Here is a 57,671-nt window from a genome sequence, read left to right on the forward strand (position 1 = left end):
CCCCCGCGCACGCCCGCCGGGGGGGGCCCTTACACATAAACACTATAAGAAAATACATCTCCTTCTGGGCGGCTGGTCTCCAAAAGCCGGCCGCGGGCCCCACCCGCCCCCCCCCCTGGTCCATGCTCAAGCGGCCAAGACTGCTGGCATCGGATGGATTGCATGAAACGGAACGCAAAGCCGGTTCCAGGTGTTGATCATGCCGAGCGCAACCGAGAGCTTGACCAGCTCCTCTTCCGAGAAATTCTCGAGCGTCCTTGCATAGAGTTCGTCCGACACACCGTTGTCGGCAATCCTGGTCAGCGCGTCGGTCCAGGCCAAGGCCGCGCGTTCGCGCTCTGAAAACAGCGGCGATTCCTTCCAGGCGGAGACGAGATAGAGCCGCTGCTCGCTTTCGCCGTCGCGGCGCGCTTCGCGGCTATGCATCTCGACGCAATACGAGCAGCCGTTGATCTGCGACGCCCTGAGCTTGATCAGATGCAACAGGCTTTTTTCGAGCCCGCATTCGTCGACTGCCTTGTTGAGCGCCGACACCGCCTTCATGATCTCCGGCGCCGCGCCGAAAAATTGCAGCCTCTGTTTCATCGTCTGTAGCCTTTCATGCTTGCTTGGTTGAACCTGATTTCTGCGGCCGCCGATGGCGCTCGACGAAGGCGCAGTTCGCGGCGACCGAACGGGGATCGGCATCGGCGGTGTATTCTGCAACGATGTCGGACAGCCGGGCGTCGGCGAGCGCGGCGCGATAGGCACGCTCGGCCTTCAGCATGGCTACGTTGATGCCGCAGGGTTTGACATAGACCGAGGCATCGAGCTTCGCTGGGCCGCGCTGGCGGATTTCGGCGCAGCGGAACGCCGGTTCACGCCCCTCGACGGCCAGCACGATATCGAGCAGCGTTATGCGTTCCGCCGGCCGCGCCAGCCGGTAGCCGCCGGACGGCCCCGGCACTGATTCCAGAATGCCGGACGCAGTCAGCGCGTTGAGATGCTTAAGCAGATAGCTCGGCGACAGCCCGAACGCTTCGGCCATGGCAGCACCTGGCAAGGTCGCGGCGCCATCAACGCCGGCGAGCATCGCGGCGCAGTGGATGGCCGCTTCGACGCCTTCGCCCAGCTTCATTGCGCTCTCCTGTTCATGGATATAGATTATCTTGGATATCTTTTATCCGCAATAGGAAAGTCAAAAAGCGGCGCCCATGGACGCCGCTTTTTTCGCAATGCTATTCCGCCGCCACCTTGGCCATCGGATTGTTCGGATGCGTCGTCCAGTTGGCATAGATCGGCGACACCGGCCTGCCGGTGCGCTGGTCCATCACGCCGACCGCCAGCGCCTCCATGGTGATGCAGTTCTCGACCGGACAGACATTGACGCAGAGATTGCAGCCGACGCATTCGGCCTCGATCACCTCGAAATGCCTGACGCCGTCGACCATGCTGGTGATGGCCTGGTGCGAAGTGTCCTCGCAGGCGATGTGGCAGCGGCCGCATTTGATGCAGGCATCCTGGTCGATATGCGCCTTGGCGACGTAGTTGAGGTTGAGATACTGCCAGTCGGTGACGTTGGGCGTGGCACGGCCAACGATGTCGTCGAGCGTGGCATGGCCCTTCTCGTCCATCCAGTTTTCCAGGCCGGCGATCATCTCCTGCACGATCTTGAAGCCGTAGGTCATCGCCGCCGTGCACACCTGCACATTGCCGGCGCCGAGCGCCATGAATTCGGCGGCGTCGCGCCAGGTGGTGATGCCGCCGATACCGGAGATCGGCAGGCCATGCGTTTCCGGATCGCGCGCGATCTCGGCCACCATGTTCATGGCGATCGGCTTCACCGCCGGACCGCAATAGCCGCCATGCGAACCTTTGCCGTCGATCGTCGGCTCCGGTGCGAAATTGTCGAGATTGACGCCGGTGATCGAATTGATGGTGTTGATCAGCGACACCGCGTCGGTGCCGCCGGCAAGGGCAGCGCGTGCCGGCTTGCGTATGTCGGTGATGTTGGGCGTCAGCTTGGTGATGACAGGCATGCGGGTGTTGGCCTTGCACCAGCGCACCACCATTTCGATGTATTCCGGCACCTGGCCGACCGCCGCACCCATGCCGCGTTCCGACATGCCATGCGGGCAGCCGAAATTGAGTTCGATGCCGTCAGCGCCGGTCTCCTCGACTACCGGCAGGATCGCCTTCCAGGCATGCTCCTCGCAAGGCACCATCAGCGAGACGACGATCGCCCGGTCGGGCCAGTCCATCTTGACCTGCTTGATCTCGCGCAGATTGACCTGCAGGTCGCGGTCGGTGATCAGCTCGATGTTGTTGAGGCCGAGCAGACGACGGTCGGCGCCCCAGATCGCGCCATAGCGCGGACCGTTGACGTTGACCACCGGCGGGCCCTCTTCGCCGAGCGTCTTCCATACCACGCCGCCCCAGCCCGCCTTGAAGGCGCGAATGACATTATAGGCCTTGTCGGTCGGCGGCGCCGAAGCCAGCCAGAACGGGTTCGGCGACTTGATGCCGACGAAATTGTTGCGGATGTCTGCCATGCTCATGCCCTCCCGTTCGAGGTCAGTGCCCGATGAATGCTCTCCGCCGCATCGCGGCCTTGCGCGACGGCTGAAACAGTCAGGTCGTCGCCGCCGAAAATGCAGTCGCCGCCAGCCCAGACATTGGCCAGCGAGGTGCGCCCTTCCGCATCGACCTTGATGCGGCCGGCTTCCAGCGCGACCTCCGCACCGCTGCCGTTGAGCGCAGCCGGGACAAAGCTCTGGCCGATCGCCTTGAACACCTGATCGGCGACGAGCGTCAGCCGCTCGCCGGTGCCGACGAGCCTGTCGCTGTCCATCGCGGTGTATTCGAGCTCGATCGCCGACACCTTGCCGGCATCGGCAATGACCCGCTTCGGCTGCAACCAGTGCCGGATGATGACGCCGTTGGCGGCAGCCAGATCCTGCTCGAATTCGGAGGCATTCATGTGCTCCGGGCCGCGCCGATAGCAGATCGTCACCTCTTCGGCTCCGAGCAGCTTCGATTGCACCGCCGCGTCGATCGCCGTCATGCCGCCGCCGATGACGACAACACGCCGGCCGACCGGCAGGCTGGCCAGATCACTGGCCTGACGAAGCTCGGCAATGAACTCGACGGCATTGCTGACGCCTTGCGCCTCCTCGCCATCCGCTCGCAAGGCATTGACGCCGGCAAGCCCCATGCCGAGGAACACCGCATCGTAATTCCTGGTCAGGTCCGACAGCTGGTAATCACGGCCGAGCGCCTTGCCGTTCTGGATGTCGATGCCGCCGATCGACGTGACATAGTCGACTTCAGCCTGGGCGAAATTGTCGACGCTCTTATAGGCGGCGATACCGTATTCATTGAGGCCGCCGGCCTTCGGGCGGGCTTCCAGGATGGTCACGTCGTGGCCGTAGCGGGAGAGCCGATGCGCGGCCGCAAGCCCGGCCGGTCCGGCGCCGACCACAGCGACCGTCTTGCCGGTCGGTTCGGAGCGGTTGTAGAACTGCTTGTTTTCGGCCATGGCGACATCGGTGGCGTAGCGCTGAAGGCGACCAATCTGCACCGGCTTGCCTTCGGCCACCTCGCGCACGCAGACTTCTTCGCATAGCGTCTCGGTCGGGCAGACGCGGGCGCACATGCCGCCCAAAATGTTCTGGTCAAAAATGGTCTTGGCTGAGCCGATCGGATTGCCCGTCGAAATCTGGCGGATGAACAGCGGGATGTCGATCGAGGTCGGACACGCATTCATGCACGGCGCATCATAGCAGAAATAGCAGCGGTCGGACTCGACCAGCGCCTCGTGATGATCGAGTGGCGGGTGCAGGTCGGCGAAATTGTCGGCATATTGGTCCGGCGAGAGCCGCCCGCCGGCAATGCCTTGCTTGAACTGGCCTTCTGGCATCGTCAGTTCCCCATGTTCTTGTTTTGGGGAAGGCTAGCACGTTTTGTTTTTTTATCAATTGGTCAATTTTCGGCGCAAACTGCTGAAAAGCCACGAATAAACATGACAAGTGTACTCATGTTACCAAAGCCGCCGACAGGGAAGCTTGGCCATAGCGGCACTGCCGTTGCTGGACTGAGTGGTCAGCCTGGTAAGCTTAGCGTTGGTTTTGATCACCGAAGGCAAAGGGCCCTGAAGTCTTCGTCCGTCAGCTGCGTCCAGCTGCCATCGGGGCCGGGATCGGCCTCCTCCCGATGGCACAGCGCGACAAGTTCGGAAGTGAGCGACATCCGGCGCATGGATCAACAACCCCTCGTTGACTGCGAGCAAAGTCGAAAACCGCAGGGCGCGCAACCCGGTAACATTTCCAATTTGCCGTCATCTTTTTTGGTTGGCTGTCGGATTTTCGTCGTGAAGATCGTCCTAGAATGGATCGCGCATGATCGATGTACAAACCGCAAGGAGCACGACAATGCCACAGTCCCCCATGCCCTTCTTCTGGTACGAGCTGATGACCACCGATCTCGACGCCGCCGAGGCGTTTTACACCTCCGTGGTGGGCTGGAGGGGGCAGCCTTTCGAAGGGGCCCAGGGCATGCCGCGCTATATCGTCATGAATGTCGGCGAGCGCGGCGTCGGCGGGATGATGACGCTGCCCGATGACGCGCGCAAGATGGGCATGCCGCCGGCCTGGGTCGGTTATATCCTCACCAGGGACATCGATGCCGCAACGGCCTCCCTCAAGAAGGCTGGTGGCGCGGTTCACCGCGAGCCCGACGACATTCCTGGCGTCGGCCGCTTCGCCGTCGTTGCAGACCCGCAAGGCGCAATGTTCAACTTCCTGCAGCCCAGCGGCCCCGACCAGCCGCCGCTACCGTTGGCGACCCCCGGCAACATCGGCTGGCATGAGCTCTACACGTCAGACTGGAAGGCGGCGTTCGATTTCTATTCCAGCCAGTTCGGCTGGGAGAAGGGCGACGCCATGGATATGGGTCCGATGGGCGTCTACCAGCTTTTCGCCTTCGGCGGCGAGCCCGTTGGCGGCATGATGAACAAGCCCGAGCAGATCCCGGCGCCGGTCTGGCAGTTCTATTTCAACGTGCCCGGCATCGACGCGGCAGCCAAGCGCGTCACCGACAATGGCGGCAAGATCCTGATGGGTCCGATGGAGGTCCCCGGCGGCAGCTGGATCGTACAGTGCACGGATCCGCAAGGCGCCCATTTCGCGCTAATGGCACCGACGCGGTAACAGGCCGCGCCAATTGGGGGCCGCCATCGTGCGGCCCCAAGGCTGCAGCACGCCTCACGACTCACTCACCGACAGTTGAATGAAGGCCGGACTATGTGAATGGTCCGGCCTTTGGCGATGACCTATGGCCGGGCTAGGTGAAAATGGAGTCGTAGATGAAGCTTTTCGAAGGCCTCGCCGGATATCAACCGTTCGCCCTTGCCGCCTTGCGCATCATGACGGCGCTGCAGTTCATTGAGCACGGCACCCAGAAACTGTTCAATTTCCCCGTCGGCGACCATGCCGGCGCCCTGAGCGCGCTATCGCTGACCGCGGCCATCCTGGAATTCGGAGGCGGCATCCTGCTGGTATTGGGGCTTTTCACCAGGCCGGTGGCATTCCTTCTCAGCGGCGAGATGGCGATCGCCTATTTCATGGCGCACATGCCGCAGAGCTTCTTCCCGGTCAACAATGGCGGCGATGCCGCGATCTCCTTCTGCTTCATCTTCTTCTATCTGGTATTCGCCGGCCCCGGCGCCCTGGCACTGGACAACCGCAAAACATCGTAGCCGGGCGGATCAGCGCGCGCTCAGGCCGACTTGCGCGCAATCAGGCCCGCGAAGGCGATGAACCCGAAGAACTCTCCGGCTTCGACACGCCGGCGCGCCTCGTGCTTCAGCCCGTCGCCAAGCGCCTTGTCGAGTCGCTTCCAGCCGGCCAGAATATCGGCGCCGCGATCGACCAGAGTCAGCATGTAGTCGGGCGCGGCAATTTGGGCGTAGCCGTAGCTGTCGAATTTTTCGACGACAAAGCCCGCCGATTTCGCCAGCAGCGGCAGCCGGCGCGTCAGCCAGCGGTCATTCACCAGCGCCGCCATTGCGGCATCCACGCAATCCTGCAGCGGATCATGATCGCCGATGGCGACCGTCGTCGTCGCGTAATCGCCGTCGAAGATCGCCAGGCAGCCGCCTGGGCGAAGCACGCGCAACGATTCCGTCAGGGCCTTTTCGGGACCGGGCACATGGGTCAGGCAGGTATGGAAGATGACCACATCGAACGAGTTGTCCTCGTGCGGCAGCGACCTGGCATCCCCTTCGACGAAGTTCAGGTTGGGGATATCCGCGGCAAGCTCGCGCGCCTTCGCCAGAAATATCGGCGACGGATCGAGCCCAACAACCTCGTTCACCCCCGGCCAGCGCGCAAGCTCGCGACTGATCGGTCCCGAGCCGCAGCCGCCTTCGAGGACGCGTGCCCTTTCCGGAAAATCGATCGACGAGAAAAACGAGTGGCGAATTGCCTTCTGGCGCGGGTCTGCGGCCCGCAACTCCATCGCGTTGATAAGAACCGCGACAACAGCCGGATCAGCGGTTGTGATCTGCGCATACACGTCGGGCATGGTGGACCTCCGAAGCAATTGCCCAGCCTTCCGCCGCAGCTCGACAATAAAACCAAAGGTCACCGCGCGAAAGAATTTTCACTATCGCGAAATCGTCCCCCCCTTTCATCGTGCCACCGGCACGGCGACTTCGCTATGCCACTCGGTTCCTCAACCGCGCATCCGCTCGAAATTGGCGTCGAACAGCGGTGTCTGCTGCATGCGTGCGGCGTAACGCTTGCCCAATAGCTCGATCTCGAAACCGTTGGCCTCATCGGCGATCTCTTTCGGCACATAACCCATGGCGACGGATTTTTTTGAATGATGCGCGTAGCCGCCTGACGTGACCCAGCCGCGCACGGCACCGCCATACCAGAGTGGCTCGTCGCCGATGACGTCGGCATCGGCAGCATCGACGACAAAGGCCCGCAACCGCAGTCTGCCGCCTTGCTTGCGCTCCGCCAGCGCTGCCTGCTTGCCGATGAAATCGGCCTCTTTGTCATACGCGACGAAGCGGTCGAGGCCGGCCTCCAGCGGCCCATAGATCGGCCGGTATTCGCGCGCCCATGAGCCGTAATTCTTCTCGAGCCGCAGCGCATTGAGCGCGCGCGAGCCGAACAGGCCGATGCCGAATTCCTCGCCCGCCGCCATCAGCGCCTGATAGGCTGCACGCTGATATTCCGGCGCCACCCAGATTTCGTAGCCGAGGTCGCCGGTGTAGCTGACGCGCCCGACCAGGCACGGCGCCATGCCGATATCCATCCTGCTGATGGCCATGAACGGAAAGGCCGTATTCGACACATCAGATCGTGTGACCTTTTCAAGAAGGTTCCGCGCGCTCGGCCCGGCGATCGACAGGCCGGTGAGTTTTGCTCCCAGCGCCTCGATGCTAACAGAGCCGTCCTTCGGCAGATGCGCTTCGAACCAGCGCATGTGGTACTGCTCGGCGACACCGCTGCCGGCCAGGAACCAATCCTTGCTTGCAGAATTTGGACCGCCGAGATTGGCCAGCGTGAAATCGCCGATCAACCTGCCGTCTTCCTTCAGCATCGGCGCCAGCGTCATGCGGCCGGGCCTTGGCAACTTGCACGCGAGCATACTGTCGAGCCAGGTTGCTGCGCCCTCACCGGTGACTCTGTATTTGGCGAATGACGAGATTTCCGACAGACCAACGCGTTGCCGAACCGTCTCCACTTCTTTAGCGACATGCTCGAAGTCGCTCGAGCGGCGCCAGGAGAATTCGTCCTTGACCCCTTCGGGCGCATACCACAGCGGCACTTCCAGCCCATAGGCGACGCCCCATTGCGCGCCCTCGGCCGACAACAGATCATAGACCGGCGTCGTCTTGAGCGGTCGCCCAGCCGGCAACTCCTCGTTCGGGAAGCGGATCGAAAACCGCCGCGAATAATTCTCGCGCACCTTGGCGTTGGTATAGGCCATCGTGGCCCAATCACCGTAGCGTGACACATCCATCGCCCAGATGTCGGCGCCGGGATCGCCCTCGATCATCCAGTTCGACAGCGCCAGGCCGACGCCGCCGCCCTGCGAGAACCCCGCCATGACACCACAGGCCACCCAGAACCCCGGCAGGCTGCGCACCGGCCCGACCAGCGGATTGCCGTCCGGCGCGAAGGTGAAGGGTCCGTTGATGATCTGCTTGATGCCGGTGTTCTGGAACGCCGGGAAATGCCGGAAGCCAACCTCCAGCGACAGTGCGATGCGGTCGATATCGGGCTCCAGCAGTTCGTGGCCGAAATTCCATGGCGTCTGGAATTCGGACCATGGCTTGTTGGCCTTTTCATAAGTGCCCATCAGCATGCCGCCGCGTTCCTGGCGCAGATAGAGCTCGCCGTCGAAGTCGACCGCATGAATGATCTCCGTGCCGGTCTTCTGGTTCCAGGCGGCGACCTCCGGCATGTCCTCGGTGATCAGGTACATGTGCTCCATCGCCAGCACCGGCAGCTCCAGCCCGACCATGCGGCCGACCTCACGCGCCCACAGGCCGCCGGCATTGACGACATGTTCGGCCACAACCTCGCCCTTGTTGGTGATGACGCGCCACAACCCGTCGGCGCGCCGCACAATGTCCTCGACCTTGGTGAAACGCTCGACCTCGGCACCAAGCTTCCTCGCCGCCTTGGCGTAGGCGTGGGTAACGCCGGACGGGTCGAGATGACCGTCCTCCTTGTTGCGCACGGCACCGACGAACTGCTTGGGATCGAGCAACGGCATCAGCTCGGCCGCCTCATCAGGCGATATCTCCTCGAGCTCGATGCCGAGATAGCGGCCCTTGGCGACGACGCCGCGCAGCCAGTCGAGCCGCGCCTCCGTCGCTGCCAGCAAGACGCCGCCAGTCAAATGCACGCCGGTCGCCTGGCCGGACAGTTCCTCGATCTCCTTGTAGAGCGAGATTGTGTATTTCTGCAGCTTGGCGACATTGGGATCGCCATTGATCGTGTGCATGCCGCCGGCGGCGTGCCAGGTCGAGCCGGAGGTTAATTCATCGCGCTCCAGAAGCACGATGTCTGTCCAGCCGTGCCGGGCCAGATGGAACAGCACGGAGCACCCGACAACGCCACCGCCGATAACAACGACCTTTGCATGCGATTTCATGGGATTCTCGTCGTTTCAAAGAGTTGGATGGGTTTCATGATTCTGGAGGAGAAGAGAATGAAGCCGAACAAGATGAGCGGCGCTTAAGGCTCGCCCGCCCCGATCGCTTCCTTGCGCTTGGCCACGTACGCCTCAAGCGCCTCGCGTCTGGAGATTTCCATCACCGGCTCGACATAGTCCTCCAGCGCCTTCTTCCACAGCCTCGTCGCTCGCGCCGTGGCGTCTAGCCCACCAGCTTCCTGCCAAGCCTCGAAATTCTGCCAGTTGGACAGCATCGGCTGGTAGAAGGCCGTGGCGTAGCGCTCCAGCGTGTGCGGCTCGCCGAAGAAGTGGCCGCCGGTCGGAACCGCACCCAGAGCCTCGACGGCAAGCTCGGCCTCGTTGACCTCGATCGGGCGCAAAAACTCCATCATGTGCTGGATCATCTCGACGTCGATGATGAACTTTTCGAACGACGCTGTCAGTCCGCCCTCTTGCCAGCCGGCGGCATGGTAGACGAGGTTGCCATGGCCGAGCACCGCGCCCCACAGCGCCATCAGCGTCTCATAGGCGCCTTGCGCGTCGGCGGCATTGGAAGCCGAGCCCGGCGTTGTGCGATAAGGCAGGTTGTAACGCCGCGCCAACTGTCCGGACGCGATATTCGCCTTGGTATTTTCAGGCGTGCCGAACGCCGGCGCTCCCGATTTCATATCGACATTGGAGGTGAAGGCGCCATACATCACCGGCGCGCCGGGGCGGACGAGCTGCGTCAGCACCACGCCGAACAGCGCCTCGGCATTCTGCTGGGCGAGCGCGCCGGCAAGCGTCACCGGGCTCATCGCTCCCATCAGCGTGAATGGCGTTACCGCCACCGACTGGCCGAACTCGGCCATCGTCATCAGCCCCTCGGCCATCATCTCGTCGAAGCGGCGCGGCGAATTGACCGAAATGATCGTGGTGACGCCGGGATCGTGGCGCATCTCATCAAGCGTCAGTCCGCGCGCGATTGCCATCATTTCGATGCCGTCGAGCGCCCTGCCGCGGCCGATGGCCGAGACGTGAAAGCTTTTGTCGGTCAGTGTCAGATTGGCGAAATAGGTGTCGAGATGACGGGAATTCGCCGGCAATTCTACCGGCGCGCAGACCTGGTTGCCTAGCATGTGGATGCAGTTGAAATGCTGCGCCAGCCGGACGAGATCGGAATAATCGCGCAAATTGCCGGCACGGCGGCCGCGCTCCATGTCGTGCACATTCGGCGGCCCGGCGACGAGCGTGAAGTTGATGGTATTGCCGCCGAGGTGGACGGCATGGGCGGGATTGCGCGGCGTCAGCGTATAACTGGACTGCGTCGTCTTCAGCGCTTCCTCGATCATGCCGCGATCGATGCGGACGTTCATCGTGGCATGATCGACCTTGGCCCCGGCCTTCTCGAACAGCGACAGCGCCCGCGGGCTCATCACCTCGATGCCGAAATTCTCCAGGATATGCATCGACGCCTGGTGGATCGCCTCGATCTGGTCGGCCGAGAGCATCGCCATTGGCGGATAGGGATTGGTGACGCGGCGCAACGGCAGTTGCGGGATGGCGGTCGGTCCCCTGTTGCTGGTTCGCTCGGCGCCGCGCTTGCGTCTTGGTTCGCTCATGCCGCGCATCAAAGCGCCGGCACGAGGATCGAGCTGTCAAGAATCCGCCACCTGCGGGCGTGATTTTAGCCAAGGCGGCATTCCGGGAATTTCACATCGGTAAAAGCGACAACAAACGTCGGAATGTTTATACCTGCTCAGTGTCGGCCAAAGCGGCCGATGAGCCGTTAAGGAAGACAGCAAGATTCCTTTTATGTTTTCGGCCTAATGCTCTTCCGATGCGTAGGTCGAGTTTTAGTAAAATTATAGCGATTGCCGCGCCGCTGGCGCTTTCGGCCTGCGCGACGCCACCGAACCATATCAACGATGTGTGCGCCGTTTTCGACCAGAATGACGGCTGGTTCGACAATTGGCAGGCGGCGGCACAACGAACCGAGCAGAAATACGGTGTGCCGGTTCCCGTGCTGATGGCGACGGTGCGCAAGGAATCCGGCTTCAAGAGCAACGCAAGGCCGCCGCGCACCAAGCTGCTGGGCTTCATTCCCTGGAAACATATCTCCAGCGCCACCGGCTTCTCGCAGGCGCTCGACGGCACCTGGGCGCAATACCAGAACGAGACCGGAAGCTGGGCGGCGCGCCGCACCAGGTTTGCCGATGCCGTCGATTTCGTCGGCTGGTATCATTCCAAGACCGCCGACACGCTCGGCGTCGCCCGCAACGACACCTACAATCTGTATCTCGCCTACTATCTCGGCTGGAATGCCTACAAGCGCGGCAGTCGCGGCGACGCCGACGTGCAGCGCTATGCGCATGCCACCGAACAGATGGCGCAGGACTACGCCGCGCAGCTACGGCAATGCGCGCCCTAGCCTATTAACGGCTCTCAGCCGCCCTTGGGTTTGCGCGGCTTGCGCGTGGCGTCCTCGGCCTGTCGGCCGTCGCCGACAGTCGGCGGCATGATTGGTGCCACCGCGCTGTCGGCAGAGCTTGAGGTGCCGGTCTCTGAAACCTCGTCGCGAACCTCGTGACGGCGGGCTTTGGCGACCGCTTCGGCATTCTCCACTGCCTGGCCCTCGGCATCGGCTTCAACGCTGCCAGTCTTTCCATGCGGGCGCTTGGGCGGATCTCCGGCAAAGCCCGGGCCAACACCGTGGTTTGCATCATCCGGCACGCCCTCATTTGCGGCGTGCTCCTTGTCGAATTTGATCACCGGCTCCATTTTCGCCAGCACGTCGTCGGACAGCCAGCACAGGCTCATATGGCCGTCGCCGAGATTTTTGACTGGCGGCACCATGGTTTCGCAAAGGTTGTCCGGCACCAGTTTCTTGTAGCCGCAGCGCGTCTGGAACGGACAGCCGGACGGCGGGTTCATCGCCGAAGGGATGTCGCCCTCCAGCACGATGTGCTTCTTGACCACGCTTGTGTCGGCGATCGGGATCGCCGACAGCAATGCCTCGGTATAGGGGTGATAGGGCGGCGCGAATATCTGGTCGGTCGTGCCTTGCTCAACGATATAGCCGAGATACATGACGACGACGCGGTCGGCGATGTAGCGCACCACCGACAGATCGTGGCTGATGAACAGCATCGTCGTCTTGTTCTTGCGCTGGATGTCCATCAAGAGCTCGGTCACCGCGGCCTGGACCGACACATCCAGTGCCGAGACCGGCTCGTCGGCCACCACCACCTTGGCGTCGCCGGCAAAGGCACGCGCAACGCCGATGCGCTGTTTCTGGCCGCCTGAAAGCTGGCGCGGCTTGCGCGACTCGAACGCCCTCGGCAGCTTCACCAGGTCGAGCAATTCCAGCATTCGCTTGCGGCGGTCGGCCACCGTGTCGCCGACGTTGAACTTTTCCAGCGTACGGATGATCTGCGAACCGACCGAATGGCTGGGATTGAGCGTGTCGAACGGATTTTGGAACACCATCTGGATCGACGACACCGTGTCGACGCTGCGCTTCTCGATCCCGGTCGACTGGATCTCCTTATTGCCGAGCTTGACGCGGCCGGAGCTTGCCGTTTCGAGGCCGAGCAGCACCTTGGCCAGGGTCGATTTTCCGCAGCCGGATTCGCCGACGATCGCGACGGTCTCGGATTCGCGCGCCATGAACGAGATCGTCTCGTTGGCCTTGACGACACGGCCCTCGCTCGAGCCGAACACTTCGCTGCCGCCGACCTTGTAGTACTTCCGGAGGTCTTCGATCTGGAGCACCGGCGCACCGGGCACCACCCGCTCGTTGACCTTCTTGGCGCCGGGTGGCAGCGCCTCCCAGTCGATCTCGTTGAAGCGCACACAGCGCGAGAAATGCCCGTCATGGCCTTCGACCGCGATCATCGGAATTTCGGCGGCGTTGCAGACGCCCTCGACGAAATGGTGGCAGCGCGGGCCGAAATTGCAGCCCTTCGGCCGCTCGTGCGGTAGCGGCAACTGCCCCGGGATGGATATCAGCGGCCGCGAATTCTTGTCGGCGCCCGGCAACGGGATCGAGCGGAACAGGCCTTGCGTGTAGGGATGGCGCATCCGGTCGAAGACGTCCTTGATCTTGCCGGTCTCCACCGCTTCGCCCGAATACATCACCGTGATGCGGTCGCAGGTCTCCAGGATCAGGCCGAGGTTGTGCGACACGAAGATCATCGAGGTGCCGAACTTCTCGCCCAGCCCCTTGACCAAGTCGACGATGCCGGCCTCAACCGTCACGTCGAGCGCTGTCGTCGGCTCGTCGAGCAGAAGCAGCGCCGGCTTCGACAGCAGCGCCATGGCAATGACGATGCGCTGCTGCTGACCGCCGGAAAGCTGGTGCGGGTAGGAACGCATCATGCGCTCGGGATCCGGCAGCTTCACCGCGCGCACCATTTCCAAGGCGCGTTTGTAAGCTTCGTCCTTCGACACCTTGTCGTGGATCAGTGGCACTTCCATCAGCTGCTGGCCGACCTTCATCGCCGGGTTAAGACTGGCCATCGGCTCCTGGTAGATCATCGCGATCTTGTTGCCGCGGATAGCTCGCAGTTCCTCGTCGGACAGTTCTCCCATGTCCTTGCCCTGGAATTTGATCTTTCCGCCGACGATCTTTCCGATGTTGGAGAGGTCGCGCATGATGCCCAGCGACACGGTCGACTTGCCGCAGCCGGATTCGCCGACAATACCCATCGCCTCGCCAGGCATGACCGTGCAGGAAAAATCCATGACCGCCGGGATTTCGCCCTTGCGGGTGAAGAAGGAGATCGACAGGTTCTCGATCTCGATGATCGGCCCATTGGTCGGCTTGGCGGGATTTCGAACTGCCTCGTTCATGGGTCGCTCCAATCCTTGTTCTTCAGGCATGTCGGGCCGAACCCGGCATCGATCTTCCCGGCATCAATCTTTCATAGACTGTTCACGCAACGAATCCGCCAGGAGGTTGAGGCCGAGCACGAACGACATCAATGCGATCGTCGGCGGCAGCGCCGGGTGGATGAAGGAGCGCAGCAGCCGGCTTGCATCCTTGATCGCCGTGCCCCAGTCCGGGCTTTCCGGCGCCAGTCCCAGCCCGAAATAGCCGAGCGTACCGAGCAGGATCGTGGTGTAGCCGATGCGCAGGCAGGCGTCGACGATAAGCGGCCCGCGCGCATTGGGCAATATCTCCCACAGCATGATGTACCAGGGCGATTCACCGCGCGTTTGTGCCGCCGCAACATAGTCGCGCGTTTTGATATCCATGACCAGGCCGCGCACGATGCGGAACACGCCGGGGCTGGAGGCGAACACCACCGCCACGAAGATGTTGAGCTGGTTGGGATCGATGTGGATGATCTTGAACGGATCGGCATCGAAGACAAGGCCTGCATAGATCCAGCCGCCAAGTACCAACGTCAGGCCAAGCAGGATATAGAGGCGGTCGGGGCGGTTCTTGTAGCGCGTCCAGAACAGCACACTGAAGAAGATGATCGGAAACAGGAAGAACAGCCCTGCCATCGCGTAGGGGATCGGCGTGTCCATGATACCCGGCGTCACCAGCAGGTAAAACAGGAGGATCACCGGGAAGGCCAGCACAAGGTTGGCGAGGAAGGACAGCACCGTATCGATCTTGCCGCCATAATAGCCGGCCGGCAGGCCGAGCGTAATGCCGACCATCAGCGCAAAACCGGTCGCCGCCGGCGCGATGATCAGCACGATCTGGCTGCCATAGACCATGCGGGAGAACACGTCCCGGGCGAGCTTGTCGCCGCCGAAATAGTATACAAGTTTCGACGCCGGCTCGATTGCGCCCGGCAGCGCGTCCTTCATGATCGGCACTTGGGCGAGCGGATCGAAGGGCGAGATGGTCGACGCGAAGATCGCCGTAAACAGCCAGAACAGGCAGATGCCGACGCCGACGATGCCGACGCCGCTGTCGAAAAGCTGGCCGTAAAGCCCTAGCTTCTTCTTGTAGCCGAAGCTCGCCCCCATCACCAGGGCGAGAGCGATCCAGACCGGCCAGAAGCGGGCAAGCACGCCGAGTACGACGTTGAAGGCGCTGAGATATTCGACCTGCATCCGCCCGGTCTCCTATTGAACTCTGATGCGCGGATTGAGGAACGCGTAGCCGACATCGGAGATGAGCTGTGTGATCAGGACGATAAACACCGAGACCAGCGAGCAGCCGAGCAGAAGATCGATGTCGTTGTTGCCGGCGGCCTCGACCAGGGTGTAGCCGAACCCCTGGTAGCGGAACATCACCTCGACGATGACGACGCCGGTGAGCAGCCAGGGAAACTGCAGCATGATGACCGTGAACGGTGCGATCAGGGCGTTGCGCAGAGCGTGCTTTACCACCACGCTGCCGAAGGAGAGGCCCTTCAGCCGGGCGGTGCGGATATATTGCTGTGTCATTACCTCGACCATCGAGGCGCGGGTCATGCGAGCGATGTAGCCGATGCCGTATATCGCCAGCGTCATCACCGGCAAGGTGAAATTATAGAAGGTGATGCCCTGGCTGGCCGAGGCCGCCGAACCGTTCAGCACGCCGAGCCAGGAGGCAAAGATCACGGTGAAGATGACGCCCGAAACATATTCGGGCGTCGCCGTCGAGGCGATCGAAGCCACCGACAATGTGCGGTCGGTGCGTGAACCCTCGCGCATACCGGCGAGAATACCGATCAAAAGCGAGATCGGCACCATTACGGCCAGCACGCAGAGCATCAGGATGCCGGTGGCGCTGAGCGCCGGAAAGAGTTTCGAGGCAACCGTCGTCTTGAACTTGGTCGAGCAACCGAAATCGCCTTGCAGGATGCCGGAGAATGTCGGCACGACCGGATCGTTGCAGAAGGAGAAACGCTGTGCGGGCTTGCCGGTCGCCGGGTCGGTCACCGGCTGCTTGGGCATGATGCCAAGCCATTGGCCGTAGCGGATAAAAAAATTCTGCCGATAGCCATGGTTGACCAGCCAAGCCTCAAGCTGCTCGGCGGATGTGTGCATTTCGGTCTGGCTGATCGCGAGCTTCTTCAGATTAGGCCCGAGATTGACCAGGAAGAAGACGATCATCGTCAGGCACAGCATCGTCACTGCCATGGTGCCGAGACGCCTGATAACGAAAGAAAGCATGGCGGTCCCCTGCCGGTCGGGTTGGGGGTGGAACCGGTTTGCAAGCCGTGCGCTGCCGCCAGCGGCAGAACAAGCCTTCAGACCAGTCCCAGATGCAATACCCTTTTTATTGCAGACCCAGGCCGAAGAGTCCGCAACTTTTTGCTGCGCCGACTTCCGGTCCAAGGACCATGCAAAGAGCGAGGGAAAGGGGCGAGACGCCCCTTTCCGGATCGTCCGGTCAGGCCTGGTCGAGCCAGACCTTGCCGTAGTCGCGCTCGAAGGTCGGGTGCATCTTGTAGTTCTGCACCGCCTTGACCGAATGGCTGTAGAGCTTGCGCCAATAAGGCTGGATGATAATGCCGGAATCCTGCAGGATCTGCTCGATGTCCTTCATCATTTCCTTGCGCTTGGCGGCGTCGGCAACTGCCAGCGCAGCGTTGAGCTTGGCATCCCACTCCGGATTCGACCAGGCCGTCTCGTTCCAGGCCTCACCTGTGCGATAGCCGATCGCCAGAACCTGGACGCCGAGCGGCCGCATGTTCCAGTTGGTCATCGACAGCGGATACTTCGTCCAGTCGTTCCAGAAGGTTGAACCCGGCAGCACCGTACGCTTGACCTTGATGCCGGCGTCGCGCATCTGCGCGGCGATCGCATCGCCTGTGTTCTTGTGCCAGTCTTCGTCGACCGTGATCAGTTCGTGCTCGAAATCGGCCTGGCCGGCTTCGGCCATCAGCGCCTTTGCCTTGGCCGGGTCGCGAGCAATCTTCGGCAATTCATAGTATTCCGGATGGATCGGGGCGACATGGTGGTTTTCGGCAACCGTGCCGGCATTGCCGTAGCCGAGTTGCAGGACGACATTGTTGTCGACCGCGAGCTGCAGGGCGTTGCGAACCTTCTGGTCGCCGTAAGGCTTGTTGGTCACATTGGTACGGCAGACGATCGTCGAGGCGGTGACGATCTCCGACTTCACCAAATCCATGCCGTCGAGGATCGACACATAGTCGGCCGACGTCTCGAAGTTGGTGTGCACCTCGCCTGCCTCGAAAGCGCTGACCATCGCCGCCGGATCGGTGCCGTAGTCGATGAACTCGATGCCGTCGAGGAAGACGTCACCATCCCACCATTTGTTGTCTTCGCGGCGCTTGTAGACCACTTTCTGGCCGACATCGTAGGAGACCAACTCGAACGGGCCGGTTCCGATCGGGCAGGACTTGAAGTCGCCGCCCTTCTCGTCGAAGGTCTTGTGGACGATAAGGCCGGGATAGTCGCACACGTTGGGAATGAGGGCGATATCCGGCTTGCTGAGCGTCAGCTTGACCGTGTGATCGTCGACCTTGGTAACCGCGCTCTCATCCAGCTTGTCATCCTTGACCAGCGAACCGAGGCGACCGGGCATGGAATTGCCTTCGGCTTTCTTGTCGGCCCAACGCTTGAGGTTGAAGATGACGTCGTCTGCGGAGAACGGATCGCCGTTGTTCCAGGTGACGCCCTTGCGCACATGCAGCGTGTATTCGGTAGCGTCGTCATTCACGTCCCAGCTCTCCAGCAGATAGGGGCGGAACGTGTATTCGGTGGTGTATTTGACCAGCGGCTCGAGCGCCTGGCGCTCGGCATTGGCGATTTCCGACCAGTCGGCCTTGCGCGGATCCTTCGGATCCTTGATCCATTGCGCGACCTTCAATACGCCGCCTTTCTTGCCCTGGACCTCTTCCGCCTTGGCCGGCGTCGGGTCTGCAAGGCCAAGCATGCCATAGGCCATCGCCGTCGACGCGCCGAAGACGCTGGCGAGAGCTAGAAATTCGCGACGATCCATCTTGCCTGCCTTGGCGTCTTCGGCCATGGCCAGGATGTGATCGGGAACGCGGTCGCCGTTACTCTTGTAGATCGTCATGACTTACTCCCATTGTTGGCTTTCTGCCTTTTAACATTCCGCATCCTCGCCATGATGTCAAAGACGGCAGGGATTGGGAACATGCCAAGGAATGTGCAACTTTGAAAGCAGGGCGGTTCGCGCGATAACGACAGTCTTGGCGCAAATTTGCTACTGCGCCAGGGATTTCGTCCGAAATCCCCACAGGCAATTAAACTGGGACATTCGCCGCTGCGCCACTCGTTCTCAGGCAACCAGTTGTTCTGCGCGAACGGCCGGTTTCAATATTCCCGTTCGTAGAAAACACCGCCTTTTGCTTCGCCGGCGTCGGTTGCCTCGCCACGCAGCTTGACGCCGCGTCCAACGTCGAGATCGACGGTTGCCTTGCCCGAGCCCGGCCTGTCGCCCTTCTGGATCGTCACATAGGTGCGGTCGTTGAGATACTTGCCCGCCGAGACGGCGGTGCCGCCCTGTTCGTCGGTGATCACGTCGAGATCGTCGACGCCAATCGCACTGCGCAGGTTCTGCAGCAGGGAGGTCGAGCCGCCGACGCCGGCTAGTTGTCCGGCAGCCTCGGCAAGCTGCGCGATCTGCAGCGGCGACAGGTTCGACATCGAACGGCCGAAGATCAGCTGCGCCAGCACCTCGTCCTCCGGCAACGCGGGTACCGAGGAGAAGGTGAATTTCGGGTTGTTCGCCTCGCCCGACACCACGATGGTCACGGTGGCGCTGGTCGTCTTCGATTGCGCCGTAAGATTGAGGTAGGGCACCAGAGAGCCGGAAAAGCCGACGGAGCCTTCGGTGAAGGTCAGCCGCTTGGCAAGGATCGTCAGCCGCCCGCGCCGCAAGGTGAAGGTGCCGACCGCCTGGGGTGACGATGCCGGACCGGTCAGCCGCAGCGAACCGCCGAGCTCGGCGTCGACGCCCCTGCCCTGGATGAAGATCTGGCTCGGCGCGTTGACCGTGACGTCGAGGTTGAGGCCGCTACCTCCACCGCCGCTGCTTGCAGCGGCCGGGCGCAACGCCTTGTCCTGCGCACGCACGGCTGCCGGGGCATTCTTGTGCTTGACGTTGAGCTCGGCCAGCGAGCCGGGCAGCTTTTCGGGTACGGTGATGACGGTCTTGGCCAGGTTGACGGTACCGGAAATTACCGGCGCGGAGGTGAGCGGTCCCTTGACGGTCAGGTCGCCGCCGAGATTGGCGGTGACCACCTTGCCGTCGGTATAGCGGCCGTCGACGAGCTTGATCGACAGATCGGCCGGAAAACCCTTAGCCGGATCGATGCCGACGGTGCCGCTGGCCGAAAGGCTGCCGCGCGTCGACAGCGTGCCGGTCAGGCGATTGATCCTGGCCACGCCGCCACCGATGGCGACATCGGCAGTGATATCGTTGATCGCAAGCCCCGAGCGCGCGTCGAGCAGGCGGGCGCCTGACGTGTGGACCGTGCCTGAGATCACCGGCGACGTCGCCGGGCCGCGCACCTGCACATCGACGTCGGCCGTGCCGCTCAGGGACAGGCCTTGCGCGGCGAGTGTCCTGGTGAGGAAGGCGAACGGCACCTTGCCGGAAAAGTTGAGATCAAGGGTGGGCGCGCCTGATGTCGTCATCGTGCCGCCGCCCTTGAGGCCGAGGCCGGCGGCATCGCTCATGTTGGCGTCGAAGGTCAGTCTGTTGCCCGAATACGTACCTGAGGATGAAACGCCCATGCCGCCGAAACCTGCACCACGGGTCTGCGACGTCTGAACGCCTGCGGCGTCGATCTTGAAGGCAACGGCCGGATTGGCCGGCGCGCCCGTCACCTTCACCGTGCCCGAGATGGAACCGGCGGCATCGAGGCCCGGCGAAAAACTGTTGGCTATCGAGATCGGGACGCGGGCCAGCGTCGCGTTGAGGTCGAACGCCTGCCCAGCCTTGCCCGTGACCGTCGCCGTGCCGCCGCCGAGGTTGAGCACCAGCCTGTCGAGGCTGGTCACTCCATTGGCGATGTTGATGGTCGAGGCCTGGGCGATGGCCGCCTTGATGCCGCGGATGGTCGCCTCGCCGGAGGCAAGTTCGACCGTCGTCGTGCCCTTGACCGCCTTGACCCGGCCGGCCGCCCTCAGCGGAATATCCTTGACGGTGGCGCCACCGGAAAAGCCGGTCCATTCGCCGTCGCGCTTGAGATCGACGTTGACGCCCCGAATAGCCGTTCCGCCGGAAGTTACGCTGTCGGCACGGATTTTGCCCGAGATCACCGGTGCCGCCAGATAGTTGGCGATCAGCGCATCGATGCTCACGGCCTTGGCCGAGACATCGCCGCGCGAGATCGAGGCCGTCGTCGCCTTGACGGCGACTTGCGGCACGGTACCCGCCTTGGAGAAGGCGATCGTGCCGCGCACATCGCCATCGGCCTTTTCCAGTGCCAGGGCCGCAAGCGGACCGATATCGGGCAGGTCGAGCGCCACGGTGCCGGCCGGAACGAAGGCATCGTCGAGCGCCAGGTCGCCGGAGATACGGTTCTTGCCGAGCGACAGCAAAAGCCCGTTGATGGCGCGTTTGCCGTCCGATGTCGCCAGCACGGCGCTGCCCTGCAGCGGTTGGCCGCCGACATTTCCGGTGAGTCGCACATTCGCAGCCGGGTTGGCGGCATCAGCCTTGCCGGTGGCAGTAAGCTTCAGACCGGTGATCTCGCGCGCCGCGACCGAAAGCCTGTCGCTGTTGACAGTCAGCGACAGATCCGGCGCGATGCTGGCGCCTTGCGCATTCAGCGCGAAAGAGATGGCGCCTTTGGCGTCCTTGGATAGCAGCGAGACGTCGCCTAGCGCGCCTTTGACGTCGGCGCTGAGCTTGTTGTCGGCAAGGCTCGCCTGGCCGTCTGCCGTCAGCGAACCGGACGACAGCCTGACGGTATTGGCGGTGACACTGCCATTGGCGTCCCGCTTCAGCGCGGCACTGAATTGCGTTCGCTCGGCGAGCACGCCACGCACCGCCGCCGGCAGCGCCGCCGAGGCGGCGTCCGCCTTGACATTGAGGTCGATGGCGCCGTCGGCCAGCGAGACCCGCCCGTTGAAGCCGCTGTTCAATGCGTCGCTGGTCACCGTGCCGCTATCGATGACGATGGCATCGGCGGCAAGGCTGCCGGCGAGTTTGGCGGTGACCTTGCCGGCGATCAGCGGCGCGATAGTCGGATTGTCGATGCCGATTTTTTCGGCAGTCACGGTGCCGGAGATCGGCCCGCTCCGGGCTTTCACGTCAAAGCGATCGGAGTGCAGCGCAAGCGTGATGCCCTCGATCATAGCTAGATTGGTGGCGGCCGATGGCAGCGTCGCGGAAATGTCGAGCTTCGGCTGGGCGCCCTGCCCGGCCGCCGTTAGCGATATCGCCTGTAGCTCGAGCTTGATCGGGCTCTCCTTGCTGCCAAGCGACAACGGCAGGCTCGGACCGGTAGAGGCCAGGTGGAGCGAAAAATCGCTGGCACCGTTCGGATTGATGGTGCCGGCTGCCTTGCCGGAGATCTTCTCGCCGGCAAGCGTCGCCTGCTCGATGGCCAGGCCGCTGGCCGACGAGAAACGGCCTGCCGCGTCGAGATCCAGCGGCCCGAGCCCAGCCTGCCGGGTCTGGCTGGTTTCGGCGCCGTTGAGCCGGGCGGTGAAGCGAATATCTGGGGCAGCCGACGATCCGGTGACCTGCGCGGTGCCGCTGAGCACGCCCACGGCATCGAGACCCGGTGAAAAATTATTGGCAAGCGCTGCCGGCACCGCCGACAAGGTGGCAGCGAGATCAAGCGTCTGGCCGGCCGTACCCGACACGGCAACCGAACCACCGCCGACACCGAGCGCCAATTTCTCTATGCTCACCCTGCCATTGGCGATTGTCAGCGCTGATGGCTGCGCGACAGCTGCCTTGATGCCGCGGATGGTCGCCTCGCCCGAGGCAAGCTCGATGCTGGTGGTGCCGTTCGCAACCCTGACCCGCCCGGACGCGCTGGCCGGAATGCCGGCGACCGTGGCGCCGCCGCTAAAGCCGGTCCAGTCGCCATCGCGCTTCAGGTCGACATCGATGCCGCTGATCACCGTGGGTCCGGAGGTGATCGTGTCGGCCTTGATCTTGCCGGCGATTGCCGGTGCTTTGAGATAATTGGCGACCAGCGCGTTGACGGCGATTGTCTTCGCCGCCAGTTCGCCGCGCGAAATCACGGTGCTCGTCGCATCGATCGCGACCGTCGGCGCTCCGTTGTCGTTCGCAAAGCGGATGGTGCCGCGCACGTCGCCGGCTACCGACTGGCCTGTGATTGCGGCCAGCGGAGCAATATCGGCGGCATCGAGGGTCAACGTGCCGAGCGGCAGCAGGTTGTCGTCGAGCCCGAGGTCGCCGGAGACCTTGTTGTCGGCTAACGAGACGGCAAGTCCATTGATGGAGCGCTTGCCGTCGGTTGTGACCAGCGATGCCTTGAGGTCGAGCGGCTGGTCGTCGACCGAGCCGGTCAGCGAGACATCGGCGGCGGGACTGGCGATATCGGCCTTGCCGCTCGCGCTCAGCCTGATCTGCTTCACCGTATGGCCGGACGCCGTCAGGCTGTCGCTGTTGGCCGAAACCGAGAAATCCGGTGCGCTGCGCGCGCCGCTTGCGGTAAGCCCGAAACCGACGGCGCCGCCGACGTTGGCGCCGACCAGCGGCGACAGCACCGACACGTCGCCCAGCGTACCCTTGATATCGGCTCGGATATCGGTGCCTTGCACACTGGCGGTGCCGCTGGCGCTAAGCGTACCGGAGGTGAGTTGCAATGCGTTGGCGGCGAACGCACCGTCCGGGTCGCGTGTCGCGGTTGCGGAAAACTGCACGCGCTCACCGAGAACCGAGCTGATTTGCGGCGGCAGCGCCGTCGAAGCCGCGTCGGCATTCATCTTGAGCGTCATCGACAGATCGGCAAGCGCCACTGTGGCTGTTACGGACGCATTGAGCGCGTCGCTGCGTAGCGTGCCTTTATCGACGACAATCTGTTCCTTGCTGACGGAGCCGGCGAGACCGGCGCTGACCCTGCCCGTTATCAGCGGCGCCAAAGTCGCGACGTCGGTGTTCAGGCCGGCCGCCGTCAGCTTGATGGTGACCGGCCCGCTACGGTTCTGGATGTCGAAACCATCGGAATGCACTTGCCCGATCAGGTCGTCCACCCGCGTGCCGCCCGCCACCACCGAGACCAGCGACGCGCCGATATCCATCATCGGCGCCTTGCCATCGCCGAAAGCGCGGGCCGTGGCATCCTTGATTGCCACGGTTATCGGTTGCGCCTCGCTGCCGAGGCTGAGCACGATCGGCGGCCCCTTTGCGGCGAGCTTCACCGAAAGGTCGCTGGCGCCGTTCGGATCGACAATGCCGGCAGCGGTCGCGTGCAAGGCGCCGCTGTCGATATTGGCGCGCTCGACATCGACGCCGCCGGCCGCGGTCGCCGTGCCGGCGAGGTCGAAGGTGGTCTTGCCGGCAAACAGCGGTTTCAGGGTTTCGGGCAGGAAGCGCTCGAATTCGCCATCGCCGTTGGCCTCGACATAATGACCCTTGTCGGTGAGCTGATGGCGACCGGTAAGCTGGGTGACGATCCGGCCGTCGACAACGAAGGTCCCGATGCCATTCCAGTTGGCGAGCGGTCCGGTGCCGGAAACGACAATGTTGACCGGCGGCGCGCCCGGCAGGTTGAGCAGGTTGGCGATGATGCCGCCGGCCGGCTCGGATGCCTTAAGGTCGAGGTCGAGCTTGTTGTCGGCCGGCGCGAAATGGGCTTTGGCGTCGACCGTGCCTTGCTTGCCGTCGTGGCGAACGATGTTGAGGTTGGTCTCGATCGCCAATGGAGAGGCGTCCGCCTTGAGCGCTCCCTTGGCTGCAAGTTCGGCCACACCGCTGCCGGCCAGAGCCTGCCCGAGCGCGATTTCGGGAAGGTCGAGTTGCCTGACGTCGATGGAAACCGGCAGCGTCGTCGCTCCGCTTTGGCTCGGCTGTGTATTGGCCACCGGCAGCCTTGCCAACTCGATACGCTCGGCCCCAATGCGATCGGCGCTGAAGCTCTTCGACAGGAGTGCCAGCGGCGACCAGTCGACGGCCACGTTGCGCGCCACCATCCAGGCGCCTTCGCGATCCTCCAGAACGACATGATCGACCCTCAGCGCGCCCGACCAGATGCCGTCGATGCCGACGACAGTCACCTTGCGGTCGCCGGTCGAGGCCATGGTCGAGATGATGCCGGCAAGGTTTTCGCGGCCGCGCTCGGTTTTGGTCAGCACGACGAGCGCCCCCACCGCCGCTGCCACGACGATGAGCAGCGTGTAGAAAAGAATACGGAGGATGCGCCTGAATATTGCCATCAGAATGCCTGGCCAATGCCGGCATAAATGCCGAAATGAGGATCGTCAGGACCGCGGTTGAGAGGCACCGCCGCGTCGACGCGCAGCGGCCCGAACGCCGTCAGATAGCGCAAGCCTACACCCGCGCCGACCTTCATGTCCGAAAAATCGGGGACCTGCCTGGTCGACACCGTGCCGGCATCGACGAACGGCACGACGCCGATCTTGTCGGTGACGGCGATGCGCATCTCGACCGAGGTCTCGAAGAAGGAAAGCCCGCCGATCGGCTCTCCATTGCTGTCCTTCGGGCCGATGCCTTGATAGGCATAGCCGCGCACCGAACCGCCGCCGCCTGAGTAGAAGCGTCGATCTGCCGGAACATCTTGAAGACTGGCGCCGATGATAGAGCCGATGGCGACACGTTCGGCGAAAACGAATTTCGAGGCCGAATCGAGTGACTGGTAGGCCGACCCCTCGCCCTTCAGCTTGACAAACGCAGCCCCGCTCAAAATGTCGTAGCTCGGCTCGCCATAGGCCAGCACCCTGAAGCCCCGGGTCGGATTGAGCTTGCTGTCGCGATTGTCGTAGACATATTGCAGTGGAATGCTGGCGATCAGATAGGTGTGCTTGCCGAAAGCGTCGTGGATCCTCGAATAATCCAGCGCGACCTGCGCGGAAACCGTCTGCTTCTTGTCGAGTTCGTAGGACAGGCCGGTGCTGCCCTTGACCGAGAAATGGTCGTAGGCGTCGGGGTGTTCCAGCACGGTATTGACACTGGCAATGAATTTCGACGCCGGCCCGACCACGCCCGGCTTTTCGAACATGACGCCGGCATTGTAATTGAGTTGGGTCAAGTCGTTGCTGCCGATGCCGCTGATCTTGCCGTCGATGCGCAGCTTTTCGGCGCGGCCAAACAGATTGCGATGCCCCCAATAGCCTTCGAGGCCCAGCCCTTCGGTGTTTGAGAAGCTGCCGCCAATGCCGAAATAGCGCGGCTTGCGTTCGCTTACCTGGACACCGATCGGGATGTTGCCCTCGGCGTCCAGTGCGTCGGCTTCCTTCACCGTCACGCTGTTGAAGACCTCGAGCCCGAGCAGCCGGTCGCGCGCATCGTCGATCTCATCGGGCGAATATTGGCGCCCGCGCTTAAGGCCGGTCATATATTCGGTGAAGTCGCGGTCGACCTTTTCCGTGCCCTCGACAGTGGTGTCGCCATAGCTGGCGACCGGGCCGGCCGCGACGGCAAGCGTCACGTCGAGCGTCGAACCGGCGTGCTCGGCGACGATCTCGCGGCCCGTCACCTTGGCCAGCGGCCTGCCTTCTTGCTTGAGTGCCCGCACGATCGCCGCCTCGGCCTTGAGCACGGCGCCCGAACTGGCGTCACCGCCGGCGATCAGACCGAAATCGGCACTTGCCAGCCCCGCCGCATCGCCTTCCAGTCTGATGTTGCCAAGCGTGAATTTCGGCCCGGCTGCTATGCGTATCACCACCGGTATCGGCTGCGGACCCGAAAACTCGGCATCGGGCGGCAGATCGTCGAGCGGCTTGCCCTGAATAGTGATGGTGACGACACCCTCGTAGCGGGCGTCAGTGTAGAGTGCGGCAACAAGTTGCTCACGGTCACTGCGCGCCTTGGCCAGTAGGCCGAGAGAACCGGATACCGGATGTTCCTCGTCGGCCTTCAGCGCCGAGGCGTTTTCGAGCTTCTCGGCGAGATCCTTGTCGGCGTCCGGCGCCTCGATCGTCACCGCATAGCGCAGCGGGTCGACGATATCGGCATCTTCGTCTTTGGATCCCCACAGCTTGATGCCGAAAATCTCGAAGGCTGCCGCACTTCCGGTTTCGGCAACAAGTGCCGTAGAGCACAACAATGCGAAAAGCAGGGCGCGCGAAAGCGCGCGCCGTGGCGCGGTTCCTCCCGACATCTGCCTTTCATACGCCGGCATTACGCTCCTAGCCTAGCTCGCAAACCTAAAATTGGAATGAAGTTCTGAAGCACTCGTAAAGGGGCCACAATCCAATTGCTGAAATAGACAGGGCTTGGAACTCACACCTTCTGCGTCGCCGCAAGAAAGCGTGATCCCCTGTCCTATGGAGCTACTACCGGTCACCGGCCGGAAAGCAAACCGTTGGCAGGCGGATCCTGCCGCGTCCCGATGTTGACAAGCGCGACTGAAGCTTGAAGATTTCTGGACGTAAGCACTTGTCTGGAGGGGTTTATGGCAATGCGCGCGGCTCGTGGTCTATCGATTCTTTTCCTTCTCTTTTTTGCCTGGAGCGGTGTCGCGCAAGCGGCCGAAGCCCGGCGGGTGGTGACATCGGACAATTCCGACTATTTCGGTTTCGATCTCAGATCCGACCAGAATGTCAGCCTCGACCAGTGCAAGACCACCTGCCTCGGCGACCCGGCCTGCCGCGCCTTCACCTACAACCTCAAGGCCAAATGGTGCTTCCTTAAATCCGATTACAATTCGTTGAAACCCTTCGGTGGCGCCGTCGCCGGCAAGGTCGTCAACATCGATGGCGATCCCGACATCGGCGCGCCACCCGAACTCGCCTTCTTCCCCAACTGGATGGCCGACCAGGCCCAGCAATACCGCAACAAGCTCACTGGCCCGACCTACACCAAGCCGACAGAAGGGCTGACCGCGCTGAGGGCCGCCGCCGAACAGTCGGCGCTGACGGGCGACCATCGCTCGGCCATGCACAAATACGAAGCGGCGGTTTCGGTGTTGCCTTATGATGGCCAGCTCTGGCTCGAGCTGGCGCGCGAAACGCTTGCCGTCCATCCGACCGCCAACAGCTCGGAGCCGTCGACCCTGCCGGCGAACGCCACTTCCGCCGCCTTCAACGCCTACAAATTGCTGCGCACCACCAAGACGCGCGCCGACGTGCTGGCGCTGCTCGGGGACGGCCTTGATCGCCGCGATCTCTACAGGCCGGCTCTGCAGGCCTACGAGGCGAGCCTCGCTCTCGTCAATTCGCCGGCAGTCAGGGCCGCCTATCAGGATCTCAAGGCCCGCAAGGGCTTCCGCGTCATCGATCATACCGTCGATGCCGACACCAGCGCGCCACGCATCTGCGCGCAGTTCTCCGAGGAACTGGTCAAGACCGGCGTCGACTACTCGCAGTTCGTTACTGTCGACAACGCCGCTCCCAAGGGCGTCGAAGCCAAGGACAAGCAGATCTGCGTCGAAGGACTCGAGCACGGCCAACATTATGACGTGACCTTCCGCGCCGGCTTGCCGGCCGCCATTGGCGAGGTCACCGCGGCACCGGTGGTTCTGTCGATCTACGTGCAGGACCGCGCGCCTTCGGCCCGCTTCACCGGCGATAGCTTCGTGCTGCCCGCCGGCGCACGCCGCGGTATACCGGTCGTCACCGTCAACATGAATGCCGCCCAAATGAAGCTCTTCCGCATCGGCGACCGCTCGCTGGCCCAGCTTCTGTCGGGATATCAGTTCCTGCGCCAGCTTGACGGCTACGACATTTCGAACATCTCCGAACAGATGGGCGAGCCGGTCTGGCAAGGCCAGCTCGACATCGCCAACGACCTCAACAAGGAAGTCACCACCTCCTTCCCAATCGACGAGGCTTTGCCGAAGCGCAAGCCCGGCGTCTATGTGCTGACCGCACAAGCCGTCAACGATCGCAGCGACGACTATGATTCGCACGCCACGCAATGGTTCGTCGTCTCCGATATCGGCCTGTCGACCTATACCGGACAGGATGGGCTGAACGTCTTTGCCCGTTCGCTCGCAACCGCCAAGCCGATCGCCGGCGCCGAGCTGACGCTGCTGGCCAGGAACAATGAAATCCTCGGCACCGCGACCACCGACGCGGAAGGGCGGGCGATGTTCAATCCCGGCCTGACGCGCGGCGACAGCGGCATGGCGCCGGCCGTGCTGATGGCCAAACAGGGCGACGACGATTTCGTCTTCCTCGATATGGGCCGCGCCGGCTTCGACCTGTCCGACCGTGGCGTCGCCGGACGGCCGGCACCTGGCGCGCTCGACGTCTATGCCTGGACCGAGCGCGGCATCTACCGCGCCGGCGAAGATGTCCATGTCGCGGCCCTTGCCCGCGACAGTGCCGCCAAGGCGGTCGAGAACCTGCCGCTGACCTTCATCTTCTCGCGGCCCGACGGCGTCGAGGACCGCCGCATCGTCAGCGACGGCGCATCGGCCGGCGGTCACGCTGTCGACCTGCCGCTGGAACCCAACGCCATGCGCGGCACCTGGACGGTGGCGATCCATACCGATCCCAAGCAGGCGGCGGTCGCCAGCCAGATGTTCCTGGTCGAGGACTTCGTGCCGGACCGCATCGAGTTCGACCTGTCCTCCGACAAGCAGGAGATCGCCCAGGGCGAGACCGCCAACATTACCGTCGACGGCCGCTTTCTCTACGGCGCGCCGGCCGCGGGCCTCGCGCTCGAAGGCGAATTGACGCTGTCGACCGCCCGCGATTGGGACCGCTTCAAAGGCTATTCCTTCGGTCTGGCCGACGAACAGTCGGCTGAACCGACGGTGACGCCCTTCACCGGCCTGCCGGTGGTCGGCGAGGACGGCAAGGCGACTTTCCCGGTCTCCGTCGATCAATTGCCATCCACCACCAAGCTGGTCGATGCAAAGGTCACTGTCAGGATGCGTGAAACCGGCGGCCGTGCCGTCGAGCGCTCGCTGAATATCGGCATCCGCCCGCAGGGCCACATGATCGGCATCCGCCCGGATTTCGACGACGACGAGGTGCCGCAAGGCGGCACGGCCAAGTTCAGCCTGATCGCTGTCGACCCAGACGGCAAGCGTGAGGCGCTGAAGGGCGCGCAGTGGTCGCTGGTCAAGGTCGAGCGCAGCTACCAGTGGTACCGCTCGAGCAACTCCTGGAACTATGAGCCGGTCACCTTCACCAAGGCGGTGGCCAACGGCCAGGTCGACCTGAGCGCCGATGGCGAGGCGACGGTGTCGCTGCCGGTCGACTGGGGCCGCTACCGGCTCGAGATCGAGACAGCGGATCCGGAAGGCCCGGCCACCAGCTACGAGTTCGACGCCGGCTGGTATGTCAGTTCCACCACCACCGAAACGCCCGACGGCCTAGAGATCGCCCTCGACAAGGATACCTATGCGGCGGGTGAAGTGGCCAAGCTCAAAGTGTCGCCGCACTTTGCCGGCGAGCTGCTCGTCACCATCGGCACCGACAAGCTCCTGAAGACCGTCACCGCCAGCGTGCCGGCCGGCGGCAGCACCGTCGACATCCCGGTCGGCGACGACTGGGGTGCCGGCGCCTACGTCACGGCAACGCTGTTCAGGCCGGGCGATGCGCAAGAGACGCGTATGCCGGCGCGCGCCATCGGCGTCAAATGGCTGAAGCTCGATCCCGGCTCGCGGAAGCTTGCCGTCAGCTTGGCGCCGCCGGACAAGACCATGCCGCGCCAGCAGCTGTCGATCCCGGTGGCCGTAGCAGGCGTGCAGCCCGGCACCAACGCCTATGTCATGGTCGCGGCCGTCGACGTCGGCATCCTCAACCTGACCAACTACAAGGTACCGGATCCGGAGAACTGGTTCTTTGGCCAGCGCATGCTCGGTCTCGACGTTCGCGACATCTATGGCCGGCTGATCGACGGCTCGCTGGGCACAACCGGTAAGCTGCGCACCGGCGGCGACGGCGCCAACATGCAATCGCAAGGCAGTCCGCCGACCGAAAAGCTGGTCGCCTTCTTCTCCGGCCCGGTCCAGCTCGACTCCGACGGCAAGGCGCGGATCGACTTCGACATACCGCAGTTCAACGGCACCGTGCGCGTCATGGCCGTCGCCTGGACAAAGGAAGCAGTCGGCCATGCCCAGTCCGACGTCATCGTTCGCGATCCGGTGGTGATCACCGCCGGCCTGCCGCGATTCCTGGCGCCCGGCGATTCCGCCGTCATGCGGCTCGATGTCGCCGACACCGACGGCCCTGCTGGCGACTACAAGCTGACCATCGACACGACGGGCGACCTGTCTACCGGCAGTGCCGCCTTGCCTGAAAAGCTGACGCTGGCCAAAGGCAAGCGGCAGACGCTGACCGTGCCGTTGATTGCGCGGACCGCGGGCAACGCCTCGATCACCATCAAGCTTGCGCATGCCGACGGCACCGCTGTCGAGCAGACGCTCTATGTGCCGGTGCGCCCAGCGCAACTGCCGGTGACCACCCGCATGGTCGTCGACCTCAAGGGCAATGGCGGCGCGCTGCGCGTCGACAAGGAACTGCTGGCGGCAAGCCTGCTCGATGGCGCTTCGGTCAGCGTCGGCGTTTCGCAGGCGGCTGCCTTCGATGTACCGTCGCTGCTGATGACGCTCGACCGCTATCCCTATGGTTGCGCCGAACAGACCACCAGCCGCGCCATGCCGCTTCTCTACGTCAACGAGATGGCTTCCGGCATCGGCATGGCCAGCGACCCCGATCTGCATGGCCGCGTCCAGGACGCTATCTACAAGGTGCTGAGCTACCAGGCATCGGCCGGCAGCTTCGGCCTGTGGGGTCCGGGTTCCGGCGATCTGTGGCTCGACGCCTATGTCACCGATTTCCTGACCCGGGCGCGCGAGCAGAGATACGACGTGCCGGCTTTGGCGATGAACCAGGCGCTGAGCAATCTGCAGAACGCGATCGGCTACGATCAGGACGTCCAGGATCGCGGCAGCGAGATCGCCTATGCGCTCTATGTGCTTGCCCGCAACAAGAAGGCCTCGGTCGGCGATCTGCGTTATTATGCCGACACCCAGCTCGAAGCCTTTACCAGCCCGATGGCCGTCGCCCAATTGGCGGCGTCTCTCGCGCTCTACGGTGACACCCAGCGCTCGGAGGCAACCTTCCAGGCCGCGCTGCAACTGGCCAAGTCGACGCCCGAATATGACTATTACCGGTCCGACTATGGCTCGCCGCTGCGCGACGGCGCGGCGATCCTGGCGCTTGCCGCGGAAAGCAAGCCGGTGCCGACCATCGTGCCGGCGCTGATCCAACTAGTGACCAGGGAACGCGCCGACGCCAGGTGGACCAGCACACAGGACGAGTCCTGGATGCTGCTTGCGGCCCGCGCGCTGAAGGCCGGCAATGATTCGATCGCACTGACCGTCAACGGCGCACCGCATGCCGGCGGCTATGCGGACCAGATCGCCGGTGGCGACCTGGCCGACAGTCCGCTGACCATCGTCAACACCGGCAGAAATCCGCTGCAGGCGGTCGTCACCACCGTGGCCTCGCCGATCCAGCCTCTGCCGGCCGGCGGCAACGGCTTTACCATCAGCCGTACCTACTACAAGCTAGACGGCACAGAGGCCAACGTGACGGAGGTCAAGCAGAACGAACGCTATGTCGTCGTGCTCAAGGTTTACGAGCAGAACACCTGGCCTTCGCGACTGCTGATCACCGACCTGTTGCCGGCCGGCTTCGAGATCGACAATCCGGGCCTGGTCTCCAGCGCCCAATTGACGAACTTCTCCTGGCTGGCGCAGACCGATGCCGCTCATCTCGAATTCCGCGACGACCGTTTCGTCGCGGCTTTCAATCCCAACGACGGCGACGGCGACCGCAACATCACGCTCGCCTACGTCGTGCGCGCGGTGACGCCGGGCACCTATGCCCACCCGGCGGCAACGATCGAGGACATGTACCGGCCGCAATATTCGGCCCGCACCGCCACCGGCATGATGGAGGTCAAGGCGCCGTAAGGATAGGAATATGGCGGTGGCGCTGCCCCTCATTGCCCTGCCGGGCATTTCTCCCCGTATAGAGACGGGGAGAAAGAGCCATGCGCCGAAGTTTTCGCCGAACTTTAACGTCGCAGAAAAGGCGCCAAGGGTCGCGACAGCCCCCTTCTCCCCGTCACTAAACGGGGAGAAGGTGCCGGCAGGCGGATGAGGGGCGGCGCCATGCTCTCCAGAAAATTCCTGCGCCGAGCGGCCATCACGGGCATTTCCTTGGCCGGTCTCGCGGCAATCACCGCCTTCGGCCTCTGGCAGCTCGACCGCGCATTTCCGCCGCCGCTGCCGGCTGCTTTGACGGTCTCGACCGAGGTGCAGGACCGAGACGGCCAGCTGCTGCGCGCCTTCGCTACGCCGGATGGCTACTGGCGGCTCGCTACCAGCCTGGACCAGGTCGACAAGCAGTTCGTCGACATGCTGGTCACCTATGAGGACAAGCGTTTCTGGGATCATCAAGGCGTCGACGTGCTGGCACTGGCGCGTGCCGCCGGCCAGTTCGCGGCCAGCGGCCATATCGTCTCCGGTGGTTCGACGCTGCCGATGCAACTCGCCCGGCTGATCGAACCGCGCGACAGCCGCAGCCTCGGCTCGAAGATCAAGCAGATGCTGCGCGCCCTCCAGATCGAACGGCGGCTTTCCAAGCGCGAGATCCTCGAACGCTATCTGACGCTGGCGCCCTATGGCGGCAATCTCGAAGGTGTGCGCGCCGCTTCGCTTGCCTATTTCGGCAAGGAGCCGAAACGGCTGACGGTCTCGGAGGCGGCCCTGCTCGTCGCTTTGCCGCAATTGCCGGAAAAGCGGCGCCCTGACCGCAACCTCGACGTCGCCCATGCCGCCCGCGACCGCGTGCTGACCCGCATGGTCTCGGCAGGCCTGCTCGGCGAACGTGAGGCCGCGCGTGCCGCGCTCGACGATGTGTCGGGGCTGCGGCGGACCTTGCCGGCGCTCGCTGCCCATGCGGCCTATACGATGCTGTCCAAGGCCATTCCCGGCCAGAAGCTGCAACTGACGATCCGCAAGAGTGTCCAGGAAGGGCTGGAGCAGGTGGCCAAGGATGCGGCCGCCAGGCTCGGCCCTCGCCTCTCGGTGGCCATGGTACTGGCCGATGCCCGTACCGGCGATATTCTTGGTGAGGTCGGCTCTGCCGATTTCTTCGATGCCAGCCGTTCGGGCTGGATCGACATGACCAAGGTCGTTCGCTCGCCTGGCTCGACGCTGAAGCCGTTCATCTACGGCCTCGCCTTCGAACAAGGCCTGGTGGCGCAGGAGATGCTGATCGAGGACAGCCCAGCCGATTTCTCCGGGTATCGGCCGAAGAACTTCGACATGGGCTATCAGGGCGATGTCAGCATCAGGCAGGCGCTGCAATTGTCGCTCAACGTGCCGGCGATCCGCGTGCTCGACGCGGTCGGCCCGGCCCGGCTGATGGCACGCTTTCGCCAGGCCGATGTGACCCCTATCCTGCCCGTCAACGAAGCGCCCGGCCTGGCGATCGGCCTCGGCGGCGTCGGGGTGACCCTGCGCGACCTGGTCCAACTCTATGCCGGCCTTGCCAATGGCGGCAAGGCACACACGCTGCATGACGGCACCGAGCCGGCGAATGCCGAACGCTCGACCACCACCATCCTCGACGGGCAGGCGACCTGGCAGATCACCGACATCCTGTCAGGCGTCAAGCCTCCCCAGGGTGCCGTCCAACGCGGCATCGCCTACAAGACCGGCACCTCCTACGGCTATCGCGACGCCTGGTCGGTCGGCTTCGACGGCCGCTACGTGCTCGGCGTCTGGGTCGGCCGCCCCGACGCCGGTGCGGTGCCCGGCCTGTCCGGCTATGTCTCGGCTGCGCCCATCCTGTTCGAAGGTTTTGTCCGTTCCGGCCTGGCCGCCGTACCACTGCCGAGCCAGCCGTCCGGCGTCCGGCGTCCGAAACGCGAGGAGCTGCCGGTGACGCTGACGCGCTTCGGCGCCGGCACCGATGGGCTGGTGCAGGCGACGCCGACCGAACCTGCGCCAACCATCATCTTTCCGCCCGACGGCGCTCGCGTCGATCTCGGCACTTCCTCGGCCGACGCCTCGCCGCTGGTGCTCAAGCTGCAAGGCGGCCGCGCACCATTCCGCTGGCTGGCCAACGGCAAGCCGCTGGTCGGCATCGACCGGCGGCGCACCGCGACCTGGCAGCCGGACGGCGCCGGCTATTCGACCCTGACCGTGATCGACGCGGCGGGACGCGCGGCCAGTGTGAAGGTTTTCGTCGAGTGAAAGTTTCCCTTGAATAATTTCCGGCAGGTGATTCAGGGGATTGGGTTTTACGTCTTGCTTTCGGGCGCCGGTATTTCCTCGGCCTTTGCTGACACCCTCCCCGCCGGCTTTGTTCGGCTAGCCGACATCGATCCCAATATCCGGCAGGATATCCGCTATGCCGGCCTCGAGAATTTCCTGCATCGCAAGGTAAGCGGCTACGATGCGCCGGCATGCATCCTCACCAGGCAAGCGGCGCAAGCGCTTTCGGCAGTGCAGAAAGCGATTGCCGCCGAAGGACTGACGCTGGTCGTGTTCGACTGCTATCGCCCTGCACGGGCTGTCTCCGACATGGGTGACTGGACAAAAACGAGTGGGCCACCGGACGCGCAATGGTACCCAAAGGTCAAGCGCAAGGATCTCATCGCCAAGGGCTATATCGGCGAACTGTCCACCCATTCGCGCGGATCGACGGTCGATGTCGCGATCGCGCGAGCCGACCGCAAGAGCGCTCCGAAACCGGCCTGCGGCGCGACCGATGCCGACACGCTCGATTTCGGCACGGGTTTCGACTGTTTCGATCCAGCGAGCGAAACGGCTCACCGACCGATAGCCAGTGAAGCGGCGGCTAACCGCAAAAGACTTGTCGAGGCGATGCGTGCCCGCGGCTTCAAGAATTACGCCCGCGAATGGTGGCACTTCACGCTGGAGAACGAGCCGTTTCCAAAAGAGCGCTTCAACTTTCCCGTTACCGCCGAATAGCCGGTCGCAACCTTCGGGCGCGACGCAGCCATTGCCGAAGAGCTAGCCGTCTCTAGATAATCGCGTCGGGATCGCAATCATGGTCCATGCGGGGAAAATAGTTTCTCGCATCGCCGAAACTGGGCGAAAAATTGCTTCAATAGGCCAAAAAAGGCAACATTGAATGCATCTAAATTCTATCAATTCGGTAGATTGGCGCGAGTTCAACGGAGGCGGAAATGACCAAACCTCATTTCAGGAAACTGCTCGGCGCACTGGTCGCCACATCTGTCCAGTTCGGCACGCTCGGTTTCGCGTTTGCCGACACCACCATTCTCAACGTGTCCTATGACCCGACGCGTGAGCTCTACAAGCAATTCGATGAGGCCTTTGTCGCCCACTGGAAGGCCGAGACAGGCGAGACCGTCACCGTCCAGCAGTCGCATGGCGGATCCGGCGCCCAGGCGCGCGCGGTGATCGACGGGCTCGACGCCGACGTGGTGACGCTGGCGCTCGAAGGCGACATCAACGCCATTGTCTCGAAAACGAAGAAGATCAATCCCGACTGGCGGACGAAATTCGAAAACAATTCGGCACCCTACACCTCGACGATCATCTTCCTCGTCCGCAAGGGAAACCCCAAGGGCATTCATGATTGGGGCGATCTGGTCAAGGACGATGTCCAGGTGATCACGCCCAATCCGAAGACCTCCGGCGGCGCGCGCTGGAACTATCTTGCCGCCTGGGCCTATGCCAGCGCCAAGGATGGCGGCGACGAGGCCAAGACCAAGGAATTCGTCGGCAATCTCTATGCGCATGTCCCGGTTCTCGACACCGGTGCGCGCGGCGCCACCGTGACCTTCGCGCAAAAGGGGCTGGGCGACGTGCTGCTCGCCTGGGAAAACGAGGCCTATCTGGCGCTCGACGAGTTCGGCGCCGACAATTTCGATATCGTCTACCCGCCGACCTCGATCCTGGCCGAGCCGCCGGTAGCCGTGGTCGACGCCAATGTCGACGCCAAAGGCACGCGCAAAGTTGCCGAAGCCTATCTGAGCTACCTCTATTCCAAGGAAGGCCAGACGCTCATCGCCAAAAACCATTATCGCCCTTCGAAGCCCGAACTGGTGCCGGCGGAGGACTTGGCCAAGCTGCCTGAGATCAAGCTGGTCACCATCGACGACCCGCTTTTTGGCGGCTGGAAGAAAGCACAGCCTTATCATTTCGGCGATGGTGGTATATTCGACCAGATCTACAAGCCGGCCCAGTAGCATTTAGATCAGGACGACATGACCACAGCACCCGCCAAGGCGGGGTGGCGATTCAGGCAGCCGAGCGTCATTCCGGGTTTCGGATTGACGCTCGGCTTCTCGCTTGCCTACCTCACCCTCATCATCCTCATTCCCCTGTCCGGGCTGGTCTGGCGCTCGGCGGCGCTCGGCTGGACCGACTTCTGGGCGATCGTCACCGACCGCCGCACCATCAACGCGCTTGAAATCAGCTTCGGCACCGCCTTCATTGCCGCTGCGGTCAACGTCGTCTTCGGCACGATCGTCGCGTGGGTGCTGGTGCGCTACAGCTTTCCAGGCCGCCGCATCGCCGATGCCATGGTCGACCTGCCCTTCGCGCTGCCGACGGCGGTTGCCGGCATCGCTTTGACCACGCTTTACGCACCGAATGGCTGGATCGGAAGCCTGCTGACGCCGCTCGGCATCAAGGTCGCGTATACGCCGCTCGGCATCGTCATCGCGCTGATCTTTATCGGGCTGCCCTTCGTCGTGCGCACTGTGCAGCCGATCATGGAGGAAATCGACAAAGAGGTAGAGGAAGTGGCCGCCACGCTCGGCGCCAATCGCTTCCAGATCATCAGCCGTGTTCTGCTTCCCGGACTGGCACCGGCCATCGTCACCGGTTTCGCGCTGGCCTTCGCGCGCGGCGTCGGCGAGTACGGCTCGGTTATCTTCATCGCCGGCAACCTGCCCTACAAATCCGAGATCGCACCGCTTCTGATCGTCATCCGGCTCGAGGAATATAATTATGCCGCGGCGACCGCGATCGCGGCGATCATGCTGGCACTGTCCTTCGTGATGCTGCTGGTCATCAACCTGGTGCAGACCTGGAGCCGCAAGCGCTATGGCTGACCCGGAGATCAAATCCTACGCGCCGCACCACGAAAGCCGCTCGGCGGCGGTAACCGAAAGCCGTCCTGCGCAAGCCGTGCTGATGGCGGTAACGTTTGCGTTCCTCGCCATCTTCCTGCTCTTGCCGCTGGTCATCGTCTTCAAGGAAGCTTTCGCCAAGGGAATCGAGGCCTACACACAGGCGCTAGGCGAACCGGATACGCGCTCGGCGATCCGCCTGACGCTTCTGGTCGCGGCGATCTCGGTGCCGCTCAACATCGTCTTCGGCATTTCCGCCGCCTGGGCGATCGCCAAGTTCGAGTTCAAGGGCAAGGCGTTCCTGACCACACTCATCGACCTGCCCTTTTCCGTCTCGCCGGTCATTTCGGGGCTTGTCTACGTGCTCTTGTTCGGCGCGCAAGGCCTGCTCGGCGCCTGGCTGAAAGCACATGGCATCGTCATTCTGTTTGCCGTGCCGGGCATCGTGCTGGCCACCGTCTTCGTCACCTTCCCCTTCGTCGCCCGCGAATTGATCCCGCTGATGCAGGAACAGGGCAATGGCGACGAGGAGGCTGCCCTGTCGCTTGGAGCCAATGGCTGGCAGGCGTTCTGGTACGTGACGTTGCCCAACGTCAAATGGGGATTGCTCTACGGCGTGCTGTTGTGCAATGCCCGCGCGATGGGTGAGTTCGGCGCCGTCTCGGTCGTGTCGGGCCACATACGCGGGCTGACCAACACCATGCCGCTGCATGTCGAAATCCTTTATAACGAGTACAATGCCGCCGCCGCCTTTGCCGTCGCTTCGCTGCTTGCCGGCCTGGCGCTCGTCACGCTGGTCTTGAAAACACTTCTCGAGATGCGCTACGGCGCCGAGATCGCCGCGACGCGCGGACACTGACAAATGCATGTCGCCCAAAAGTGTGTAGCGGTTTTTGGACAACGACATGCATAAAACAAAGATTTGATGTCGCCCAAAAGTGGGAACCGGTTTTGGGATAACGGCATGCATCAACTACAAAAGGGATTTGCATGGAAGTTCGCGTTGCCAACGTGCGCAAGGAGTTTGAGCGGTTTCCGGCCCTCCACGACGTTTCGCTCGACATCAAGTCGGGAGAACTGATCGCCCTGCTGGGACCGTCCGGTTCCGGCAAGACGACGCTGCTCAGGCTGATTGCCGGATTGGAGCGGCCGACCCGCGGAAAGATCTTCTTCGGCGAAGAGGATGCCTCCCAAAAGTCGATTCAGGAGCGCAATGTCGGCTTCGTCTTCCAGCACTACGCGCTGTTTCGCCATATGACGGTTGCCGACAATATCGGCTTCGGACTCAAGGTCCGGCACGGGCCGTCACGCCCGTCGGCGAAGGAAATCCGCCGCCGCGCCTCGGAACTCCTCAACCTCGTTCAGCTTTCCGGTCTGGAAAAACGCTATCCGGCACAGCTTTCGGGCGGCCAGCGCCAGCGCGTGGCGCTGGCCCGCGCCATGGCGATCGAACCGGCCGTGCTTTTGCTCGACGAGCCGTTCGGCGCGCTCGATGCGCAGGTGCGCCGCGAACTGCGCCGCTGGCTGCGCGACATCCACGACGCCACCGGTCACACCACGGTCTTCGTCACCCATGACCAGGAAGAGGCGCTGGAGCTTGCCGACCGTGTCGTGGTGATGAGCCAGGGCCGCATCGAGCAGGTCGGCACCGCCGACGAGATCTACGACACGCCGAACTCTCCCTTCGTCTACGGCTTCATCGGCGAATCGAGTTCGCTTCCGGTCAAGGTCGAGGACGGCCAGGTCTGGATCGCCGACCGGCCGATCGGGCTTTCCGCGCCGCACGCACCGCAAGGCGAAGCGACGCTGTTCTTTCGCCCGCACGACGTCGATCTGGTGGAAGAATGCAACGGCTGCATCGCCGGCACGGTCGCCGCCAGCCGCCGCGTCGCCGGCACCAGGCGGGTCGAGCTCGAAATCGGCGGCGAACGTCAGCGGGTCGAGATCGAATTGCCCGTCGATCATCCGGCGGCGCAGAAAAGTCGCGTGGCTTTCAGGCCGCGGCGCTGGAAGCTTTTTCCGGCTGCTTGATCCTCTATCAGGCGCTACACCAGCCAGTTCTCGATCTTCAGGCCTTTGATCCGGTTGAACTCCCCGGTGTTGGCGGTCACCAGGGTAGTTCCAAGCGCACGGGCGTGGGCAGCAATAAAAAGGTCATTCTGGCCGATGGTCTGGCCCCTGCCTTCCAGTTCTGCGCGAATCGCGCCGTACTCGGCATCCACCGGCACATCGAGCGGCAAGACGGGAATCTCAGCCAGCAATTCCTCGACCTTCTTGTGCAACTTGGCTGATCTTTTCTTGACGCAGCCATATCGCAGTTCCGACGCTACCACGATGCTGGTACACACGGCGGCGTCTCCCACGCGCAGGACAGCGCTTGCGGCTTTCCCGGCCGGATTTCGGATCATGTCGCTGACAATGTTCGTGTCCAGCATGAACCGCATCAAAAAAATTCCTCGGATTTGACAGGCATATCCTCGACTTCGGGAAAGTCTTCCTCGGCACCGGGCGGCGGCTCTTTCGCCCATTGCGCGAGCAGTGCGGTGAGGCCAGGTTTGCGGACCGGCTCGATGATCAGGCGGTCGCCTTCACGGCTGATCAAGACCTTTTCGCCGGGAAGTTCGAACTCGACGGGAATGCGCACCGCCTGGCTGCGATTGTTACGAAACAGCTTCGCCTCCTTCGGCGGGGTTGTTGAATGGCGGTGTTGAGACATGACAACAGCTCCCTTGTATATACTATTTGTATATGCCAGACAGGGCGGCGATGCAATCGCCTTGCACCGCGTTGGCCGGCCGGGAACCATCGTGCACGCCGACGGCATCGGCGCCGCTGCCAAGCTGTCCTGAGACTCTGCTTGAAAGAAAAAACCAGAAATCGCCCACAGCGGGAATATTTCTTCTATCGACAACGTGGAGCGGCCGCTCTGCGTGCCTCGTCGCGCACGATGCCTTGCCGCTATGGTCCGGCATTAAGCTCATGGCATTGGAGCCTGTTTTCATGAAGCGATTTTTGCTTGGCATCGCCACGTTGGCCGGCCTCTTCCTCGCATCCTCCCAAGCCTGGTCGGCCGACAAATTGCTCAATGCTTCCTATGATGTCGGGCGCGAACTGTTTGCGCAGGTCAACAAGGCGTTCGTCGCCGGCCACCCCGGCGTCACCATCGATCAGTCGCATGCCGGAACCTCGGCACAAGCACGCGCCATCGCCGAAGGCCTCGGCGCCGACGTGGTCACGTTCAACCAGGTCATCGACATCGACTTCCTGGTCAAGAAGGGCCTCATCTCCGCCGACTGGCAGAAGGACTTTCCGGACAACGCCTCGCCTTTCTATTCGCTGCCCTCCTTCCTGGTGCGCGCCGGCAATCCGAAGCACATCAAGGATTGGAACGATCTCGTGCGCGACGACGTCCAGGTGATCTTCCCCAATCCGAAAACATCGGGCAATGCGCGCTACACCTATCTCGCGGCCACCGCCTACGCCAAGGAAGCCTTCAAGGGCGACGATGCCAAGGTGAAGGAGTTCGTGACAAAGCTGTTCAACAACGTGCCGGTGTTCGACAGCGGCGGGCGCGCCGCGACCACCACTTTCGTGCAGCGCGAAATCGGCGACGTACTCATCACCTTCGAGTCGGAAACGCGCGGCGTCCGCAAGGAGTATGGCGAGGACAAGTTCGAGCAGGTAACGCCTTCGGTCAGCCTGTTGGCGGAATTTCCGGTGGCGATCGTCGACACGGTTGCAGACGAGCATGGCACGCGCGATCTCGCCAAGACCTATCTCGACTTCCTCTATACACCGGAGGGCCAGGACATCGCCGCCCGCAACGGCCTGCGGGCCCGGGACGCGGCGGTCGCTGCCAAATATAAGGCTGAGTTTCCCGATGTCCGCCTGCTGACGGTGGAGGAGGTCTTCGGCGGCTGGGCCAAGGTCCAGGCCGAGCACTTTGCAGCGGGCGGCCTGCTCGACCAGACTTATGGCAGCCGCTGAGGCGATCCTCCAACTTTGACAGAAGCCGGCTTGTTGGCTTCTTTGCTTTCGCGCCGCGAAAGGTGATTTCTGGCACTTTCCGGGCGCATTCCGTCCAAAAGGTTACAAAGAATCAACGCGTTTGTGCCTACCGTGAGAACGGACGGCTTGTTTTCGCGAACGGCTTCGCGTGATCAAACCGTCATGATTTGCACACAAACAGCCGCCAGACGCAGGTGGTTGGGGCTTCATGGGTTGACTCGGGGCATGCTTACCAAAAAAGGCAAATACGGCCTCAAGGCCCTCGTGCATCTGTCGGGCCTGCCGGTCGGCCAGCTCGCATTCGTCAACGACATTGCGGTCGCCAATAATATCCCCAAGAAATTCCTGGATGCCATCCTGGGCGAGTTGCGTAACGCCGGCTTCGTCCAGAGCCGCAAGGGCAAGGAAGGCGGTTACCGCCTTGCCCGGCCGGCTTCCGAGATCAAGATCGGCCATGTCGTGCGTGTCCTCGACGGGCCGCTGGCGCCGATCCCCTGCGCCAGCCGCACGCAATACCAGCGCTGCGAGGATTGCGACGAGGCGACCTGCCAGGTTCGGCACATGATGCTGGAGGTCCGGCAGGCGATCGCCGAGGTGCTGGACAACCGCAGCCTCGCGGCCATGCGCGACGCCGACAATGACGATTTCCCAGTCGAACTGACGTCGCAAATCTAGCGCGCGAGCAGGCTCAAGGCGGTCGCGACGGTGTCGGCGACCGGACGCGTGCCATCCAGGGTCATTGCCGCCTCGTCCGCCGCTGGCGCCTCGAGCGTGGCGAACTGGCTGTCGACCAGGCTCGCCGGCATGAAATGACCCTTGCGATTGCCGACGCGCTGTTTTGCTGTTGCCGGGTCGATCTCCAGGTAAACGAAAACGATATCCGCGCAAAAGCCGCGCAGGCGATCGCGGTAGCTGCGTTTCAGCGCTGAGCAGGCGGCGACCACACCTTGCCCGCTTGCGACCGACGCGGCCATCCGCTGGCCGATCGCGTCGAGCCAGCCTTCGCGCAGCGCGTCGGTGAGCGGCTGGCCGCTCGCCATGCGTGCGACGTTTTCGGGCGGATGCAGCCTGTCGCCTTCGATAAAGACGGCGCCCAATGCCGCTGCAAGCGCTTCGCCGACAACCGACTTGCCGCAACCGGCAACGCCCATCACCACGATGGCGGGTACCGTTCGAACAGTGCTCGCCGGCTTATATGCCACGTCTTTACCGGTCATGCAGGTCAGCGGCTTGCCGGCGCGCGGCCATAGAGCAGCAGCATGGCGACGATGACGACGCCGTAGATGATCTGCCGTCCCGCCTCCGGCATCTGCATGACAGAGAGAATGGACTGCAGAAGCGTGATCAGGATCACCCCGGCGACGGTGCCGAGATAGGAGCCGCGCCCGCCGAGGATCGAGGTGCCGCCGAGCACCACCGCGGCGATCGACGGCAGCAGATAGGCATCGCCCATCGACTGTGCCGCCTTGGAGGCATAGCCGGCCAACAGCACGCCGCCGAAGGCGGAGAGCCCGCCCGAAACCGCAAAGGCGATCATCACTACGCGCCTTGTATCGATGCCGGAAAGATAGGCTGCGCGCTCGCGATTGCCGATGCCATAGACGGTGCGGCCGAAGCCGGTGCGGGTCAGCACGAACACCATTGCGGCGCCGATCAGTGCCCAGATGAGAACGGCGTTGGGCACGCCAGGAACGGCAAAGCCGGTCGCCAGATAGCGCATCGCACCGGTCGCCGAATCCTGCGGCGAGAAACCGCCCGTGTAGACCACCATCAGCCCCTGCGCGACGGCGTTGGTGGCAAGCGTGATGATCATCGAGGGAATGCGCAGATAGGCGACGCCGATGCCGTTGACGATGCCGATCAGAACACCGCAGAAGATGCCGAACGGAATGGCAAGCGCCACGCCGACCGGGCCGTATGCGGCCGCGGCACAGGCCATCATCGCGCCGGCCGCCACCGACCAGGGCACCGACAGGTCGATCTGGCCGAGCAGGATGACCAGCATCATGCCGGTCGCGATGACGCCGAGAAACGACGCCACCTTGAGCTGCTGCAAAAGGTATTCAGGCGACAGGAAGCTGCGCGAATAGAGGCTGCCGAGGAACAGCAGCAGCACGATACAGGCGAACGCCGTCAGCACCGCCGGGTCGGCGCGGCGGAGGAATTTCGGCATGCGGCCGGCGAGACCACTCACAGTCGTTTCGCTCACAGGAACCACTCCAGCCGGTTGCGGACCCGAAACAGGGCGAAGGCGCCGAGGCTGACCGCGATCAGCAGAATGACGCCCTGGAACAGGGGCTGCCAGAGCGGATCGAAATCGAAGACGAACAGCAGGTCGCCGATGGTGCGGAAGGCAAGCGCGCCGAAGATCGCGCCGATGGCGCTGCCTTTGCCGCCGAACAGCGACACGCCGCCAAGCACGACCGCGGCAATCGAAAACAGCGTATAGGCGTTGCCGCTGGCATAGGCCGCATCACCGGTATAGGTGAAGAACGTCAGGAACAGCCCGCCGATCGCGGCAAGCAGACCGGCAAGCGCATAGGCGGCGAACTTTCCACGCCGGATCGGCACGCCGGACATGTAGGCCGCCATCTCCGAGGAGCCGGCCGCATAGGCGGCGCGGCCGAGCACCGACCGGCTGAACGGCACCCAGACGACAAGCACGACCGCCAGCAGCGCCACCAGGCTCGCCGGCACAATGCCAAACAGGCGCCCGGTCAGCGCATCGGCGAGCCCTTCATTGACCGAGCCGCCCGGAAACGGCCGAAGCAGCAGCGCAATGCCGAAATAGACCGCACCGGTGGCGATGGTGGCGACGATCGGCTGCAGGCGTCCATAGATGACGATGGCGCCGTTGATTGCCCCGCACAGCAGGCCGGTGCCGAGCACGGCGATGACGCCGAAGGCGGTCTCGATGCCGGTGCCGACGACCAGCCACGACGCCAGGCAGTTGGTCAGGGTGAAGATCATGCCGACCGAAAGATCGATGCCGGCGGTGATCACCACCAGCGTCTGCGCCATCGCGACGAAGGCGAGCAGCACACCCTTGTTCGAGGCCGTTTGTACGACATTGGCGGTGAAGCCCGCCGGATGGTTCGAGGTGTAGATGACGAACATGACAACGAAGATGCCGAACGCCAGCAACGTTCCGCGCTGTTCGGCAAGCCAGTAGCGCCAATCCTTCACGCGTCCGCTCCTTGCTTTGGCATCTCTTCGTGAATGTTGAGCGCGCTGGCGATCAGCGCCCGCTCGGTGATTTCGGCGCCGACCAGTTCGCGCTTGACCGCGCCGTCATAGAGCACCAGCACGCGGTCGCAGCAGCCGATCAGCTCGTCATAGTCGGTCGAATAGAAGAGGATCGCCGCACCCTGGTCGGCAAGCTTGCGCATCAACTGGTAAAGCTCCTGCTTGGTGCCGACATCGATGCCGCGCGTCGGATCGTTGAGCAGGATGATGCGCGGCTGCCGCATCAGCCATTTGGCGATGACGACCTTCTGCTGGTTGCCACCGGATAGCGCGCCGACCGGAATGTCGAGGCCGGCGGTCTTGATCGCCAGGAGACCCACCATATCGTCGATCAGCCGCTGCTCGGCGGCGCGATCGATGATGCCGGCCCTGGACAGCCGGTCGAGGGCAGCGAATGAGAGGTTTTCGCGCACCGTCATCGGCAGCATCAGCCCTTCGGTCTTGCGGTCCTCCGGGATCAGCGCCATGCCGATCCGGTCGTCGCGCGCCGCGGCCGGGCTGGCGATCGCCACCGGCCTGCCGTCGATCAGGATCTGGCCCGACAGGCCACGCAGCACACCGAAGAAGGCGAGCAGCAATTCGCGCTGGCCTTGGCCGTCGAGGCCGCCAAGCCCGACCACCTCGCCCGCCCCGACCGATAGCGAGACATCGTGCAGCCGATCCGTCCAGGACAGGCTGCGCGCCTCCAGAACCGGCGTGGCTGCGGCAGCCGCCCGCGCGGGCTTGGGCGGAAAGATGTGGCTGTATTCGCGCCCGATCATCAGTTCGACGACCTCGTTGTCGCTTTTTGTACCGGCCGCGTAGCTGGCGACATTGCGGCCATTGCGGAACACCGTGCACTGGTCGGCCAGCTCGGCGATCTCGTTCATGCGGTGCGATATATAGAGCAGCGCCAGCCCTTCCGAACGCAGCCGCTTCAACACGGCGAAAACCCTGGCGACGTCGGCCGCGGTCAGCGCCGAGGTCGCCTCGTCGAGGATCAGGATGCGTGGCTTGCGCGCCAGTGCCTTGGCGATCTCGACCATCTGCCTTCTTGAAAGAGGAAGATCCTTGACCAGCGCCAGCGGATGGATATCGGAAGCGCCGGCGCGAGCGAGGGCTTGTTCGGCGATGCGGCGCTGCGCCTTGCGATCGATCATGCCGAAACGCTTCGGCGGATCGGAAATGACGATGTTGTCGGCAACGCTGAGTTCGGGGACGAGCGACAGTTCCTGGAAGATGCAGACGATGCCGGCCTGGTTGGCAGCGGCCGGCGAAGCGAAGGTAACTTCGCTTCCGTCCAGCATCATGCGGCCCTCGTCGGGCGCGACGACCCCCGCCATGACCTTGATCAGCGTCGATTTGCCGGCGCCGTTCTCGCCGAGAATGGCGTGGATGCTGCCTGGAGTGACCGACAGTTCGGCCTTCTCCAGCGCGCGCACGCCGCCATAGCGCTTGGATATGCCTTCCATGCGGAAGAGCGGAATCGCACCGTCCATCGGCCCTCCCCAGGCGCTTGGCAATCAGGATGTCGAGCGCCGACGCCGCGGGATCTCCCGCGGCGTCGGGCTGTCGGAGTTTACTGGTTTTCCTTGCTCTGGCCCATGATTTCCTGCGCCGTGAAATTGATGCCGCAGGTCGGGAAGGAATTGCCGACGAAGAAATTGTCGGATTGGTCGGGGAAGTAGTCCTGGCCTGCCTTGAAGTTCGGATCCTCGACGATCGCCAGCGGCAGCTTGACCGCTTGCGGCACGACCTGGCCTTCAAGTGCTGCAATCGCCGTCTTGATGGCAACCGCGACCTGCGCCGGGCCGGTGCCGGCCGACGAGCATTTCAGGCCGTCAGCGGCGAACTTGGCGCAGAATTTGCGGAAGCCGTTCTCCGTCTCGCCACCGAACGGCACGAACGGATGCTTGGCATCGATCATCGCCTGCACGATGCCGGTATCGCCGCCCTGTCCGGTAATGCCGTCGAAGGGGCCGTTGGTGGCAATGGCATCGGCCGTAGCCTTTTGCGCAACGCCGTCATCCCACTTGCCGACGACCTCGGTGACATCCCATTTCTTACCGGAGGCGTCGAGAACCTCGTGGATGCCGTTATGGCGGTCGGTATCGACGGACGTGCCGGCTACGCCGCGCACTTCCAGCACCTTGCCGCCGTTCGGCACGTGCTTGACCAGCCAGTTGCCCCACAATTCGCCAAGACCTTTCTGGTCGACATTGACGTTGATGGCATCCTTGGTGTCGAGGATGTTGTCGAAGGCGACCAGCACCACGCCGGCTTCCTTGGCCCGTTTGATGACAGGACCGAATGCGGTCGGGTTCTGGGCGTTGACGACAATCGCGTCATAGCCGGAATCGATGAAATTGTTGATCGCCGAAATCTGCGCCGGCACGTCTTCGCCGGTCGAGACCACCTTGAATTCCTTGAGCTTGGCCGCGACGTCCGGCTGCGCTGCATAGGCCTTTGCCGTCTGCACCATCTGGATGCGCCATGTGTTGGCGATATAGCCGTTGGCCAGAGCGATGCGGTACGGGCCGTCTTTCTTGGGGAACTTGAAGAACTGCGTATCGGCCGACCAGGGCGCGAAGCAGTCAGGCTCGGCCGATGGCCCCTTGACGATTTCAGGATCGGCGATCGCCGACGAGCTCAGCATGACGAAAGCAGTGGCGGCAACGATACCGCCAACGAGTGACTTGATCATCGATATTCCTCCCAGTTGCAGTTTTGTTTGTTGTTACGCCGATGAATTTGCGCTTTTCCGGCCCGGCACCTCCCGCCGTACCCGTCGCGCGTTCAGGTGGCCGAATGCCGACCCGATCCCCTCCTTTGCTGCCCGGCTAGTCCCGCAAAAACTATCATATTATACATAATAAACAAGCATGAGCTGTCGCTTATGTATAATAAACAGCCCCATCCTCTGAGCGAAGTACTGCCCGGCGATAACTGGTAGCGCTACCATGACGTAGTGTAAAGCGCCATTGCGTTGAAGCGCGCTTCAGCGTGCCGTGCTTTCACGCCGCTTGAGTTCGAAGCCGAGGTCGCGACGACACCTGCGCCACCCGTCGATCCGTTGCATCCAAAACGGCGACAGCGTCTATGAAACGCATTACTGTTTCGTCGCTTTGCGCAGAACAACGCTGGATGTGGGGAGCCAATGATGGAAGGACATATTGATCCAAAACTGGAACACATGTACCGCCGTGGCTACTCAGCTGGCGTATTCGATGTACTGGCGAGCCTTGCGCTCCTTCTTTCCGATGAAGACCGCCAGATTGTGGAGAACTGGGCCAAGAACGACCTTGCCGTCTGGAGAACCATGCGCCTCAATGAAGCGGTTCGGCCTCCGGATTTTCCCATAGGAAGTCGCCCAGATGTTCATGGACCCTGGCCTGCGTAGGTGTCCGAGACCTACTCAGTTCCTCGAACACCTCCGGCGCATCGCGATGGTGCTCGAATACTACCGGATCGCCGGACCCTTTTTTCGAGCTTTCAGCGCGCCGTGCTTTCACGCCGCTTGAGTTCGAAGCCGAGGTCGACGACCCGCTGTTCCGGCCTGTTGCCTTCGATCGCCGCAAGCGCCATGGCGACCGCCCGCCGGCCGATCTCGTAGCGATACGTCCGAACGCTGGTGACCGACGGAAAAGCCACCTCCATCATGTCGAGATCGTTGAAGCCGACGATGCCGATCGTCTTCGGTACGGCGATCGAAGCGCGGTGGCATTCGAACAGCACCCCGAGTGCTATATCGTCATTGTTGCAGAACACGCCGTCGAGGCTCGGCACCTTGGCCAGCGCGTCGCGGAACAATTCGCGGCCGAGGGTGACGCTGGAGGGTACCGGCGTGGTGGTGGTAAGCCGCGCATCGAACAGGCCGGCCGCCTCCATCGCCGCGCGATAGCCGGCCAAGCGCCGCTGCGAACGCGGATCCATGCGCGCGCCGATGAAGCCTATCCGGCGATAGCCTGCCTCGATCAGATGTTCCGCAGCCGCCCTGCCGCCCTCGAAATGTGAGAAACCAACCATCATGTCGACCGGATCGGGCCCGGTCTCCATCACCTGCACCACCGGACAGCCCGCCGTTTCCAGCAGTTTTCGCGAGGCCGGCGTCTGGTCGATGCCGGCCACGATCAGCGCCGCCGGGCGTTGCGGGCCAAACACCTGCAGCAGCCGCTCTTCCTCGAGGCCGGAATAGTGGGTGTTGCCAAGCTGGATCCGGAAAGGGCCGTCCGACAGGCTGTCGTAGATGCCGCGCACCACTTCGGCAAAGACGTTGTTGGTAAGCGACGGCACCAGAACGCCAAAGACCTCGGCGCGCGCCGAAGCCAGCGCCCGCGCATTCGGGTCGGGCACATAGCCGAGCTCGTTCACGGCCGACTCGATCTGGCGGCGCAGATCTTCCGAGACACGCCCCGGCTCGCGCAGGGCGCGCGATACGGTAATGGCGCCGACGCCGGCCTTGCGGGCGACATCGGCGATGGTCGGGCGGCCGCCGCCGCGGCGCGTGCGCGGCTTGATCACCATACTGGTCCCGAGGCCGGGCAACCGCCCAGACGCGACCGTGAGACGATGTTCAGGGTCTTTGCCACTGCTGCCTTGCCAACCTGGCCCGTTGCCACACCTTGTCTGGCGTCGCGCAGCCTTCGGCTATTGTCAAGCGACGGCGGAGAGACTGTATCCGTACCGCTGTGCTTCAGGCCGCCACAGCAGCGCTGCGCCGGGCCTTCCACAGCAGCAGCACCATGGCCAAAATATTCAGAAGGTTCCAGGCAATGCCGTTGAGGAACGCGGCGGCATAGGAGCCGGTCAGATCGTAAATCCAGCCCGACATCCAGCCGCCGATCGCCATGCCGAAGATGGTCGCCATCATGACGATGCCGACGCGCTGGCCAGCCTCCTTGGCTGGCATATATTCGCGCACGATGATCGCATAACAGGGCACGATGCCGCCCTGCGACAGGCCGAAGACCAGCGAGACGACATAGAGCGAGGCAAGCCCGTCGAACGGGATATAGAACAACAGCGACAGGCATTGCAGCATCGAACCGATCAGCAGGGTTTTCACGCCGCCGATGCGATCGGCAAGGAAGCCCGAGCCTAGCCGGCTGACGACGCCCGCCGCCAGCATGATCGACAGCATATCGGCGCCATGCGCCACGCCGTAGCCGAGATCCATGCAATAGGCGACGATATGGACTTGCGGCATCGACATCGCCACGCAGCAGCCGAGCCCGGCCACGATGAGCAGCGCCTGCAAGGCCGCCGGCGACAGGGAGATCGGCTGGACCACGCGGCTGCCCGGCGATCCCGGAGCCGCCTGGGGCGGTGCGCCGCGCCGGAGCAGCAGGATCAAGGGCACCATGGTGACCAGGCAGACGGCGCCGATCGCGGCATAGGTGAAGCGCCAGCCTTGCGCCTGCATGACATAGGGCATCGCCGTCGGCCAGATCGCTCCGGCGAGATAGTTGCCTGATGCGGCAGCAGTCACCGCGACGCCGCGGCGCCGGTTGAACCAGTGCGAGATGTCGGCGATCAGCGGCCCGAAGATCGCCGACGAGCCAACGCCGATCAACAGGCCCTGGACGAGGGTGAACTGCAGGATCGAACTGGTCAGCGACGCCAGCAGGAAGCCGGCGCCAAGTGTAATCGCGGCAATCAGCGCCGGGATCCAATACCCCATGCGGTCGATGGCGCGGCCGAACAGCACATTACCGGCGGCAAAGCCGACCATGGTCGCGGTGTAGGGCATCGAGGCAGCGGCGCGGTCGACGCCGAATTCTGCCTGCACGGCAGGCAGCACCACGACCACCGCCCACATGCCGACCCCGCCGATCGTTGCCAGCAGCATCGAGATGCCCAGCCGTATCCAGGCATAGGCACTGTCGATGCCGGAACTTCCTGCCTGGCTTGAGACGATTGGGGTCAAGAGCGTTTCCTGTCCGCAGTTCTTGAATCGGCGGTTCTGACCACTATCGGCGCATTCGCATCGCCGAGCAGCGCCACGACAGGCAAATCCGTGGCTCCAGGGATTCGGGCCGAAGTGGAACAGGGGTGCGCCATAAGGCGTTTTCCGGCAACGACCTAGTGGAAGGAGTTTGCCATGACCGCGCAACGGAAATGGTCCGCCGACGTCACCGAGCACAGCGACGCGCTGGACCTCGAGGAACACATCTTCGAATCCCACGATCCCAAGAAGATCGCCGCCTCTTTGAAGCGATCGGCCGAGCACAGCGACCGACGCAAGGCAGGGCCGTTTCAATCCGCCATGTCGATGCTGAATTTCTACATCAACCGCGCCGGCAAGAACCTGCCGGCGGCGCAGAAGAAAGTGCTGGAGGACGCCAAAGACGAGCTGCGCGCCCTTTTTGGCCGCCCAAAGGAAGATTAGGGTCGGTCTCCATTAATTGGTTCTGCCAAATTCGGCTGAACTGGACCTAGTGACAGGGCCTCTTTGTCGCCAGTCTGCAGGCTCGGCTTGTATTCCCAAGCCCGCAAAAGCCTGGCGTCATGACGGTCAAGATCGGCATCAATCCCATCACCTGGAGCAATGACGACGTTCCGGCGCTTGGCGGGGATACGTCCTTGGAGACCTGCCTGTCGGAAACGGCGCTGGCCGGCTACCGCGGCACCGAACTCGGCGGCAAATTTCCGCGCCAGGCTGAAGTGCTTGGGCCGCTCCTGTCTTCCTATGGCCTGGAACTCGTCTCCGGCTGGTATGATGGCCGCATTCTCGACCGCACGGTCGACGAGGAATTCGCGGCGATCACCCCACATCTTCAGCTGTTGCGCGACCTTGGCGCCAGGATCGTCGTCTACGCCGACACCTCGCGCGGTCGCCATGACGGCATTTTCGCACCGATCTCCGAGCGTCCGCGCCTCGCCGACAGGGACTGGCCGTCCTATGGCGAGAAACTGACCGCCCTCGCCGACCGCATGGCCGCATTCGGGGTCGGCATGGCCTTCCACCACCACATGGGCACCATCGTCGAGACGGACGATGAAGTCGACAGGCTGATGGCGGCGACGGGCCGAAGCGTCGGCCTTTTGTTCGATACCGGCCACTGCCTGTTTTCGGGCGGCGACCCGCAATCGCTGCTGCAACGGCAGCTCGACCGTATCGTGCATTTCCATTGCAAGGATGTTCGCAGGGCGATGCTGAAACGGGCACGCCGCGAGGACATGAGCTTCATGGCGGCGGTAATGGACGGCATTTTTACCGTGCCCGGCGACGGCTCGGTCGATTTCCTGTCATTGCTGAAGCCCCTCGCCGCGCGCGGCTATGAAGGTTGGCTCGTTGTCGAGGCCGAGCAGGATCCGGCCAAGGCGCATCCGCTGACCTATGCCAGCAAGGGCTATTTCTCGCTGCTCGCCACCGCCCGCGAGGCCGGCTTCGAAGTGGCGACGCGGCAGGCAAACTGACCGGCCCGCATTTGCGAGCCGGGGGACACGATGAGCGCGCGCCGCGATGGGGTTAGCGACGCGAAAGCGCCCGGCGATCCGCGCCGCCTTGCTCCCTGCGCGGCGCGGATCGCAGAATCCCGGCTCTGGATTGCAAACCCCGACTTTCAAGCTTGAGGCCGACCGGAAGCCGTGCCTTGATGCAACCGAGGAGGAGCGATATGGCTTTCGAAGCTGCGCTTGGCATGGAACGGCTTTGCACCATCCGCGAGATTGCCGAGAAGGCGGAACTTGGCGCCGCCACCGTGCATCGCGCGCTGAAGAACAGCCGCGAGATCCGTCCCGAAACCAGGCGGCTGGTGCTCGACACCGTCTGCCGGCTCAACGAGGAAAAGATCGCCCGCGCCGCCCGGTTCGTCGGGGGATAGTGCCTTGCCCGACCACATGCGCCTTTCCCTCGACATCATGTCGGTCGACCGCGCTTCGGAAGAACCGATGCATCGTCAGATCTACGGCGCCTTGCGACGCTTCATTCTTGACGGCCAGATCCCGCAGAACACGCTGCTGCCGTCGACGCGCTCGCTGGCCGAAGATCTGAAGGTCGGGCGCAACACGGTCATCGCCGCCTATGACCAGCTCCTTGCCGAAGGTTTTATCGAGGCGCGTGCCGGATCGGGCACCTGGGTGGCGCCGATCCAGCAGAACCGCCCCTTGGCATCCCTGCGCGCCGGACTGGCAGCGCCGCAAAAGCTGTCGCGGCGCGGTCAGACCATCGTCAACGGCCCGCAACCGCCGCGTAATGCCGGCGTCATCAATTTCCATCCCGGCGTGCCTGAAACGGCATCGTTTCCGTTCACCATCTGGTCAAGCCTTCTGGTGCGCAATGCACGCAGCCGCGACGATAGTCTGCTTGGTTATCTCTCCTTTGCCGGTCACCCCGGCCTGCGCCAGGCCATTGCCTCGACCATCGGCCTGTCGCGCGGCATCAGTTGCACCGCCGACCAGGTGATCATCGTCACCGGTGCGCAGGCAGCGCTCGATCTGGTCTCGCGCGTGCTGATGGACGAAGGCGACCATGTCTGGATGGAAGAGCCCGGCTATCTCGGCGCCAAAAGCGCCTTTCTCGCCAGCGGCGCCAAGCTGGCACCGTTGAAGGTCGACCGGCGCGGCTGGCATCTTGCCGATCCGGAGCTGCCGCCGCCGCGGCTAATCTATGTGACGCCATCCTGCCAATGGCCGTTCGGCACCATCATGCGCATCGAGGAGCGGCTGCAACTGCTCGACATCGCCGAACGCAACGGCGCCTGGATCGTCGAGGATGACTATGACGGCGAATACCGGTTCCGCGGCCGGCCGGTGCCGGCGCTGCGCGGGCTCGACCATGCCGACCGCGTCGTCTATATCGGCAGCTTCGGCAAGACGCTGATTCCGGCGCTGCGCATCGGTTATCTGATCGTGCCGCGCGAATTGTCGGTTCCGTTCGACCGGGCGGTGAGCATCACCGGCCAGTTCGCGCCGCTGATCCTGCAGGCAACGGTCAACGACTTCATCATGCAGGGCTATTTCGCCACGCACCTCAAGCGCATGCGCCGGCTCTACGCGCGCCGGCAGGCGAACTTCGTCAAGCTGTGCCAGGAGCATCTGGCCGAATGGCTGATCGTCACGGAAAACGATTCCGGCATGCAGCTGCTGGCGAGCTTCGTCAGGCCCTATAAGGACAGCGACGTGGTCGCCGCCGCCCTCAAGGAGGGGCTCGACGTTCAGGGCATCTCCATCAACTATCATTCCACTGAGCCCGAGCACGGCCTGCTGCTCGGCTATGCGGCGATGGACGAACGCCAGATCCTGCGCGCCGTTCTGGCGTTGCGCGCCGCGTTCCTAAGATTGGATAGAAGCTAGAGCCAGGCTCTCCATCTCGTTCACCGCGGGGTTGAGTCGGTCGCCCGCAGTGATTAGGAATATGGGGCGTCGGTCCTTGTTTTCGGCGTTCGCGCAAAGCGCGCTTCCCAAGGCCGAACCTCCCCGAAAACCAGAAGCATGCCCACCGCCGGTATTGGCGGGCAACGCATTCATCTGAACCATGAGGATTGCCATGAGAACCGCATCCTGTGCCTGCGGGCAACTGAGGATCTCCTGTAACGGAGAGCCGCAGCTGGTCGCACAGTGCCACTGCCTCGACTGCCAGAAACGGACCGGCAGCACATACGGCGTCGCCGCCTTCTTTGCGCGCGACAAGGTAGAAGCCGAAGGCGACGCCAGTACCTACAGGCGATCAGCTCGGAGCGGCCACCATGTCACTTTCCATTTCTGCCCGGGCTGCGGCTCGAGCGTCTTCTGGGAGCCCGAGCGAAAGCCTGAATGGATCGCCGTCGCGGTCGGCTGCTTCGCCGATCCCGCCTTTCCGGCCCCGGCGCATGTTGGGTGGGAAGACCGGCGTCATCCCTGGGTTTCCGGTTAGCGACGCCAACCCGCCAGCGCAGCGCTTTACCTTACTGGTTGATCTCGGGTTCAACGAGCTTCGCCAGATTTCGCAGCGACTCCTGCCAGCCGAGATAGCAGGCCTCAACCGGGATGGCGTCTGGGATACCTGCCTGCGTGATATTCACTTCGGTGCCGACCGACACTTTCTTCAATGTCACGGTCACCTCGATCTCGCCGGCCAGGTTGGGGTCGTCGAACCGGTCGGTGTAACGCAGTCGCTCATTGGGCACGAGCTCGACATATTCGCCGCCGAACGAGTGGCTGTCGCCGGTGGTGAAGTTGCGGAAGGACATTTTGAACGCACCGCCGACTTTCGCCTCGAAGTGATGAACCGTGCAGGTGAAGCCGTTCGGCGGAAGCCATTTCGCAAGTGCATCCGCTTCAAGGAACGCGCGGTAGACTTTCTCCGAGCTGGTTGTCAGAACGCGGTGCAGCCGTACGGTGCCGGGCATATCGTTAATCCTCCGTGTTGGTGATCGATGCCCCCTAGGACGAGCGGAGCCCGGCCTATCCGACACGGGCCTGCGGATTTTTTGGCGGCCGGTTATGCCGGCCGGAATCCTCGGCCGGCCACCGGGCAAGGAACTCGACCGCAGGGTAGCAAACCGCGCCGGATCTGGTCTAGTTCACACTGTCGAACTTCTGCAGATCAACCGGTGCCGCCTTGCGCAATTCGATATCATCGAGCGAAGCATTCTCCAGCGCCACCCGCGCCGCCGCGTCGATGTTGTGGATCATGTCCTGAATGTCGGTATCGCTGTGCGCCGGGTTCATGGCGACCATCACGGTGCGGTTGAGGATGTCGAGAGAGCGCTTGCCGAGGTCGTCGGAATAATCCAGCCGCAGGCCCTGGTTCTCGGGCAGTGCGTAAGGATTGAGCGCCGGATGATGCGCGCCTTCATGCATCAGCACCTGGTCCCACTGGGTGAAATTGTGACGGCCGGTCTTGCCGGCAACGACGCTCGGAATGGTCTTCGAAAAAGTCTGCGCCGCCTGCTCGCTCGGCAGCAGGTACATCACCTGTGCGGCACAATCGTCGTCCGCGCTGTTCATCGGCGACGGCGTCAGCCCAAGATTGCTAAGGTGGCGGGTACCGGCCAGCACCGTCTTCTTCTCGACCCGCATCGCCTCGATGATGCCGTCCAGCCGGTCGAGTTGGACGTTGAGCATCGCCCCCATCAGTTCGGAAGCACGCGCGCCGATGCCGGCGAAGGGTTTGATGCTGTCGCTTCTGCCCTGCCAGTAGAAATGGCAAGGGTCGATGGCGCAGCGCGCCCGCTCCGCCACTTTCGGGTCGCTGGTGGCGATACCGCCGCCCTCGCCCGAGGTCATGTTCTTGAAGTAGTTGAAGGAATAGGCGCCGGCATGGCCGATCGAGCCGAGCTTGCGGCCCTCATAGCCGCCGCCGATGCCTTGGCAGACATCCTCCAGCACCAGCAAGCCGCGCTTGGCAGCAATGTCCATGATCGCATTCATGTTGCAGGCCGCGCCCCACATATGCACCGGGATGACCGCCCTGGTGCGCGGCCCGATGGCATCGCGCAGGGCGATGGGATCGATGGTCAGGCTCTCGTCGATGTCGACGATGACGGGAATGGCCCCGACCGACAGCACCGCGGTCGCTGTCGCCATATAGGTGTGCGCCGGCACCAGCACTTCGTCCCCCGGGCCGATGCCGAGGCCGATCAGGCCGGCGGCGAGCCCATAGGTGCCGCTGGCGGCCAGCGCGAAATGCTCGACGCCAAGATGCTGCGCATAGCGGGCCTCAAAGCGGTCGCATTCGCTGTCCTTGCCGTAACGAAACAGCGCGCCCGAGCGGATCACCCTGGCAATGGCTTCGATTTCCTCTTCGCCGGCGGTGTACATGACAGGCCTCCAGTCACTTGATAATGTGGGTCACTTGATAATGTGGTCGCTTGATGGTGTGGACAGCTGTAGGCTTGTCGGCACGGTTTGAAAGAACCACTCCGCCGCTATTCGACCAAGCCATCTGCGCCCGGAAGACGGTTCCTATGACTGGTTTTGAACCGTGATTGGGGAAATCGGCAGCTAAGTGTCTCAGCCGGCAGGCAAATCGTACCCATCCGAATTCGCCAAAGTGGCCCTGTCGGAAAGGCAGGTTTCGGCGTTCCATTCCGGCCAGTTGGGCAAACGGTTGGTTCCATGAAATACGGGACACACTTTGGAAGACCCTGGAAACCGGCGTGCCGGCGGAAAGGCGGCCGTTCGTGAACGCCGCCGGCTCCAGCAAACGGATCGTACTCCACGAGGACGATGTCGGCATGTGCCACGGCGCCAACAGCGCCTTCCTCGAATTGAGCGGGCTGGGTGTCTGCAGTTCCGGCGCGGTGATGGTGCCGTGCCCGTGGTTCCTCGAAATGGCCGAAAGCGCCGCCGCCAACCCTGGCCTCGACCTCGGCGTCCACCTTACGCTGAACAGCGAGAAGCAGCACTACAAATGGCGGCCGTTGACCGCGCCGTCGCGGGCGGCCGGCTTGACCGACGAGTTCGGCTTCTTGTGGCCGGATGTGGCGACCACGCGCCGCAAGGCGGTGCCGCAGGCGGTCGAGGCCGAGCTTCGCGCCCAGATCGACACCGCCTATCGCGCCGGCATCGACGTCACCCATCTCGACGCGCATATGGGAGCGGCATTGTCGCCGGAATTCTGCAACATCTACATCAAGCTCGGGCTCGAATATCAACTGCCCGTGCTGCTGACCAAGACGCTGTCCGCCTATTCCCCCAACGACAATCTGGTCGGCGTCACCGAGGAGGCGTTCCAGCGCGGCGTGGCGCTGGCCCGTGCCGGCGGCTTTGCCATTTTCGACGCCGCCATCCAGACGACCTGGGGCCGGCCGCGTTCCAGGCCGATCGAGCCGGCTTACAAAGCGCTCATCGACGGTGTGCGCGACGGCCTGACCTTCTTTTGCCTGCATTGCAACGCGCCCGGTGAACTCGAGCTGATCGAGCCGCGCTCCGCCTACATCCGCACCGAAGAGTACGAACTGTTCCGCGACCAGGGCTTTCGCGACTGGCTCGCCGCACAGCCGATCGACGTCATCGGCATGAAGCCGTTGCGCGAGGAGCTTCGCGTAGCGCTCTCGGCCGGGCGATTATCAACAACAGCCCGCGGCAACACCACGGGCGAGCAGCGATTGGCGTCGGCAAAGGCCCGCAAAGCGGCCACCCGATCCGCGACGTGAGCCGATCGTCGCGGCCGGAAAACGGCGCCAGAGGGATTGGAACTGCAACG

43 protein-coding genes and 1 pseudogene are annotated in these 57,671 nt (G+C 63.2%); 18 read left to right on the plus strand and 26 right to left on the minus strand.

Annotated features, from left to right (window positions below; genetic code table 11):
- Positions 1 to 126: 126 nt before the first annotated feature.
- The 5 genes and pseudogenes from NKH33_RS26950 to NKH33_RS26970 form a co-directional block, all read right to left on the minus strand.
- Positions 127 to 585 (minus strand): carboxymuconolactone decarboxylase family protein, encoded by a 459-nt coding sequence (locus NKH33_RS26950; RefSeq protein WP_352922297.1) that lies wholly within the window; start codon positions 583 to 585, stop codon positions 127 to 129.
- 13 nt (positions 586 to 598) lie between these two features.
- Entirely contained in the window at positions 599 to 1,117 is a 519-nt protein-coding gene (locus NKH33_RS26955) for an RrF2 family transcriptional regulator (RefSeq protein WP_352473537.1), read from the minus strand.
- Between the two features lie 100 nt (positions 1,118 to 1,217).
- Positions 1,218 to 2,531, minus strand: a complete 1,314-nt coding sequence (gene preA / locus NKH33_RS26960; protein ID WP_352922299.1) for an NAD-dependent dihydropyrimidine dehydrogenase subunit PreA — start codon at positions 2,529 to 2,531, stop codon at positions 1,218 to 1,220.
- A 2-nt stretch (positions 2,532 to 2,533) separates the two neighbouring features.
- A complete protein-coding gene (locus NKH33_RS26965) occupies positions 2,534 to 3,898 on the minus strand; it encodes an NAD(P)-dependent oxidoreductase (RefSeq protein ID WP_352820330.1) in 1,365 nt (454 codons plus the stop codon).
- Between the two features lie 215 nt (positions 3,899 to 4,113).
- Positions 4,114 to 4,236 (minus strand): annotated as a pseudogene (locus tag NKH33_RS26970) (gamma-glutamylcyclotransferase); the annotation flags it as partial.
- Positions 4,237 to 4,409: 173 nt separating this feature from the next.
- Here NKH33_RS26970 and NKH33_RS26975 point away from each other — a divergent pair.
- The gene (locus NKH33_RS26975; protein ID WP_352453197.1) at positions 4,410 to 5,186 is read left to right on the plus strand and encodes a VOC family protein; all 777 of its coding nucleotides are present in this window, start codon (positions 4,410 to 4,412) and stop codon (positions 5,184 to 5,186) included.
- A 155-nt stretch (positions 5,187 to 5,341) separates the two neighbouring features.
- Positions 5,342 to 5,734, plus strand: coding sequence for a DoxX family protein (locus tag NKH33_RS26980; RefSeq protein WP_352473533.1), 393 nt, complete (start codon positions 5,342 to 5,344; stop codon positions 5,732 to 5,734).
- Between the two features lie 20 nt (positions 5,735 to 5,754).
- Here the strand turns inward: NKH33_RS26980 and NKH33_RS26985 are convergent, their stop codons facing one another.
- From NKH33_RS26985 to NKH33_RS26995, 3 genes are all read right to left on the minus strand, one after another.
- Positions 5,755 to 6,561, minus strand: coding sequence for a class I SAM-dependent methyltransferase (locus NKH33_RS26985; protein WP_352473532.1), 807 nt, complete (start codon positions 6,559 to 6,561; stop codon positions 5,755 to 5,757).
- A gap of 150 nt (positions 6,562 to 6,711) precedes the next feature.
- Complete coding sequence (locus NKH33_RS26990; RefSeq protein WP_352922301.1) at positions 6,712 to 9,153, minus strand: GcvT family protein; 2,442 nt, start codon at positions 9,151 to 9,153, stop codon at positions 6,712 to 6,714.
- An 83-nt stretch (positions 9,154 to 9,236) separates the two neighbouring features.
- On the minus strand, positions 9,237 to 10,775 hold the full coding sequence (locus tag NKH33_RS26995; protein ID WP_352503179.1) for a trimethylamine methyltransferase family protein: 1,539 nt from the start codon (positions 10,773 to 10,775) through the stop codon (positions 9,237 to 9,239).
- Positions 10,776 to 10,993: 218 nt separating this feature from the next.
- On the opposite strand from NKH33_RS26995, the gene NKH33_RS27000 reads away from it, so the two are divergent.
- Positions 10,994 to 11,584, plus strand: coding sequence for a transglycosylase SLT domain-containing protein (locus tag NKH33_RS27000; protein WP_352453201.1), 591 nt, complete (start codon positions 10,994 to 10,996; stop codon positions 11,582 to 11,584).
- 14 nt (positions 11,585 to 11,598) lie between these two features.
- On the opposite strand, the gene NKH33_RS27005 is transcribed toward NKH33_RS27000, so the two are convergent.
- From NKH33_RS27005 to NKH33_RS27030, 6 genes are all read right to left on the minus strand, one after another.
- A complete protein-coding gene (locus NKH33_RS27005) occupies positions 11,599 to 14,007 on the minus strand; it encodes a dipeptide ABC transporter ATP-binding protein (RefSeq protein WP_352769165.1) in 2,409 nt (802 codons plus the stop codon).
- A 63-nt stretch (positions 14,008 to 14,070) separates the two neighbouring features.
- Positions 14,071 to 15,228 (minus strand): ABC transporter permease, encoded by a 1,158-nt coding sequence (locus NKH33_RS27010; RefSeq protein WP_352473527.1) that lies wholly within the window; start codon positions 15,226 to 15,228, stop codon positions 14,071 to 14,073.
- A gap of 12 nt (positions 15,229 to 15,240) precedes the next feature.
- Positions 15,241 to 16,275 carry an ABC transporter permease gene (locus tag NKH33_RS27015; protein ID WP_352473525.1) on the minus strand — a complete coding sequence of 345 codons (1,035 nt, stop codon included), beginning with the start codon at positions 16,273 to 16,275 and terminating at the stop codon, positions 15,241 to 15,243.
- 220 nt (positions 16,276 to 16,495) lie between these two features.
- Positions 16,496 to 18,148 carry an ABC transporter substrate-binding protein gene (locus NKH33_RS27020; RefSeq protein WP_352473524.1) on the minus strand — a complete coding sequence of 551 codons (1,653 nt, stop codon included), beginning with the start codon at positions 18,146 to 18,148 and terminating at the stop codon, positions 16,496 to 16,498.
- 260 nt (positions 18,149 to 18,408) lie between these two features.
- Entirely contained in the window at positions 18,409 to 24,459 is a 6,051-nt protein-coding gene (locus tag NKH33_RS27025) for a translocation/assembly module TamB domain-containing protein (RefSeq protein ID WP_352922304.1), read from the minus strand.
- Complete coding sequence (locus NKH33_RS27030) at positions 24,459 to 26,384, minus strand: autotransporter assembly complex protein TamA (protein ID WP_352771326.1); 1,926 nt, start codon at positions 26,382 to 26,384, stop codon at positions 24,459 to 24,461. Before NKH33_RS27030 ends, NKH33_RS27025 begins: the two co-directional genes overlap by 1 nt.
- Before the next feature lie 273 nt (positions 26,385 to 26,657).
- Between NKH33_RS27030 and NKH33_RS27035 the strand changes: the two genes are divergently transcribed.
- The 7 genes from NKH33_RS27035 (at position 26,658) to NKH33_RS27065 (ending at position 39,337) form a co-directional block, all read left to right on the plus strand.
- Positions 26,658 to 32,138, plus strand: a complete 5,481-nt coding sequence (locus NKH33_RS27035; protein ID WP_352922307.1) for an alpha-2-macroglobulin family protein — start codon at positions 26,658 to 26,660, stop codon at positions 32,136 to 32,138.
- A gap of 201 nt (positions 32,139 to 32,339) precedes the next feature.
- The gene (pbpC, locus tag NKH33_RS27040) at positions 32,340 to 34,430 is read left to right on the plus strand and encodes a penicillin-binding protein 1C (protein ID WP_352922310.1); all 2,091 of its coding nucleotides are present in this window, start codon (positions 32,340 to 32,342) and stop codon (positions 34,428 to 34,430) included.
- A gap of 9 nt (positions 34,431 to 34,439) precedes the next feature.
- Entirely contained in the window at positions 34,440 to 35,171 is a 732-nt protein-coding gene (locus NKH33_RS27045; protein WP_352922312.1) for a M15 family metallopeptidase, read from the plus strand.
- A 218-nt stretch (positions 35,172 to 35,389) separates the two neighbouring features.
- Positions 35,390 to 36,418, plus strand: a complete 1,029-nt coding sequence (locus tag NKH33_RS27050; protein ID WP_352473515.1) for a sulfate ABC transporter substrate-binding protein — start codon at positions 35,390 to 35,392, stop codon at positions 36,416 to 36,418.
- Between the two features lie 18 nt (positions 36,419 to 36,436).
- Positions 36,437 to 37,288, plus strand: coding sequence for a sulfate ABC transporter permease subunit CysT (gene cysT, locus NKH33_RS27055; RefSeq protein WP_352473514.1), 852 nt, complete (start codon positions 36,437 to 36,439; stop codon positions 37,286 to 37,288).
- Positions 37,281 to 38,165 (plus strand): sulfate ABC transporter permease subunit CysW, encoded by an 885-nt coding sequence (gene cysW, locus NKH33_RS27060; protein WP_352922315.1) that lies wholly within the window; start codon positions 37,281 to 37,283, stop codon positions 38,163 to 38,165. Before cysT ends, cysW begins: the two co-directional genes overlap by 8 nt.
- Positions 38,166 to 38,296: 131 nt before the next feature.
- Positions 38,297 to 39,337, plus strand: coding sequence for a sulfate/molybdate ABC transporter ATP-binding protein (locus NKH33_RS27065; RefSeq protein WP_352465240.1), 1,041 nt, complete (start codon positions 38,297 to 38,299; stop codon positions 39,335 to 39,337).
- A gap of 14 nt (positions 39,338 to 39,351) precedes the next feature.
- Here the strand turns inward: NKH33_RS27065 and NKH33_RS27070 are convergent, their stop codons facing one another.
- Both NKH33_RS27070 and NKH33_RS27075 read right to left on the minus strand, forming a co-directional pair.
- Positions 39,352 to 39,750 carry a type II toxin-antitoxin system VapC family toxin gene (locus NKH33_RS27070; RefSeq protein WP_502893814.1) on the minus strand — a complete coding sequence of 133 codons (399 nt, stop codon included), beginning with the start codon at positions 39,748 to 39,750 and terminating at the stop codon, positions 39,352 to 39,354.
- The gene (locus tag NKH33_RS27075; RefSeq protein ID WP_352473543.1) at positions 39,750 to 40,022 is read right to left on the minus strand and encodes an antitoxin; all 273 of its coding nucleotides are present in this window, start codon (positions 40,020 to 40,022) and stop codon (positions 39,750 to 39,752) included. Before NKH33_RS27075 ends, NKH33_RS27070 begins: the two co-directional genes overlap by 1 nt.
- Positions 40,023 to 40,306: 284 nt before the next feature.
- On the opposite strand from NKH33_RS27075, the gene NKH33_RS27080 reads away from it, so the two are divergent.
- Positions 40,307 to 41,293, plus strand: a complete 987-nt coding sequence (locus tag NKH33_RS27080) for a sulfate ABC transporter substrate-binding protein (protein ID WP_352473511.1) — start codon at positions 40,307 to 40,309, stop codon at positions 41,291 to 41,293.
- A gap of 246 nt (positions 41,294 to 41,539) precedes the next feature.
- The gene (locus NKH33_RS27085) at positions 41,540 to 41,989 is read left to right on the plus strand and encodes an RrF2 family transcriptional regulator (protein ID WP_006202816.1); all 450 of its coding nucleotides are present in this window, start codon (positions 41,540 to 41,542) and stop codon (positions 41,987 to 41,989) included.
- Here NKH33_RS27085 and NKH33_RS27090 read toward each other — a convergent pair.
- From NKH33_RS27090 to NKH33_RS27125, 8 genes are all read right to left on the minus strand, one after another.
- Entirely contained in the window at positions 41,986 to 42,465 is a 480-nt protein-coding gene (locus NKH33_RS27090) for a gluconokinase (RefSeq protein WP_352473509.1), read from the minus strand. The genes NKH33_RS27085 and NKH33_RS27090 overlap by 4 nt on opposite strands.
- A 71-nt stretch (positions 42,466 to 42,536) precedes the next feature.
- Complete coding sequence (locus NKH33_RS27095; RefSeq protein WP_292658927.1) at positions 42,537 to 43,523, minus strand: ABC transporter permease; 987 nt, start codon at positions 43,521 to 43,523, stop codon at positions 42,537 to 42,539.
- A complete protein-coding gene (locus NKH33_RS27100; protein WP_352684752.1) occupies positions 43,520 to 44,500 on the minus strand; it encodes an ABC transporter permease in 981 nt (326 codons plus the stop codon). The genes NKH33_RS27095 and NKH33_RS27100 overlap by 4 nt, the downstream gene beginning before the upstream one ends.
- Positions 44,497 to 46,038, minus strand: a complete 1,542-nt coding sequence (locus NKH33_RS27105; RefSeq protein WP_352922319.1) for a sugar ABC transporter ATP-binding protein — start codon at positions 46,036 to 46,038, stop codon at positions 44,497 to 44,499. Before NKH33_RS27105 ends, NKH33_RS27100 begins: the two co-directional genes overlap by 4 nt.
- Before the next feature lie 80 nt (positions 46,039 to 46,118).
- Positions 46,119 to 47,243 carry a sugar ABC transporter substrate-binding protein gene (locus NKH33_RS27110; RefSeq protein ID WP_352473506.1) on the minus strand — a complete coding sequence of 375 codons (1,125 nt, stop codon included), beginning with the start codon at positions 47,241 to 47,243 and terminating at the stop codon, positions 46,119 to 46,121.
- Positions 47,244 to 47,750: 507 nt separating this feature from the next.
- Positions 47,751 to 47,921: a hypothetical protein gene (locus tag NKH33_RS27115; protein ID WP_352750391.1), complete on the minus strand. Its 171-nt coding sequence runs from the start codon at positions 47,919 to 47,921 to the stop codon at positions 47,751 to 47,753.
- A gap of 110 nt (positions 47,922 to 48,031) precedes the next feature.
- Complete coding sequence (gene gntR / locus NKH33_RS27120) at positions 48,032 to 49,063, minus strand: HTH-type transcriptional regulator GntR (RefSeq protein WP_352491069.1); 1,032 nt, start codon at positions 49,061 to 49,063, stop codon at positions 48,032 to 48,034.
- Between the two features lie 169 nt (positions 49,064 to 49,232).
- Positions 49,233 to 50,465, minus strand: a complete 1,233-nt coding sequence (locus NKH33_RS27125) for an MFS transporter (protein WP_352822709.1) — start codon at positions 50,463 to 50,465, stop codon at positions 49,233 to 49,235.
- A 174-nt stretch (positions 50,466 to 50,639) separates the two neighbouring features.
- On the opposite strand from NKH33_RS27125, the gene NKH33_RS27130 reads away from it, so the two are divergent.
- From NKH33_RS27130 to NKH33_RS27150, 5 genes are all read left to right on the plus strand, one after another.
- Entirely contained in the window at positions 50,640 to 50,927 is a 288-nt protein-coding gene (locus NKH33_RS27130; protein ID WP_023675825.1) for a DUF3175 domain-containing protein, read from the plus strand.
- Between the two features lie 119 nt (positions 50,928 to 51,046).
- Positions 51,047 to 51,958 (plus strand): myo-inosose-2 dehydratase, encoded by a 912-nt coding sequence (gene iolE, locus NKH33_RS27135; protein WP_352922323.1) that lies wholly within the window; start codon positions 51,047 to 51,049, stop codon positions 51,956 to 51,958.
- 200 nt (positions 51,959 to 52,158) lie between these two features.
- On the plus strand, positions 52,159 to 52,365 hold the full coding sequence (locus NKH33_RS27140; protein WP_352453276.1) for a LacI family DNA-binding transcriptional regulator: 207 nt from the start codon (positions 52,159 to 52,161) through the stop codon (positions 52,363 to 52,365).
- 4 nt (positions 52,366 to 52,369) lie between these two features.
- Positions 52,370 to 53,836 carry a rhizopine catabolism transcriptional regulator MocR gene (gene mocR / locus NKH33_RS27145; protein ID WP_352740684.1) on the plus strand — a complete coding sequence of 489 codons (1,467 nt, stop codon included), beginning with the start codon at positions 52,370 to 52,372 and terminating at the stop codon, positions 53,834 to 53,836.
- Positions 53,837 to 54,029: 193 nt separating this feature from the next.
- Positions 54,030 to 54,395, plus strand: coding sequence for a GFA family protein (locus NKH33_RS27150; protein WP_352465253.1), 366 nt, complete (start codon positions 54,030 to 54,032; stop codon positions 54,393 to 54,395).
- A 31-nt stretch (positions 54,396 to 54,426) separates the two neighbouring features.
- On the opposite strand, the gene NKH33_RS27155 is transcribed toward NKH33_RS27150, so the two are convergent.
- Positions 54,427 to 54,870 carry an SRPBCC family protein gene (locus tag NKH33_RS27155; protein WP_352465254.1) on the minus strand — a complete coding sequence of 148 codons (444 nt, stop codon included), beginning with the start codon at positions 54,868 to 54,870 and terminating at the stop codon, positions 54,427 to 54,429.
- Between the two features lie 169 nt (positions 54,871 to 55,039).
- Positions 55,040 to 56,284, minus strand: coding sequence for a DegT/DnrJ/EryC1/StrS family aminotransferase (locus NKH33_RS27160; protein WP_352922326.1), 1,245 nt, complete (start codon positions 56,282 to 56,284; stop codon positions 55,040 to 55,042).
- 362 nt (positions 56,285 to 56,646) lie between these two features.
- On the opposite strand from NKH33_RS27160, the gene NKH33_RS27165 reads away from it, so the two are divergent.
- Positions 56,647 to 57,621 carry a polysaccharide deacetylase family protein gene (locus NKH33_RS27165; RefSeq protein ID WP_352922328.1) on the plus strand — a complete coding sequence of 325 codons (975 nt, stop codon included), beginning with the start codon at positions 56,647 to 56,649 and terminating at the stop codon, positions 57,619 to 57,621.
- Positions 57,622 to 57,671: the final 50 nt, after the last annotated feature.

It is taken from the genome of Mesorhizobium sp. M1182 (genome assembly GCF_040318335.1).
Classification (GTDB): domain Bacteria; phylum Pseudomonadota; class Alphaproteobacteria; order Rhizobiales; family Rhizobiaceae; genus Mesorhizobium.

Excerpts from the sequence above, each read along its gene's own strand:
- NKH33_RS27115 (WP_352750391.1), bottom strand. The coding sequence starts at position 47,921 with ATGAACATCTGGGCGACTTCCTATGGGAAAATCCGGAGGCCGAACCGC.
- NKH33_RS27130 (WP_023675825.1), top strand. The coding sequence starts at position 50,640 with ATGACCGCGCAACGGAAATGGTCCGCCGACGTCACCGAGCACAGCGAC.
- NKH33_RS27065 (WP_352465240.1), top strand. The coding sequence starts at position 38,297 with ATGGAAGTTCGCGTTGCCAACGTGCGCAAGGAGTTTGAGCGGTTTCCG.
- cysW (WP_352922315.1), top strand. The coding sequence starts at position 37,281 with ATGGCTGACCCGGAGATCAAATCCTACGCGCCGCACCACGAAAGCCGC.
- NKH33_RS27085 (WP_006202816.1), top strand. The coding sequence starts at position 41,540 with ATGCTTACCAAAAAAGGCAAATACGGCCTCAAGGCCCTCGTGCATCTG.
- NKH33_RS27050 (WP_352473515.1), top strand. The coding sequence starts at position 35,390 with ATGACCAAACCTCATTTCAGGAAACTGCTCGGCGCACTGGTCGCCACA.
- NKH33_RS26980 (WP_352473533.1), top strand. The coding sequence starts at position 5,342 with ATGAAGCTTTTCGAAGGCCTCGCCGGATATCAACCGTTCGCCCTTGCC.
- NKH33_RS27020 (WP_352473524.1), bottom strand. The coding sequence starts at position 18,148 with ATGACGATCTACAAGAGTAACGGCGACCGCGTTCCCGATCACATCCTG.
- NKH33_RS27160 (WP_352922326.1), bottom strand. The coding sequence starts at position 56,284 with ATGTACACCGCCGGCGAAGAGGAAATCGAAGCCATTGCCAGGGTGATC.
- NKH33_RS27140 (WP_352453276.1), top strand. The coding sequence starts at position 52,159 with ATGGCTTTCGAAGCTGCGCTTGGCATGGAACGGCTTTGCACCATCCGC.
- NKH33_RS27105 (WP_352922319.1), bottom strand. The coding sequence starts at position 46,038 with ATGGACGGTGCGATTCCGCTCTTCCGCATGGAAGGCATATCCAAGCGC.
- NKH33_RS27080 (WP_352473511.1), top strand. The coding sequence starts at position 40,307 with ATGAAGCGATTTTTGCTTGGCATCGCCACGTTGGCCGGCCTCTTCCTC.
- NKH33_RS26985 (WP_352473532.1), bottom strand. The coding sequence starts at position 6,561 with ATGCCCGACGTGTATGCGCAGATCACAACCGCTGATCCGGCTGTTGTC.
- NKH33_RS27005 (WP_352769165.1), bottom strand. The coding sequence starts at position 14,007 with ATGAACGAGGCAGTTCGAAATCCCGCCAAGCCGACCAATGGGCCGATC.
- NKH33_RS27110 (WP_352473506.1), bottom strand. The coding sequence starts at position 47,243 with ATGATCAAGTCACTCGTTGGCGGTATCGTTGCCGCCACTGCTTTCGTC.
- preA (WP_352922299.1), bottom strand. The coding sequence starts at position 2,531 with ATGGCAGACATCCGCAACAATTTCGTCGGCATCAAGTCGCCGAACCCG.
- NKH33_RS27090 (WP_352473509.1), bottom strand. The coding sequence starts at position 42,465 with ATGGGCGTTGCCGGTTGCGGCAAGTCGGTTGTCGGCGAAGCGCTTGCA.
- NKH33_RS27150 (WP_352465253.1), top strand. The coding sequence starts at position 54,030 with ATGAGAACCGCATCCTGTGCCTGCGGGCAACTGAGGATCTCCTGTAAC.
- NKH33_RS26990 (WP_352922301.1), bottom strand. The coding sequence starts at position 9,153 with ATGAAATCGCATGCAAAGGTCGTTGTTATCGGCGGTGGCGTTGTCGGG.
- cysT (WP_352473514.1), top strand. The coding sequence starts at position 36,437 with ATGACCACAGCACCCGCCAAGGCGGGGTGGCGATTCAGGCAGCCGAGC.
- NKH33_RS27015 (WP_352473525.1), bottom strand. The coding sequence starts at position 16,275 with ATGCTTTCTTTCGTTATCAGGCGTCTCGGCACCATGGCAGTGACGATG.
- pbpC (WP_352922310.1), top strand. The coding sequence starts at position 32,340 with ATGCTCTCCAGAAAATTCCTGCGCCGAGCGGCCATCACGGGCATTTCC.
- iolE (WP_352922323.1), top strand. The coding sequence starts at position 51,047 with ATGACGGTCAAGATCGGCATCAATCCCATCACCTGGAGCAATGACGAC.
- NKH33_RS27030 (WP_352771326.1), bottom strand. The coding sequence starts at position 26,384 with ATGCCGGCGTATGAAAGGCAGATGTCGGGAGGAACCGCGCCACGGCGC.
- NKH33_RS27155 (WP_352465254.1), bottom strand. The coding sequence starts at position 54,870 with ATGCCCGGCACCGTACGGCTGCACCGCGTTCTGACAACCAGCTCGGAG.
- gntR (WP_352491069.1), bottom strand. The coding sequence starts at position 49,063 with ATGGTGATCAAGCCGCGCACGCGCCGCGGCGGCGGCCGCCCGACCATC.
- NKH33_RS26995 (WP_352503179.1), bottom strand. The coding sequence starts at position 10,775 with ATGAGCGAACCAAGACGCAAGCGCGGCGCCGAGCGAACCAGCAACAGG.
- NKH33_RS27035 (WP_352922307.1), top strand. The coding sequence starts at position 26,658 with ATGGCAATGCGCGCGGCTCGTGGTCTATCGATTCTTTTCCTTCTCTTT.
- NKH33_RS26965 (WP_352820330.1), bottom strand. The coding sequence starts at position 3,898 with ATGCCAGAAGGCCAGTTCAAGCAAGGCATTGCCGGCGGGCGGCTCTCG.
- NKH33_RS27025 (WP_352922304.1), bottom strand. The coding sequence starts at position 24,459 with ATGGCAATATTCAGGCGCATCCTCCGTATTCTTTTCTACACGCTGCTC.
- NKH33_RS27075 (WP_352473543.1), bottom strand. The coding sequence starts at position 40,022 with ATGTCTCAACACCGCCATTCAACAACCCCGCCGAAGGAGGCGAAGCTG.
- NKH33_RS27010 (WP_352473527.1), bottom strand. The coding sequence starts at position 15,228 with ATGCAGGTCGAATATCTCAGCGCCTTCAACGTCGTACTCGGCGTGCTT.
- NKH33_RS26975 (WP_352453197.1), top strand. The coding sequence starts at position 4,410 with ATGCCACAGTCCCCCATGCCCTTCTTCTGGTACGAGCTGATGACCACC.
- NKH33_RS26950 (WP_352922297.1), bottom strand. The coding sequence starts at position 585 with ATGAAACAGAGGCTGCAATTTTTCGGCGCGGCGCCGGAGATCATGAAG.
- NKH33_RS27000 (WP_352453201.1), top strand. The coding sequence starts at position 10,994 with ATGCGTAGGTCGAGTTTTAGTAAAATTATAGCGATTGCCGCGCCGCTG.
- NKH33_RS26955 (WP_352473537.1), bottom strand. The coding sequence starts at position 1,117 with ATGAAGCTGGGCGAAGGCGTCGAAGCGGCCATCCACTGCGCCGCGATG.
- NKH33_RS27070 (WP_502893814.1), bottom strand. The coding sequence starts at position 39,750 with ATGCGGTTCATGCTGGACACGAACATTGTCAGCGACATGATCCGAAAT.